Origin of the sequence: Nocardiopsis sp. CNR-923 (genome assembly GCF_001942255.1) — a bacterium.
GTDB lineage: Bacteria > Actinomycetota > Actinomycetes > Streptosporangiales > Streptosporangiaceae > Nocardiopsis.
In genome coordinates, this window is sequence record NZ_MKKC01000092.1 from 1 (window position 1) to 41,627 (window position 41,627).

At 67.4% G+C, this 41,627-nt stretch carries 34 protein-coding genes and 1 pseudogene; 8 read left to right on the plus strand and 27 right to left on the minus strand.

Going from position 1 to position 41,627, the window contains the following annotated elements:
* Nucleotides 1-130 precede the first annotated feature (130 nt).
* Complete coding sequence (locus tag BJF83_RS15860; RefSeq protein WP_262391584.1) at nt 131-310, plus strand: hypothetical protein; 180 nt, start codon at nt 131-133, stop codon at nt 308-310.
* A gap of 91 nt (nt 311-401) precedes the next feature.
* On the opposite strand, the gene BJF83_RS15865 is transcribed toward BJF83_RS15860, so the two are convergent.
* Entirely contained in the window at nt 402-902 is a 501-nt protein-coding gene (locus BJF83_RS15865; RefSeq protein WP_075926896.1) for a hypothetical protein, read from the minus strand.
* Nucleotides 903-1,412: 510 nt separating this feature from the next.
* On the opposite strand from BJF83_RS15865, the gene BJF83_RS29325 reads away from it, so the two are divergent.
* The 4 genes from BJF83_RS29325 to BJF83_RS27510 all read left to right on the plus strand — a co-directional run bounded on the left by BJF83_RS29325 (nt 1,413) and on the right by BJF83_RS27510 (nt 8,440).
* Nucleotides 1,413-5,768, plus strand: coding sequence for a zeta toxin family protein (locus BJF83_RS29325; RefSeq protein ID WP_075926898.1), 4,356 nt, complete (start codon nt 1,413-1,415; stop codon nt 5,766-5,768).
* Nucleotides 5,769-5,929: 161 nt separating this feature from the next.
* Nucleotides 5,930-7,462 (plus strand): hypothetical protein, encoded by a 1,533-nt coding sequence (locus tag BJF83_RS29330; protein WP_262391585.1) that lies wholly within the window; start codon nt 5,930-5,932, stop codon nt 7,460-7,462.
* 172 nt (nt 7,463-7,634) lie between these two features.
* On the plus strand, nt 7,635-8,204 hold the full coding sequence (locus BJF83_RS26125; RefSeq protein ID WP_083678549.1) for a hypothetical protein: 570 nt from the start codon (nt 7,635-7,637) through the stop codon (nt 8,202-8,204).
* Between the two features lie 77 nt (nt 8,205-8,281).
* Nucleotides 8,282-8,440: a hypothetical protein gene (locus tag BJF83_RS27510; protein WP_158070379.1), complete on the plus strand. Its 159-nt coding sequence runs from the start codon at nt 8,282-8,284 to the stop codon at nt 8,438-8,440.
* A gap of 142 nt (nt 8,441-8,582) precedes the next feature.
* Here BJF83_RS27510 and BJF83_RS15890 read toward each other — a convergent pair whose 3' ends face one another.
* The 23 genes and pseudogenes from BJF83_RS15890 to BJF83_RS15990 all read right to left on the minus strand — a co-directional run bounded on the left by BJF83_RS15890 (nt 8,583) and on the right by BJF83_RS15990 (nt 36,441).
* Nucleotides 8,583-8,861 (minus strand): HU family DNA-binding protein, encoded by a 279-nt coding sequence (locus tag BJF83_RS15890; protein ID WP_262391586.1) that lies wholly within the window; start codon nt 8,859-8,861, stop codon nt 8,583-8,585.
* A gap of 146 nt (nt 8,862-9,007) precedes the next feature.
* The gene (locus BJF83_RS15895; RefSeq protein WP_075926901.1) at nt 9,008-9,304 is read right to left on the minus strand and encodes a hypothetical protein; all 297 of its coding nucleotides are present in this window, start codon (nt 9,302-9,304) and stop codon (nt 9,008-9,010) included.
* A 394-nt stretch (nt 9,305-9,698) separates the two neighbouring features.
* On the minus strand, nt 9,699-10,949 hold the full coding sequence (locus tag BJF83_RS15900; protein ID WP_075926902.1) for a hypothetical protein: 1,251 nt from the start codon (nt 10,947-10,949) through the stop codon (nt 9,699-9,701).
* A gap of 155 nt (nt 10,950-11,104) precedes the next feature.
* Nucleotides 11,105-12,853, minus strand: a complete 1,749-nt coding sequence (locus BJF83_RS29335) for a TraM recognition domain-containing protein (protein WP_316042295.1) — start codon at nt 12,851-12,853, stop codon at nt 11,105-11,107.
* 85 nt (nt 12,854-12,938) lie between these two features.
* Nucleotides 12,939-14,951 (minus strand): type IV secretory system conjugative DNA transfer family protein, encoded by a 2,013-nt coding sequence (locus tag BJF83_RS29340; RefSeq protein WP_262391587.1) that lies wholly within the window; start codon nt 14,949-14,951, stop codon nt 12,939-12,941.
* Nucleotides 14,952-15,244: 293 nt separating this feature from the next.
* A complete protein-coding gene (locus BJF83_RS29345) occupies nt 15,245-15,499 on the minus strand; it encodes a hypothetical protein (RefSeq protein WP_262391588.1) in 255 nt (84 codons plus the stop codon).
* A gap of 295 nt (nt 15,500-15,794) precedes the next feature.
* Nucleotides 15,795-17,522, minus strand: a complete 1,728-nt coding sequence (locus BJF83_RS15910) for a hypothetical protein (RefSeq protein WP_262391589.1) — start codon at nt 17,520-17,522, stop codon at nt 15,795-15,797.
* Nucleotides 17,523-17,626: 104 nt separating this feature from the next.
* Nucleotides 17,627-19,461: pseudogene (locus tag BJF83_RS15915) on the minus strand (AAA family ATPase).
* 169 nt (nt 19,462-19,630) lie between these two features.
* Nucleotides 19,631-20,674: an AAA family ATPase gene (locus tag BJF83_RS15920; RefSeq protein ID WP_075926903.1), complete on the minus strand. Its 1,044-nt coding sequence runs from the start codon at nt 20,672-20,674 to the stop codon at nt 19,631-19,633.
* 39 nt (nt 20,675-20,713) lie between these two features.
* Entirely contained in the window at nt 20,714-21,208 is a 495-nt protein-coding gene (locus BJF83_RS15925) for a hypothetical protein (RefSeq protein WP_075926904.1), read from the minus strand.
* 39 nt (nt 21,209-21,247) lie between these two features.
* The gene (locus BJF83_RS15930; protein ID WP_262391590.1) at nt 21,248-21,790 is read right to left on the minus strand and encodes a hypothetical protein; all 543 of its coding nucleotides are present in this window, start codon (nt 21,788-21,790) and stop codon (nt 21,248-21,250) included.
* 102 nt (nt 21,791-21,892) lie between these two features.
* Nucleotides 21,893-22,864, minus strand: coding sequence for a hypothetical protein (locus BJF83_RS15935; protein ID WP_075926905.1), 972 nt, complete (start codon nt 22,862-22,864; stop codon nt 21,893-21,895).
* A gap of 130 nt (nt 22,865-22,994) precedes the next feature.
* Entirely contained in the window at nt 22,995-23,645 is a 651-nt protein-coding gene (locus BJF83_RS15940; protein WP_075926906.1) for a hypothetical protein, read from the minus strand.
* Entirely contained in the window at nt 23,645-24,655 is a 1,011-nt protein-coding gene (locus BJF83_RS15945) for a hypothetical protein (protein ID WP_075926907.1), read from the minus strand. Before BJF83_RS15945 ends, BJF83_RS15940 begins: the two co-directional genes overlap by 1 nt.
* A 102-nt stretch (nt 24,656-24,757) precedes the next feature.
* Entirely contained in the window at nt 24,758-26,629 is a 1,872-nt protein-coding gene (locus BJF83_RS15950) for a phage tail tip lysozyme (RefSeq protein WP_075926908.1), read from the minus strand.
* A 70-nt stretch (nt 26,630-26,699) separates the two neighbouring features.
* Complete coding sequence (locus tag BJF83_RS15955; protein WP_083678551.1) at nt 26,700-27,992, minus strand: hypothetical protein; 1,293 nt, start codon at nt 27,990-27,992, stop codon at nt 26,700-26,702.
* A 164-nt stretch (nt 27,993-28,156) separates the two neighbouring features.
* Nucleotides 28,157-28,492 carry a hypothetical protein gene (locus tag BJF83_RS15960; protein ID WP_075926909.1) on the minus strand — a complete coding sequence of 112 codons (336 nt, stop codon included), beginning with the start codon at nt 28,490-28,492 and terminating at the stop codon, nt 28,157-28,159.
* Between the two features lie 225 nt (nt 28,493-28,717).
* Nucleotides 28,718-29,608, minus strand: a complete 891-nt coding sequence (locus BJF83_RS27515; RefSeq protein ID WP_075926910.1) for a hypothetical protein — start codon at nt 29,606-29,608, stop codon at nt 28,718-28,720.
* Nucleotides 29,536-31,824 carry a hypothetical protein gene (locus tag BJF83_RS15970; RefSeq protein ID WP_143831909.1) on the minus strand — a complete coding sequence of 763 codons (2,289 nt, stop codon included), beginning with the start codon at nt 31,822-31,824 and terminating at the stop codon, nt 29,536-29,538. The genes BJF83_RS27515 and BJF83_RS15970 overlap by 73 nt, the downstream gene beginning before the upstream one ends.
* Nucleotides 31,825-31,847: 23 nt before the next feature.
* Nucleotides 31,848-34,190 carry a hypothetical protein gene (locus tag BJF83_RS15975; protein WP_262391591.1) on the minus strand — a complete coding sequence of 781 codons (2,343 nt, stop codon included), beginning with the start codon at nt 34,188-34,190 and terminating at the stop codon, nt 31,848-31,850.
* A 27-nt stretch (nt 34,191-34,217) separates the two neighbouring features.
* A complete protein-coding gene (locus BJF83_RS15980) occupies nt 34,218-35,168 on the minus strand; it encodes a hypothetical protein (protein WP_262391592.1) in 951 nt (316 codons plus the stop codon).
* 3 nt (nt 35,169-35,171) lie between these two features.
* Nucleotides 35,172-35,564 carry a hypothetical protein gene (locus BJF83_RS15985; RefSeq protein WP_075926912.1) on the minus strand — a complete coding sequence of 131 codons (393 nt, stop codon included), beginning with the start codon at nt 35,562-35,564 and terminating at the stop codon, nt 35,172-35,174.
* A gap of 301 nt (nt 35,565-35,865) precedes the next feature.
* Nucleotides 35,866-36,441, minus strand: coding sequence for a hypothetical protein (locus BJF83_RS15990; protein ID WP_143831910.1), 576 nt, complete (start codon nt 36,439-36,441; stop codon nt 35,866-35,868).
* Between the two features lie 253 nt (nt 36,442-36,694).
* Between BJF83_RS15990 and BJF83_RS15995 the strand changes: the two genes are divergently transcribed.
* Nucleotides 36,695-37,840 (plus strand): DUF418 domain-containing protein, encoded by a 1,146-nt coding sequence (locus BJF83_RS15995; RefSeq protein WP_075926913.1) that lies wholly within the window; start codon nt 36,695-36,697, stop codon nt 37,838-37,840.
* 30 nt (nt 37,841-37,870) lie between these two features.
* On the opposite strand, the gene BJF83_RS16000 is transcribed toward BJF83_RS15995, so the two are convergent.
* The gene (locus tag BJF83_RS16000; RefSeq protein ID WP_158070380.1) at nt 37,871-38,566 is read right to left on the minus strand and encodes a CPBP family intramembrane glutamic endopeptidase; all 696 of its coding nucleotides are present in this window, start codon (nt 38,564-38,566) and stop codon (nt 37,871-37,873) included.
* Nucleotides 38,567-39,004: 438 nt separating this feature from the next.
* Here BJF83_RS16000 and BJF83_RS16005 point away from each other — a divergent pair, with 438 nt between their 5' ends.
* Together BJF83_RS16005 and BJF83_RS16010 are read left to right on the plus strand one after the other, a co-directional pair.
* Nucleotides 39,005-39,469, plus strand: a complete 465-nt coding sequence (locus tag BJF83_RS16005) for a hypothetical protein (RefSeq protein ID WP_075926915.1) — start codon at nt 39,005-39,007, stop codon at nt 39,467-39,469.
* Nucleotides 39,470-39,534: 65 nt separating this feature from the next.
* A complete protein-coding gene (locus tag BJF83_RS16010; RefSeq protein ID WP_075926916.1) occupies nt 39,535-39,729 on the plus strand; it encodes a hypothetical protein in 195 nt (64 codons plus the stop codon).
* Between the two features lie 691 nt (nt 39,730-40,420).
* On the opposite strand, the gene BJF83_RS16015 is transcribed toward BJF83_RS16010, so the two are convergent.
* Both BJF83_RS16015 and BJF83_RS31145 read right to left on the minus strand, forming a co-directional pair.
* Nucleotides 40,421-40,708 carry a hypothetical protein gene (locus BJF83_RS16015; protein WP_075926917.1) on the minus strand — a complete coding sequence of 96 codons (288 nt, stop codon included), beginning with the start codon at nt 40,706-40,708 and terminating at the stop codon, nt 40,421-40,423.
* Nucleotides 40,709-41,329: 621 nt separating this feature from the next.
* The gene (locus tag BJF83_RS31145) at nt 41,330-41,485 is read right to left on the minus strand and encodes a zeta toxin family protein (RefSeq protein ID WP_083678554.1); all 156 of its coding nucleotides are present in this window, start codon (nt 41,483-41,485) and stop codon (nt 41,330-41,332) included.
* Nucleotides 41,486-41,627 lie beyond the last annotated feature (142 nt).

The window sequence follows — 41,627 nt, forward strand, 5'->3', positions numbered from 1 at the left end:
GCAAGGCCTCCACTTTCCTGGCCATGCTCGGCATCGCCTGCATCCTCATCTGCTACAAGCACCTGGCAAAGCATGCTGATGGCTTTTGAGATGAGCTCTCAGCCCCCCCAATGTGGAAGGGGGAATCGGTGTGCACTGGGACCTCCCCTACAACGAGCTGGACCAGTCCTGGTTCCACCTCGGCCTGGGCAAGGACGCCCCTCGGGAGGTGAAAGCGGTCAAGCTGCGCGAGTTGATGAGCTTCCCGAACTGGTCCGTCGCTCCCGAGCCGCTCCGCAGCCAGGCCGAGGAATCCCTCCGCCACACCTGACTCGACCGAGGCGGGAGTAGGCCCAACCGTATCCTCGCACCGAGCCGGACCGGCGCAGGGTGAAGGTCGTCCGCGAGGACCGGGATCCGCCCTACTCGCCGACGAACGTCTGGGCGAGCAGTTCCTTGGCCAGATCCGTGGCGAGCAGCGCCAGTGCCTCCCCGTTACGGCCCGGGCCGAAGGCGGATCCCGGGGAAACCCGTGCGGCGAGCTCTTCCAACAGTCCGGCGACGATCATCGCGCGCAGCTCCGTGATGACCACGTCGCGGGACGGCCCATCGGATGGCCGCTCCTGCAAAGCCCGGTCTCCGTCGAGCCTCCGCCGCAGGTCCGCCGCCCGTTGAGGCAGAGAGATCGGCTCTGACCACCGATCCACGAACTGCCTCGCGGTGAGCGAGTGCTCGAACGGATCAGGAGTTCCACGCACCGTTTCGGACGGCACCGGAGTGGTGCCCGCCAGGACCGAACGCAGATTCCGCAACGCGGCATCGACCCGCGCCGACGGGCTGTCCACGTCCGGCATCGCGTCGAGGACGCCGATCGCGGCGTCCCGTAGACGCACGTACTCGACTCGAATCCTGTCGTCGGGCATCTCTGCTTCCCATCCTCCCCGGCCTGCGTTCGGTACCTCTTCGAGGTCTGGATGCCCCTCGTCGCCATGCTTCCCGGAGCGATCGCCGGACAGCCTGAACACCAGCCGCTGCGCAATTTCAGGCGTTTCGTCTATGTATGATGCCGTATCATCCGGTCTGTTGTGATGCCCCTTGCCTATCGCGACGCCGCCTTCACCATTCGGTAGCCAGTCGGGAGGATGCCTATGCCTTCGCGATCACGTTAGGCCAAGGACTAGATCCACGTCGACCGGTGATCTCGCGACGGATGCGACCTCATAGACACGCTCAGTCACCACGTTTCCGTGGCCGACGACGGAGGTGCGCTCCGGCACCGCCGAAACCCCGAACCAGCTGAGCCCACGCGGACGAAAGTGTTCGCGCACCCCCGACTCCACAAGGTCGTGGACAAGACGCAGGAACGCACGACTCTCCGCGAGCATCCGATTCGGGATCGGTCTTCCGGAGAACGCCCCGAGGAGCAGTCAGTGATGGACGAGTACACACGGTTGTCGCGTGAGTGGGAGGCGGCCCGCGGCGAGGACGTGCGGTCCAGGCTGGAAGCGGACCTGATGGACGCCGCGAGGAACATCGTGGCCCACGGCCAGACCCCACCGCTTCCACCCTGGGCGAACGGTCCTCTGGGAAGCTCCTCATGGCGCAGCAGGTGGACCTTCCAGTACGCCTCGACCGGGTCCGATGGGTGGAAGCTGTCCGAAGCCGACAACGAGCTCGCCTTCCGATGGGAGATCCTCCCGCGGGCGATGACACGCGTGAGCAGGCCGACGACGCCGGTAGTCGCCTACATCGGTGGGCAGGCGGCCTCCGGCAAGAGCACGGCCCAACACGCTGCCATGCAGCGCTTGGGGACCGAAGGCGCCCTCATCGCCGACTTCGATGCCATGCTCGAGTTCTCCCCGGTGTACCGGACACTGATGGCGCAGGACGACCGCACCGCCGCCAGACAGGTCGGCGGTGACGCATGGGTGTGGATGAACAAGATCATCGACGCCGCCCTGCAGAATGGACTGAACCTCATCCGCGAGAGCGCGATGGGCGGCGCGGAGGGTGTGGTCCGGGACTCCGCGCGGTTCCACGCGGTCGGCTATCGGGTGGAAGCCGACGTGATGGCAGTCCCCGAAGCGATCAGCAGGCTCTCGATCCTCAACCGCTACCAGCGGATGCGAGATCAGGACGGGTACGGTCGCCTGGTCGCCAGACCCATTCACGACGACGCGTTCACCGGTATCCCTCAGACCATGCGGGCCATCGACGAACTGGCGTTCCTCGACGCGGTCACCCTCCGCAGGTGGGGTGGCGACGTGGCCTACTCCAACTCCCTGGATGCCGAGGGGGATTGGCGGGGCCCCGCGAGGGCCGAGGAGATCATGGAGGAGGAACGGCTCCGACCGTTCACCGAGGAAGAGGCCCGCTGGTTCCGGGAGACCTACGCCTACCTCGAAGCCAACCTCGCGGACGAGTTCCGGCCGGAACTCCGGGAGATCGCCGCATTGGCCGCACGGCACGGTGTCGACGTCGTTCCGCAGACCCCTTCCACCGACCGTGCCCGCGAAGCGAGCGCACGGGACACGGACTCCGCGGTCGAGGAGTCGCAGGCGGCACCCCTCCAGGAGCGCGAGCGGTTGCTCCAGGACTATCAGCGGCGCTTGGCCGAGACACACCCCGCCGAAGGCGAGGCCGTCTGGCAGGAGTTCTCCGAGGAGTGGGCGCAGCTCGCCCGACAGAACGGCGCCGACCGGACCGGCCTTCGGATTCTCGCCTACTGCACCGAGTGGAACCCTCACAAGGGCGGCATCGTGGCCGTCAACCGCAACCTCGTCGAAGGCCTCGCGGCCGCCGGGCATGAGGTCTTCGTGCGCGTCGGGCACGAGGTGCCACCCGACGTCCCTGGCAGCCGCATCCACCTCATCGGGCCTCGACAGTACGACCCCGACCGCGGCGAGCAGGAACAGCTCGTCTACGACGGCGAGGACCTGCCGTCGAACGTGGACGCCATCATCGGGCACAGCCGCTACTCCGGTCCCGAAGCCTTGCAGGTGCGCGACCAACTGTACCCGGACACCCCGTTCGTGCAGGTGGTCCACATGGTGACCGGAGCGTTGGCCCGAGTAGCGAAGCGGCCGGACCTGGAGGTGGAGTTCGAAGGCATCGAACGCCGCATGGTCGCCGCCGCCGACATGGTAGCGGCGGTCGGCCCGACGCTGGAGAAGGAAGCCCGGCGGATCGCCGCCACCAACCCGGGCGATCATGTTCCCGCAGTCCACCAGATCATTCCCGGCGTTCCTTTCGAGGAGCAGCGTCTCCCGCCCTGGGATGGGGAACGGACACGCCAGGTGTTGCTGATCGGCCGTGGCGACGCCCCGCAGAAGGGCGCCCACCACGCCGCTCTCATGGTCCGCCAGCTGTTGGACGAGGATATCGACGTCCAGCTGACCGTTCGCGGCGCCTCCCCGGAGACTGTGGAGGAGGTGAAGGAGCGGCTGTCCGCCATCGCGGGACGGGAGGTCGTGGTCAAGCCGTTCTCGATCGATCGCGACGAGCTCCTGGCCGACATGCGGCAAGCCGACGTGATGGTCATGCCCTCGCGGGCGGAGGGCTTCGGGCTGGTCGGGCTGGAGGGCGCGGGCGCGGGACTGCCTGTCGTGTTGCCCACCACGAGCGGAGTCGGGACGTACTTCGGCGACCCGAGTCGCTTCCCGCCCGAGCTCACTCGCCTCATGCTGGTCGAGCAGGGCTTCGAGGACGAGGTGGACGTCGAGCGCTGGAACGCGAATCTGCGCGAGATCCTGCTCGACATCCCTACGGCTCGGGAGAACGCTCTTGCCCTGCAACGCATCCTGAGCGAGGCCGACACGACGTGGGTGGGCGCGGCCCAGTCCCTGGCGGCCGGAATCCGGGCGCTACCGGCTCGCGGCGTGCCGCGCCCCAAGGTTCCCGAGATGCCCGCGGTGACGGGCGACGGCTGGGTGAACTGCGCTGAAGGCCACTCGCACTGGGGCCGCTTCGGTGCCGCCGGGCTGCTGCCCGTACACCGTGCCGCGAACGGTGAGACGTTCGTCCTCATGCATCACCGAGGCACGGACACCGACCAGGGAGGAACCTGGGCTCTGCTCGGAGGCGCGCGCGACCACGGAGAGTCTCCGGCCGAGGCCGCCATCCGCGAGGCCGCCGAAGAGAGCACCCTCGGCCGCGCCGACGTCCACGTCGAGCGGGTCGTTCGAAACGATCACGGCGGCTGGTCGTACGACACCGTGATCGCTTCGGTCGACCGGCGAGTGCCGGTCGAGCCGGTCGACGGCGAGACGATGGCCCTGGCGTGGGTCCCGGTCTCCGAAGTCCAGAACCTGAACCTTCACCCCGGCTTCGCCGAGAGCTGGCCGAGGGTCCAGACCGAACTCGACTCGGTGCTCAACGGCGAGCAGGCCACCCTCGCCACCATGCCTCGCACCAGCGCGCTCCCGCTGCCCGCACACCCGGTCACCGGTGCGCGCGTGGTCGCCAGGCAGACGCTCGACTACGGTGACGGCATCTCGAACAGGGAACTGGCCACGTTCGACGACGGAACCCGAGCCGTTTACGAGAAGTACACCCAGACCGAGAACGCCAGAACCAAGGTGCTCGACTCGCACGTCGGCCAAGCCGTGGGTGCCCGCGTCCCGCTGTCGCACCCAGTGGGGCTCCGTGAGGTCTATACCGACCACATGCCTGGTGAACCGGCGTCCGCTCGACATCGGAATCTGTCCGACCTGGCGGACCAAGGGCTGACCGCGACCCGCGACGGCGTGTTCCTCGGTCTGTACCACTCGCTGACCGTCGTCCACGGCGTGACCACCGACCAGCTCGTCCTCGGGGGACGGGAGAGTCTGATCGCGGCCGCCGCCGGCGCCGCCTCTCAGGCTCCCCTCCCAGACGTGGCGAATCCGTTCGTCCGTACATTCTTCCGGGACGTCGAGCCGCACGTGTTCTCCTGGGTGGACAATCCGATCTCCCCCGCCGACATCGAGATCATGCGGCGGCAGCTCGAGGGCCTGCGCCCCCTGTTCGACCAGCTCGGTCGGCCCGACCTGTTCCATGCTCGCATGGAGCGGTTCGGCCAGGTGGCGGAGCACGCGAGCGGAACCGATCGGCTGCTGCCCAGAGCACCTGGCCACCAGCTCGTGTTGCCGGACCAGGCTTCCGAGGAGCACTACCGTCTGCCCCCGTCCCTGGGCTCGCCGGAGCGGATCGACCATCAGCGTATCGGCGAGGCATTGCTGACTGACGACGGCCGCACCACCAGTACCAGCCAGGCGAAGACCATAGCGATCGAGACCCTCGCCCAGCGGATGCGCACCCCAACCAGAGAGCTCGCTCTCTCCGCGATTGGCCTGAACGTCGGAACGGACATGGTGGAGAGGCTGGGCGATCACCGATACGTCCTCGTACCGTTCAACGAGCAATACCCGTCCATGGGGGCCGATGTCCTGCACGTCGACGAACTCGACCCGGCCGAGCCCAAACACGCCCCGGGCAGGGTCGTGCGCATGGACCAGCCCGAGGCCGATACCCTGGTACGCCAGATCGCGGTCAGCGAAGTAATGGGCGCCTGGTCCTACGGCTCCAACAACAACGCGCGCGTACTGGCGATCCAGGAGGTCACCCAAGAGGAGTTCGGCCGCCCCCAAGTCCTGGGGTGGGACACGGACCCGGAAATGCGCGACGACGTGAACATGGAACTGGATTACAACCGCGACGCGTTTCGGGACTTCGTGCGCACCCAGTACGAGATGACCCAGGAGATGCTGCCCAACGCGGCGTCTCAGAGTTGGTCGGCTATCGGGCCCTGACCTGGGCGGAGGGAGCTCCTCAACCCGAGTGGGCCGATCAGGAGGTCGGCTCCAGCTTCCAGACTCTCCATCGGCCTTTGGAGAGCTGGTCCGCGGACCGCCAGGTAGCCGCCGACTGGCTGGAAACCCGCGGTGGTCCAGGGTTGATCCTGGCCGAACGCATGCCGGCAGAGGACGTCCTGTCCGTCCCGTTGACCGGTATGGGCTACCTCGGCCAGAAGGAATGGGTCGCGCTGTCCAGTGAACGACCGACCCTGCTGGACGGTGTCTCCGTCGGACGGAGTCAGGAACGTGCCGCGGAGCGTACCGCGGCGAGCAGTGTCAACGTCGGTGGCCCTGCTCTGGGAAGCGGCGAGGACGCCCTGCCGGAGGAGCCGACAAACAGCTCGGACGCCCAGGTCAAGGGCTCTGACCCCCAATGGCAGCCACTGGAGATCACAGGTCACCAGCTCAACCCCACCGACCTGTTCGACCACCAGACGATCCGGACCCTCGACGGTGAGCAGCACCCGGACTGGTGGCCCCGGGACGACTCCGGCTACGCCATCTCCAAGCGCGACCTGGACTTCCTCGGTATCGACCCAGTCCAGATCAAGTGGTTGGCTACCAAGGAAGCCCCGATGGGGATGACCCCGGAGCTCTATGACCAGTTCGGCACGGAGTTGCTGGAGGCTCTGCAGCGGGACGGCGTCCCACCGGACCAGGTCGACATTCGCCTCAAGGGAACCGGTTCCGGCTTCTTCTCGGGGATGCACAAGGAGCTGCCCCGACAGGAGGACACGCCGGACAATCCCGAGGCGGTCAAGCGCATGCAGGAATGGTTCGGCGACAGCGTGGAACGCCCTAAGCGCCGTCCGCATGACTCGATGTGGCGACTCGGTCTGGAGTCCGTGCCGAGCGACTTCGATCTCGACATCAACAGCACCCGCATGATCCGTGCCGCCCGCGAGCACTGGAAGGAGCGGCACCCCGACTGCTACCCGGGCGACTTCATGGGCGGGCACGGGTACTTGGACAAAGGCGCCGTCAAGGGCACCTTCCCGAATCTGGCCGGCTGGACGGACAGATGGGAGAACAAGCTGGGCCGAGAGATCTCCGTGGGGGCCTTTGAGTCCAGTGGGCCCATCAACGCGACCAAGTTCGGACGCTCGCTCTCCGGGCACTTCCGCAGTACCGACTGGATCATCCACAACTCCGACCAACCCTGGGCCGAACGGTCCAAGAGACAGGCCCAAAGCTGGCTGTCGGAGTACTGGAACCATTCGCAGGCTCTCATCCAACGCGGTGAGCTGGGACCGAAGACCGCCCCAACGATGCTGGAACTGCATACCCAGGCCGACCGCATGGCCACGGTGGCCTACGCGGGCCAGGACGAACAGTTCATGGAACACGTCCGAAACCAGACGGTTCAGAAGGCCGTGTTCCAGGCGGGCCAGCTCGGCGTGGACAACGCCAAACTGCCGTCGCACCCGGCGCAGTTCCTCTCCGCGTCCAAGGAGGAGAAGAAGCGCTACGCGGCCTCGATGAGGCCTGGCAGGACCCCGAACTCCGGGAAACCCGCAGACACCACCAAGACGGCACCACGCCCCCAGCGGAGGCTGTCTCCCCCGGGTTCAGGGGGCGCCAAGCCGTCCCCCACCGGCAACAGCCGACACAACCAGGACCAGCAGGAGGGCACTGACATAGAACGGTAGCGGTGCGCTCCGGGGGACACGGCCCCCGCCCGAGCCAGAAGCCCCGACGATGACATCGCGGACCGGGGTCAACCCCGGACTGGACCACCCCCGGACCGGGAGCACCTCACACGTGGGGGACTGTCTGTCCCCGCACCCCGACACTGCCCGGACCGAAGAAGGAACCCAGCACATGCTGCTACCCGCGCTCGTAGCCCGCTCCTACGGAGACCTGACCCCCGACCAGGTGCGATGGCTACACGACACGCTCCAACTCGAAGAAGGAACACCCCGCGCCGAGGGCCCTGGAGCAAGAACGAGCATCGCGCACCGCACCTTCACCGACACCGCCTCGAACCACCTCGTCCTCGAACTCGGACGCACCGGCGATAACGGGTGGCTCCTCTCCGTGTACTTCGAGGGGGAACGACCCTCGACAGAGACCGTCGAACACCACCGGCGACTGTTCCGCGGCCTCATCGACCAACTCGGTCTCAGGCTCAGAGAAATCACCCCGGCCGCCACCGCCGACGAGGTTGCCGTCACACCCCCTCAACCCGCCAACGTGGAGGGGGAAATCGGTGTCTCCTGGGACCTCCCCTACAACGAACTGGACCAGGCCTGGTTCCACCTCGGCCTCCGCAAGGACGCCCCTCGCGAGGTCAAAGAGGTCAAACTCCGCGAGTTGATGAGCTTCCCGGTCTGGTCCGCCGCCCCCGAACCCCTCCGCAGCCAGGCCGAGGAGTTCCTCCGCAACACTTGACCTGGGCGACGCGGCCCCGGCCAGGCTCCACTCACCGTCGCGCTCAGCCGCGACAGCTCAGCGGAAGAGACGCGGGGGTGGACGCCGAGGTGTACGGCTACCTCGACGGCCTGATCGGGCGGAACCCGCAGAGCCCCGGCGTCATCTCCACCGCGATGCAGAATGCGGAGGCGGACCCGCGATGGCGACGCTCGATGCGTGCGGAGCGGCCCGCGTGGGTCCGCCCGTGCCGATGACGCCCGATTCCACACGATCGATCATGACAACGCCGCGGATCGCACAAACGACAAATTGTGACGTACTCACAAAAAGAGCCCTGAAGAATTCACACTTCAGGGCTCTTTTCCTTGACAGCCAATGCTGGCGTAAATTCCATCCTCACTGAGGCTGGCCGATACGCTGGTTGGTCTGGCGAGTCGCGCTGAACTTCAGCACGGAGTAGTCGTTGACCTTGTCCTCACCGCTCTTGGTGAACCTCACCGGGTGACCTTTGTGCCATTGGCGCTCAAAGCTGCCGAAACCGGTCAGAATAAGGCGATCGCCTCGGCTCACCACGTCCATGAGTTCGGCGATGGCGGCGTCGTAGATTTCAGAGACAACCCTCTTCGGAAGCCCGACGCGGCGTGCCACCGCCGCGATGAACTCGCGCTTGGCCACGCGCTCCGAACCCTCAGAGGTCTGGGTCCCCGCCATGTCCGGCCCTCCGTCTTGAGCAGGGAATCATGTCGTATTTTCACTCGTAGACGAGTCTATCCAGCCCTCGTCGGAGGGTCAAAGCACCGCTCGGCGCGCCGAAGGGGTGCTCAGTCGAACTCGCGTTCATCCGTGAACTCCGTCTGCTCCTCCACCTCCACCACCTTGCGCGTGCGCTTCGGCCGCGTTGCGCGGACGTCGTCGCGCTGACTGTGCTGGGCCGCATCCATCCGTGATTGGGCCGCTTTCTGCGCGAACCCCAATCCCGAATCGACCGCTTTCCCCGCAGCCTGCCCGATACTGCCTCCCCGCTTGCGCCGCCTGGCCGCGTCCTCCTCCATTTCCTCCCAACGCTTGTGGTCCTCAGGCTCGATACCGAAAACTTTGAACCAGTCGACGTCACCCATTACTGTGCCTTTCTCCGTTCTTGTTCACTTTCCACCCCGGTGGCCGGTCAACCACCGAGTTCAGGCCCGTTGTCCTGTTCCGGATCCGCCCCTCGGGGAGTAATTCTGATCGCAGGACGGACGGCTGACGGCATAGCGTTGGCTTTCTGGTTGGCGAACATGCTGAGCCGCCTCGCCGCGGCACTCGACGATGGGCGGCCCCCGGGGGGATCCGTCGGGCGCCTGTCGCCTTCCCCTCGCTGCCCGCGATCGGTCCGCGCACGGTCGGTCTGCTCGCCGAACCCGCTGCTCTCGCTGGTCAGATCGCGCATCCGCTGTTCCCACTCGGGCCCCAGGCTCTGTCGCCACTGCGCCACCCTCTGCGGGTGCGTCCGCTCCATGGCTTGCAGTGACTCTAGAACCCGCCCACGTAGACCAGCTTCTGGTCCCGCTCGCTGATCCCGTCGCCGCGCATGGACGCAATCATCGTCCGCGCCCTGTTCAGCCGCGCACGTGCCGAGGGATCCCCGGTCTGCTCGACCGCCTCGGGGTGGTTAAGGGTCTTGGAACCGACGACGTACTGCTCCAGGACCGCCTTGACCCCGGCCGGGCTCCTCGTGCTGGCGAGTTCGGCGTACATGGTCCGGGCCACCTCGGCACGGTGCTCGTCGGTACCCATCGGCTCGCGCAGCGAGAACGTCCCGCCGGTGATCAGGTCCCCGTTGCGGGCGTCGACGTAGTCACCCTCCCAGACCTTCCTCGTCTGTTTGGTGTCCTCGTCGACGACCGTCACCGGTTCGGACCTGACGAACCGGCCGTGCCCCAGTTCGGCGAAGACCGTCGCCTGCTCGGGGTCGCGTTCGATGAGCTGACCGACGATACCGCGCATGTCGCGCGCGACCTCCGCGCGGTCTAGGCCGTCCTCGTCCACGCAGTCGTAGAGCGCGCCGAGGGCGCTCTCGTAGTTCTTCCTGACGAGGTCCCGGTCAGCGCCGGGCCTGCGCATCTCGTCGTAGGCGTTCTGGGCGATCCCCACATGCGCCAGTGCGGCGCTGCGCCCGGTGAACAGGTCGCGACCGCCGCGTTCCAGCCTTTCGAGGCGCTCCAGGCGCCTGCGGTGCATCCCGTTGGCGGTGCTCCTCGCCTCGCGCCGGGCCTGCCCGCTTATGGCGCTGGCCATCTGCCCGGCATACTCGCCCGTCACGGCGCGGAAGTTGGGCGAGAGCAGCCACATCGCCGTGCCCATGCCCACGGTGGTGAGCACGTTCTGCGCGGTCAGCCCGCCCTTGAGCGGTTCCAGGCACTGGATCACCATCTGCTGGACGTACGCCCGGTGCAGGTCGTTCAGCTGTCGGCCCTGGTCGGACCGGGACGCACCCGGCGAGGCGATGCGCGAGGCGCGCAGGTGGCGGATAAACTCGTCCTGCGCGTGCTGTGTCTCAAGCTTGAGCCTGGCCAGTGGATCACCGTCGCGCCCGGCCGCGTCGCGCCTGGCCTGGCGCTGCTTGTCGGCCAGTTCGCGGTCGTACCGCTCACGCTGGGCCCGCGGGGAGTCGGCCCTGAGCCTCGCGCGACGCTGACGTCCGGTCTCCTTGCCGACGTCGCGCGCCTCGGCGTCCGTGGTCTCCTCGACGGGGTCGGGGGCCCGGTACGTCCTGGCGTTCAACGTCCTCTTCCTACGCGTCGCCACGAGCGTCTCCGTCCTCGCCCGCCCCGGTCACATCACCTGGGCGCGTGCCGGTCCGCCCACCACGGTCTCTTCGTCCATCAGCCATGCCGCCACCCCTCACCTGCCACTGCCCCACACCGCTGACCTCCCGGCTAGCCCTCGTCACGCATCACGTCGGCCATCGCCCGGTCGAACTCGCCGCGGGCCAGGTCCAGCCAGCCCTCCCGCTCGGCGAGGAACTCGTAGAACGCGCCGTGCACGCGGAACCCGTGCAGGTCGGTCAGATGCTCCGGGTCTTCGGTGAACACCCGCTCGGTCTCGCTCTCGCTGGCCCGCTGGAGCCGCCGCATCGCTTCGGACTCGTCCTGGCGGGAGATGTAGACCTGCGATCCGTCGGCGCTGCGCAGCGCTCCGTCAGGGCTCACCGAGAAGTGGGCTCCGTCCCGCTCCAGCGCGGGCCGTACCGACCTGTACGCCTCGACGATCTGGGCGTCCAGCGGACCGTCCAGCGCGCCCGCGTGCGGTCGCGCGGGATCGGAGGAGAAGTGGACCAGCATGTCGCGGCTGATCAGGTTGTCGGCGTAGCGCAGCCGACGGAACTCGGTCATTCTCGCCTGCTGGGAGTCGACCGCCTGCTGGGTCGCCGTGTCGAACTCCCAGGGCATGTCCAGGTTGACGGCGTTCTCGAGGTCCTCCAGGTCGACGTCGTCGGAGTCGGCGAGGTCGTGCTCCTCGGCGTAGGCCTCGCCGCGGGCGGCGTCGACCAACTCCATGACCTCGTTGGCGTAGGTGTCGGGGTCCAGCCGTGCGACGTCGACCTCGGAGAGGTCGTGGGCCGTCCTGTGCTTCTCCCGGCACTCGGCGGTCAGCTCGGCCTGCTGCATACGCTTGGCCAGCATCGCCTCGAAGTCGGGCTGGTTCATCCGCACGTCGAAGTCGACCGCGCTGGACAGCGTCGGGATGGTCTGGAGCGTGTAGTCGTGCCCGGGCTGCTTGATCGTGTCCCTGAACATCCGCCAGGACATCGGCAGGATCGTCTCGTTGCGGTTCCACACCGGCGAGTCACCGGCGCGGAAGACGATCGAGTTGCGCTCGGAGATGAAGGCCATGTCGTTGTAGGAGATGACCGGCTCCTCCTTGGTCGACATGGTGTAGGAGACCTTGCCCTCCACACTCATGCCCTTGACCACGTGGCCCTTGTCCTGGGTCACGGTCTTGGAGTCCATGTAGGTGGTGTGGCGCTTGCCGGACATCTTCTCCAGTGTGTCGAGCATCGAGTCGTCGGTGCTCTTGAGGAAGACGATGTTGGAGGTGTTGCCCTGCACGATCTTGTCCACCGACTCGCCGTAGACGTCGCGCAACTGCTGAAGCGTCTGGAGGATGAGCGTGAACTGCTGCTCCTGGCCCAGGCCGATCGACAGCATCGTCTCGAAGCCGGAGATGCCGTGCCCCTCCGACTGGAGGTTGCCCAGCTCATCGAGCATGAACCGGGTCTTGTACAGCGGTTTCTGGTTTTCCTTGGTCATGTACGACTTGTCGAAGTTCAGGTCGACCAGTTGCTTGATCAGGATCAGGATGAGCTTGGCGTACTTCATCAGGTGCGGCGGCGTCACCAGGAACACCGCCTTGGGCTGCTCCGAATAGCGCACCATCGTCTGCGTGATCGCGTTGGCCTGCCCCATCTCCTTCTGGGGCAGGTCCCCCGTGATGTTGGTCAGCCGCGTCTGCGGGTAGGTGGTGTGCCCCGGTGCGAACGAGCCGCCGTCCTGTTTCTTCAGCTCCAGCAGGATCCCGTTGCGGATGATCTTCTCGCCGGTCACCGGGTCGGTGATGTAGAACCGGCCGTTGAGCGAGGTCTGGTAGTCCTTCTTGAACTTGAAGTGGTAGGTGCGGATCAGCATGCCGGTCTGCGGGTTCAACAACCGCAGTCGGATATAGGCGATGTCGCCCGCGAACTTGCCCTTGAAGTAGTAGCGGGCCCAGCCTTCACGGGAGACGATGTCCTCGTGCTCGAAGTCCTCGCCGAGCGCCTGCTCGAACCTCTCGTCGGCGTAGGCGTCCCACTTGGCCTGGGCACCGATCAGGTGGTCGCGCTTGAGGTAGTTCATGGCGAAACGCACGCCCATGCGGCGCGGGAAACTCAGGCCGCCCAGGTCGGTGTTCTGACTGGGAGTACCAGAGGTGAGCGTGGAGATCGTCGGGTCGGCGAAGAAGCTCATCGCCGTGATCGCGATGCCGTAGACACTGGCCAGCATCTTCTCGGCCGCGCCCATCGCCCGCAGTGCGTTGTCGGCGTTGCGACCAGGGTGCGCATCGAGTTGGTCGGCAGCCGTTGGTGGCGTTGAAGAACAAGGTGAGCATGTCCAGCTCCTTCTTGCCCTCCCACAGGAACGCCTTGTTCTCGGCCTCCACCAGTGCGGCCTCGGCCTCCGCCTCGCGAAACGTGCCGTCCTCCAGGCTTCCGTAGTCACCCCGTTGGACGCTCTCCTCGACCAGGTCCGCCGGATTCTTCACCTTCTTGGCCGAGAGCTGCACGAACAGCTGGTAGCAGTTGTACAGCGTGACCTTGCCCCACTTCTCGTCGAGCTTGGTCTCCAGCACCTTGGGATCCATGTCCACCCGGGCGGCGTAGGCCCGCAGTTCGCGCTCCTCCTCCAGGTAGAAGTCGATGAGGCCGTAGGCGGCGCGCTTGAAGGCGTTGTTGGCGGCGTTGGGCCACACCGGATCCTCACCACCGTCAAGCGGAAAGAAGACGTCGGCGATGTTCTCGATGTACATCGCGCACTTGGTCGTGTCACCCTCGCGGGCGGCTTCGGCGGCCATCCCCAGCGGGTTGTAGATGTCGGTCTTCATCGCGTTGATCAGGTTGAACTGCACCACCTGGAAGCCGCGCATCGTCGCTCGCACGTAGTGCTTGACCAGGAGTTCGCCCTTGGGGTCGTTGATCACCATGTTGTTGGGGCTCTTCTCGCGCAGCCACATGTCGATCATCGGTTCGATGTACGTCTGGCCCTTGCCGGCACGAGTGATGGCCAGGACCATGGTGTTGACCGGGGCGGTGTCGACGATGTAGGCGCCGGCCGGGCGCTGCACCTCGTGCTCGGGGAACTCCCAGTCGGCGTTGATCATGTCCGCGACGGTCTTGTGCTCCCCGAGCTTGCCGCGGTCCCTGCCGTCCGGGTTGTAGGGGATCTTGGTGGTGTCGAACCGCTTGCGGATGCTCCTGTCCTTCGGTAGACCGGAGGCCTCGAACAGGTCGTCCCCGAACTTCTCGTCGATGAGCGGCATCTTCGTGGTGATCGCCCGATCGTCGTCGTCTCGCAGGATCTCGCCCTTGAGGAACTCGACGTCGCCGTCGGAGTCGAGGACGTCCGCGTCCGCCCGCTTGGCGACCTCGATCGACTTGAGGCCCTTTCGGACCGCCATGACGTGGCTGATCATGGAGGACGGTTGAACGGAGCTGTGCGCGCCCACGTCGGGAAACCAGTCGAACTTGCGGACGACCTCGTCCGGCAGGGCGATGTGCTGGTCGCCCTGGTACTGGTTGATGTCGCTGGTGTCGTGCAGCAGGTTCTGCGCGTCCCGGTTGCGCATGAGCAGCAGGTAGGCCAGGCCGAACGTGCACAGGCCGATGCCGAGCGACGCGGCGAGCTTGAGCCAGGTCACGTGGAGGAACCACCCGGGGAACGCGTCCGGCTCACCCTCGTGCTCGGCGTCGATCTGTGCCTGCTGCGCGGCGACGTCGTCGATGACCCACTGGGGCGGGTCCGCAAGGGCCTCGTCCTCGGTCTCGTGGCACGGCTGGTCGGGGACCACCCGCCCGTCCTCGTCGAGGACGCGGTAGCAGTACTGTGTCGACGACATCCGCTCACGTTCGACGAAGTCAGGGGCGGTGGGCCCGCCGAGCGAGGAGGTCACGGCGCTCACGGTGAACTGGCCGACCGACCACAGCACCCACACCAGCGCGGCGACGAGGACTCCCGCCGCGATGGCGATCATGGTGCGTGAGGTGCGGGTCCGTTTGCGTTCGATGCGCGAACGGTCGAGCTGCTGGGACTCGTAGATGTCGCGGTTGGCGAGCGTCTCCCCGGCTTCCCGAGAGGAGAGTTTGTCCCACGCGCTCGCTTTAGGGCTGGAGCCCCTCCTGGCCATGAGGCGAGCCTTTCTTTCGACGTGTGCGCTAGGATGCGCTGGTTTTACTGGTTCGTCAGTAGATATGGCAGCGCGTTCGGCGTCCGCGGGCGGGGCTCGCCCTGCTGCGCGGCGCTCCGGGGACATCCACCGGACACGACCTAGACGATCCACGCGGGGACGATCATCGCGCTGGCGCTACTGGTCGACCCGAATCCGAGCGTCCAGCCGACGATGACGCCCACGGCGATGGAGATCAGCACCAGCACCGCCGCCAGAACCACGAGGAGCTTGGTGAAGCGGCCGTGGACATGGTTGGTCCGCTTCAGTTCCTCGGCGTAGGAGCGCTTGTCGCCCTCGAGCTCGTCGATCCTGCCGCGGTACTGCCGGTGCATGCTGTCGGCCATGTCCTGCATCTGCGCGTGCAGGTCCTTGTACAGTTGGTTGGCCGAACGCAGCTTCTCGTCCTTGATGTGGACCTCGTGCCGCCACTCCCCCTCACGCTCGCGTAGCCGAGCCTCGGCCCGCTCGCGTTCGCTCTCCAGTTCGGCCTCCAGCGACGCACCCGGTTCTCCCGATCGGCGTTGAGCTCCTCCAGCCGGAGGGCCTGCTCGGCCCGCAGGTCCTCGACCTGGTTGTCCAGCCGCAACTGCTCGGCCAACACCTCCGCGCGGGCGATGTCGTGCTTGAGGTTGTCGCTGATGAAGCGCGTCAGCTTGGCGTTCCACTGCTCCAGCAGCTCCATCTCCGCTTCGCGCTGCTTGACTTCGCGCTCGGCGAGCAGTTGGAAGGTGCGTGTGGTGCCCAGATGCATCCGTGTGCGCGCGTCCTTGCGCCGCGTCTCCAGCACGAGCTGGCGTTGGTGGGCGTAGCGCTCTTCGTTGCGACGCTCGATCTCGGGGGCCACGTCGGCGAGCTTGCGTTCCATCTCCGTGCGGAACCGGTCCCAGAACACCTGCCTGGCCTGGGCCGCGGCGACCTCGGCACGCTCATCGGCGTCCTTTTCGTAGCGCCGGGTGATCTCCGCCCGCCGGACGCGACGTCCTCGGACACCCTGGCCTTGAGGTCGGCGAACTCCTGCTCCGCCGCGGCCGAGAGCGTCTGGTAGACCGAGCCTTCGCGATGTTCGTCGACGTCACGCATGACCGACTCGGCGTGCAGGCTCATGGTCTCGACGAAGAACTGACGCAGCTCCTTGCTGTGGTCGCTGTGCAGCTTCGTCAGCTCGGCATTGGCCTGCTCGGCCATGACGGCGATCTGCTCGCCGAGCCAGTCGGAGACCTCGTCACCGAACTCCAGTCGCACCGAGGGCGCCTGGGTGTCGAACGTGGCCTCGAACTCGGAGTACGGGATCTCCAGACCCAGATCGTCGGAGAGGAAGCGCCGTGCGATGGTCTCCCGCACCTGCTCCTCGGTGAACTCCCGGTCCCGGTTCTGTTCGGCATAGTGCGTCCAGGCAAGGGCCCGCCCCCCTTCCCCCTCCGTCAGGAAGTCCCGGACTTCGTCCTGTTCGCCCTCCTCGGCCATTTCGTCGTCTTCGTCGTCGTACGTCCCGTCCTCGTGCGTGCCGTCGTCGTCCGCCTCGTCGTGGTAGACGCCGGACTCGTCGTCGCCGAGGTCATCGTCGAACAGGTCCGCGGAGAACTCGCCGCCGGCCAGGGAATCGTCCCCCGGCTCCTCGTCGGCGACGCCCGCCTCAGGGGTGGGGGCCGCGGCCACCGCGCCTGGCAGGAGGTCGCTGTCGTCAGCGACGGGCGGGGCCGACGGCGGCATTGCGGCGGTGTCGGCCAACGGGGCGGCGTCCACGCTGTTCGGGGGAGCCGTGCGGGTCGTGGTCGCGCTGATGGCCTGGGTCCAGGCCCACATCTGCGGCAGCCGGTCGGCCAGACTGCGGCTGCCGTCGGCGATCGCCACCGCCTCGGCGTAGGTGGTCCCCTCGTCGATGACGGCCTCGACCACCAGTTCCTGGCGGTCCTGGCTCGGGCTCAGCACCATCCAGTAGTACGTGGCGCCGGTGAGCAGCGAGTACTCACCCATACGCTCCAGTGTCTGGGTGGTGGGGATGATGCCGAGGACCTCCTCGTTGAGGAGCTGGCGGGTGGTGATGGTCTGGATGTGGTCGTGGTTGATGAGCTCGATGAGCGAGCCCTTGGCCTCGTCCTTCTGTTGCCTCTTACTCAGGCCGCCGATGTTCTCCACCGGCAGGGCCAACGCCGCCCAGGAGTTGCCGCCGGGCAGGACGAAGCGCTCGTTGCGGCTCAGCAGGTCGATCGCGGCGTTGACGGTGCTCTCCCGCACCACGCTCGCCAGCATCTCCTCGGGCTTGCGCCGCTTGCTGCGCTTCTTGCCGTCGCCGCTCGGCGAGGCGGCCGCTTCCGAACCGTCAGAGGACGTGCCGTCGGCCTTCCCCTTCTTCCACATGTTGTCGATGAGTCCCATCGGCGCATCCTCTCGATTTCACCATGACGTCTGGAACCAGCTCGTTCATCAGCCTGAGTAAGGCCATCGTCCATCGGTGGGCCACTGCCGTCCCGTGGGCCGCCTCAGCGCGCGGCGGCCACCTCGATATATGAGTCGCTCTTGAGGAGGCCCTTGTCCTCGCTGCGCATCGTGCCCCGAACGTCCACCCGCAGGACCCTCTCGTGCGTGTGGGCGTTGACGAACGCGGCGATGGCGGTGGTGACTTCGTCGGTCATCTTCGCGATCGCCGCGCGTGCGCCGCCCGCGTTGGAGTCGGTGTCAGCGTGGTCGTCGATGAGGTACTGCAGAACCCGTTCGGCGATCTCGACCCTGACCCCGTGCTTGACCATGACCTCGCGACGCATCTGGCGCAGCTTGTTCTTCACGATCCTGCGCTGAGTCTCGCGCGAGAGCGGCTGAAAGGGGACGATCGCGTCGATGCGGCCCAACAGCTCGGGCGGGAACTTGTTGTCTCCCTGCGTGGTGGAGATGGACCTGCGGATCTCCTTCATCTTCTCCACCAGCTCCTTGCCCGAACCGGTGTCGTCCACGTTGTACTGGGCGATCGTCTCGTAGATCTCCGATCCCGCGTTGGTCGTCAACACGATGTAGGTGTTGAGGAACGACACCTGACGGCCGTTGTCGTTGGTGAGCCTGCGTCGTCGAGCACCTGGAGCAGCACGCGCGTGATCGCCGGGGCGGCCTTCTCGATCTCGTCGAACAGCAGCACGGCGTGCCCCATGTCCCAGACGCGCTTGGTCAGCTCCGAGCGGAACAGGTCCAGGGATTCCTCCCGCGCGTACTCCGACATGTCGAAACGGATGAGGTGGCGCTGGTCGTCACCGAAGAGCAACAGGGCGAGCTGCTTGGTCAGCTCGGTCTTTCCGACTCCGGTACTGCCTGTGAAAAGAAATGACGACATGGGCTTGGTCTTGTCGTTCAGATCGGCGACACAGACCTGCAGCCTTTTGGCGACCACGGTGGTGGCGAACTCCTGGGAGAACACCGCCCCGTCGAGCTGTTTCTTGATCTGCACCGCGTCGACACGGAACGCCACATTGACGTTGGTCGACTCCATGAGGACGTCCGCGAGCAGGTCGCGGCCCATCGGACGACCGCTGTACCGGTGCCAGCCCACCATCGAGTCGAGCACCAGGATGGACTTACGCGGCTGCGTCGAGGCCGGGATGTAGCGGTTGGTGTACTCGTAGATCATCTCGAAGAGGTGGTCGTCGTAGAACTGGTCGGCCACTCCGTAACGCCTGGCCATCCCCTTGAGGATCTCCACCGTGGTCTTCTGGTCGGGCGGGCTGACGTTGATGCGCTGGAGGCGTTCCATGAGCGGCTGGTTGGGTGCCACGTACTTGTGGAACTCGTCGAAGGTCGTGGCCGCGATGACGCGGATACCGCGCGCGCCGGACGCCGCCAGAACCGGCTTGAGCGCTTCGACGGAGGCGGCGCTGAGCTGCACCACCTGGTGGAACTCGTCGATGAACAGCACCAGTTCGACGTGCTCGTCGGAGCTGAACCTCTCGGCCTCGTCGAACAGCCCCTTGAGCAGTGCCGCCATTTCGTCGGGAGTGCTCAGCCCGGCGATCATCCGGGCCAGGTCGACTTCCATGTAGACCCGTTTGACGTCTTTCAGCATCGCCGCCTGAACCAGAGCGGTCTTACCCGCACCGGCCGGGGCCAGCAGAAGAGCATTGCACAGTTCGGGTCGGGCCATGGCCGCCATGAGCTGGGAGATCTCATAGTCGCGACCGACGATCTCGCGCTCAGGGGCTTTGAGGGGGTCGCTGTACTGGGCCAACTTCGGGTAGCGCTCGTTGCGGCCGTCGAGGGAACCGTCCGAATTGGTGAACAACTGCTGGCGCCTCCGTGGACGAGAAGGTGACGACCTCATCTCGTTCTTACTCATAAATCAGTACAATCGTAGCACGATACACACAACCGACACCAGGCGCAAAAACGCTTTCCGGTCATAGCCGAAAACACAACCAAGAACCGCGGGTCGCCGCGCGTACTTGAAGAGTGAAAGGCAAGAAAAGGCGAGGGATCTTCGTCATTCACGTGTACCGAGACGGCCATCAGCCGCCGGGCTGGTAGTCGTCCGCCTCGTCCTGCCATTCCCCGGGGGACCGCCGGTCGAAGCTCGTGCGGACCGGAGCGATACCGACCTCGGAGGTGTCCTCGGCCTCGTCCCAGTCGAGGAAGCCGGACCCGGCGGCCTGGTCCCGCGCGTGTTCGGTACCGCGCTCCGGGGCGTCGGCCGGTGCCGCCTCGGTCCGACTCGACAACGCCTGCCGCACCCCGGGGCCGATCCGCTCGCGCAGCGCCCCGGCGGGGCCGTCGGGGTCGTAGCCCGCGTCGGTCTCCAGGGTGCTCTCGGCGCCCCTGCGCTGGGCTTCCAGTTCGTTCACAAGGCGGTCAAACACGCTTTCGGGGGCCTGCCCGGCCTGGTTCACGGCCGCGTAGCGGTCGGCGGTCCCGGTCGGCCAGCGGTGTTCGGCGTCATCGAGGTACTCACCGGCGAACAGGTCCTGGATCGCCCCCGAGTGCGTGGGCACCGCGGGTTCGGGCCCGGCCGAAGCCCGCACCGGGCTTTCGGCGGAGTAGTCCGGGAAGTACTCGGCGAGGGTGTAGCCGCTGTTCTCCTCGGTGAGCACGGCGCTGTTCTGGTCGCGCACACCGGCGAAGACCAGCGGGGGCTGCTCGCCGTTCTCCGGTGCGACCACGCGGAAGTCCGCTTCGGCGGGCAGTTCCCACTCGATACCGGTCATCGACTCCGGCACCCGGAAGCGGGTGCCGAAGTAGCCCTTGCGGACCAGTTCGGTGAGCTGGGCGGGATCGAATTCGTAGTAGGCGTCGATACCGGGTTCGGCGCCCGCGCGGTACTGGATCTCGGTGATGCCGAAGGGCAGTTCGACGTCGGGCCGGATCTGGATGATCTGGCCCCGCAGGTGCAGGTAGGGCCGGTAGTTCTGGTCGATGCCGTGGTGCAGGATCGTCACCGCCTCCATGTGCACGGCTATGTCGCAGGGCACAGCGCTCAGGGTCCGCACGTCGGCCTTGCCGTCCCGCACCAGGCGGTGGAACCAGGGGTCGGTGATCCGTAGGGGTGCGATCCTCATGGGGGCGGTCTCGCTTCCGTGTCGGGGTCGGCCGGCCGGTCAGCGACCGGCGCTGTCGGTGTCGGTGGCCTGGGCGGCGTCCGCCTGCTCGCCCAGCAGCGCCCGACGGGCCCGCTCAGCCAGACGGAGCTGGGCGCGCCACAGCGCGCGCATCACGACCAGAACCAGGACGAAGACGAGGCCGATGAGGAAGACCGACGGCGCCAGCCAGTGCGCCAACTGCATCTCCAACGACGAGGTGGGGCCGACACCGGTCCCCGCCGCCACCATGACGAACAGGTTGGGCACCACGGTCACCGCCGCGAACATCGCCAGGACGTAGCAGACCAGACCCGAACCGAGCACCAAGCCCACGCGCACGAGCGCCAGCACCGAGCGCGTTCCCGACTCCCCCAGACGCGCGCGCAGGCGAACGCCCAGCGGCGTCGCGGCCCTGTCCGCGTCGGCCTGCTTGGCCTCGGCGGCCCGCTGCGCGGCGCTCTTCTTCGCGCGTGGCTTGCGCTTGTTCTCGGACCCGGTGGCGGCGGGGCTCATCGGTCGCTCCTGTTGTGGACTGACATGCGGACGTGCGTGCTAGGAACGTTCGGGGGCGTCTTCGGTCCAGTCGGCGTCGATCTCGGTGATCGCGCCCTCGGCATCGGTGGACCACTCCACCGACAGCGCCGCGATCGTGCCCTCCTCCCCGTCGACGGCGTCATGGATCTCAACGAAGGCGAAGTAGGTGTAGTCCAGGCCTTCGATGCCGGTCAGCACCGGCGCGAACGGCCCCAGTCGCGCCTGCGCGCCAGCGTCCAGACCGGGGACACCGTCGCGACTCAGCTCCCCGAACACGGCCGGTGGTTCCTCGTCACCGGCCCCGACCAGTTCCACCGACACGTCCTCTCCCTCCTCCACGGCCTCGCTCAGTAGGACGCGCATCGTCGCGCCATCGTTCTCCAGACGTTCGACACGGACCGCCGACGAGCCCGCCAGTACGTCGGACCAGGCGGCGTGGAACTCGTCCTCGGCTTCCTGGGCCTCGGTCCGGCGTTCCTCCACCAGGGCCGCGACCTCGGCGCGGTCGGCGTCGTGGCCGGAGGAAGCCGACCACAGGGACAGCCCGCCCACGGCCAGCATCAGGCGGCCGCCCCCAGCGGGGCCCAGAACAGGACGCGCCGGATCGTCTGGCTGCGGCGCTCGCGCTCGCGCTCGTAGGCTTCGATCTCGGCCAGGCTCACGTCACTCACCGTCCTCGGGCTCGCCAGCAGAGGTGTCGTTGGCGTCGGAGTCCTCGTCGGTGTCCTCCTCGCCGTCGGCGGCGACGGTGCCGAGCACCATGTCGTCGAACTTGTTGAACAACGGGTCGAACCGACCGCTGAGCCAGGCCACGGTCCGCCCCGTCTCGTCCTCGGTCAGGACCCAGACCATGCGGATCGCCAGGTCCCGTTCGAAGGCCTGCGCCTCATGGGCGGTCCAGGTGTAACCGGACAGCGGGGCGTCGCCGTCGAGGGTGGGTACCGCCGAGTGCCACTGGCTCACGGCGTTGAAGCCGTCGGAGTCGCGGGCGTTCACGGCGAAGTGCGGCGTCAGCGCCCGTTCCAGACCGCCGACGGCGCTCTGGCGCAGCCCTTCGGCGCAGGTGGTGAGCTCCTCCTCGGTGTAGTCGCGCGTGGTGGCCGGCGGGTCGTCGAGGTAGGGGTGGCATTCGTCGCGCCCGCCCAGTCCCGGTGTCTGTTCGGGCAGGTCGTCGGTGGTGATCGGCCCGGTAAGGTCCAGGTAGGTGTTCTGAGCTTCGGCGAGGTCCTCGCCCACAGTCGTGGCCCGGGCCAGCCAGCGCCGGGCCTCGGTCTGGCTGGGCAGATCCGCGAGGCCCTGTTGGGCGGCGGTGATGCGCTCCTGCGCGTCGAAGCCGTCCTGGGCCTGTTCCTCCAACCCGGCCTGGTGGTGGGCGCTGATCGAGCCCGCCATGGCGAAGAGCACCAGCGCACCCAGCATGACCAGGACGGTCACCGACCCGTACCCGATGCGGACCAGGAGTACTCGGCCGCGCCCAGCGGTCGAACGCGGCGGCGCTGGGTCCTGCCTCCGCTGCTCCTGTTGCTCTTCCAACTGCTGCACGGAAGAGACCAGGCCCAGGCGCTGGGCCAGTCGGCCGCCCTGGCCTGGGTCCGGGGCCGGGGGCCCGCCGGGACTGTCCGATGCATCGGCCACGTCGGTCTCCTCCCATCCGTGACAGAAGCTGTTTTTCCTCGTATATCAACACAATTCTAGCACTGGAAGGTGACGGCCAGTTCGGGCCGAACCACCGGCCGGACCGCTGTGCCACCAGGTCAGCACCGCATCAGTAGGGGCCTGAGGTACGCACCCGGGACGTGGAGGCGTAACCCTCGACACCCGAGACACCGCCGTCGCCATCGGTGGTCAGCAGCACCGTCGCCGTACTGTAGGCGCTGGCCTGCCCGTCGTCGGAGGTGGTCAGCAATTCGACCAGGACCAGGTAGGAGTACTCGGTGCCCTGGACCGACAACACCTCGCTGCGGAAGTCGTTCACCCGGGAGTCGAGTCCGAGCAGGTCGATGAGCGCGTACTCGTTGCCCTCCCGGTCGACGTTCATGGGCGCCTCGGGCAGGAACGCGGTCATGAACGCCGAGTCCTCGTCGAGTCCGTAGACGGTCATCATGGCGCTGCGCGCGTCCTCGTACTCGGCGTGGGTCTCCCACGCCAACGCGGTGTCCAGCACGTCGCCGATGAGCTCCTCGTCGGTGTCCAGCCGTGCGGTGTTCGTGCCCTGAACCAGGCCGGCGACCTCGTTCTCCCTCTCGTCCTGTGCTTCCTCGATCTCGGCTGTGCGCTCCTGAAGCTCCGCGATCTGTTGCTCCTGGTCGGTGAGGGCCGCCTCCTGCGCACTGCGTGTGACGGCGAAGGAGCCTCCCGACACCAGCAGCAAAGCCGCCGCGGACAGCGGGAAGGCATTACGGCTGACGAACCCCATCAGTCCCGGTCCTCCTCGTCCGGGCGCGCCTCGCCCACGAACCGGTCACCGATCGTCGTCTGGCCGAAGTACAGACTGTGGAACGCCTCCATGTCGGCGTCGTAGGTGCCCCGTGCCCAGGCCAGCAGGTCGCCGCTGGACTCGTCTCTGTTGAGCCAAGCCACGCTGACGGTCGCCGGGGACTCGACTCGGGGCGTGGCGGAGACCAGCTCCCAGGAGTTCAGCGACGCCTGGGCGTACTCACTGCGGTTCTCGTCGGTATAGCGGATGTACCAGGGGGCGAGCACGTCGATCTCACCCGCGCCGAAGGGCACGTCAGCGCCGGGAACGTAGGCGTCCTCGTCCTCGATGATCCGGGCCGACTCGTCGAAGTAGTCGACGAGTTCCGCACGGTGCTCGGCCACGGGCGCGAACGCCTCACCCCCGTCACCGTCCCCTGACAGCTCCGCGTCGTTGAGGTCGGCCAGAATCTCCTGGTGGGTGTTCTGGAGTTCGGCGACCTCCTCGCCCTTCTCCCTGGCCTGGTCCACGGCCTCGTCCAGCTGCTCTTCGAGCGCGGCGGCGTCCTCTTCGTCCCACGAGGCGGCCTCCAACTCCCGGATCCCGCCTTCGAGCGAAGCGATCTCCAGCTCATTGGCCCGGCTCTGGACCTGCGTGGTGTCGGTGCTGGTGGCGGCGAGGGCCCCGGTGCCGATCGCGCCGACCATCAGGGCCCCGCCCAGGCTCATCCGCACGACCTGGCCCGCGTTACGCCGCGGCGTCCCACTGCCGCGCCGTTCCCGCCGCTCACGCCTGCGCTGCCGCCGGTCGGCGCGGCGCTCGCGCAGCATCTCTCGCACGTCGTCGCCGGTCATCCGCCTTCGGTTGGCGCGCTGCTTGGCGTGGTAGGCGTCGAAGCGCGCCATCACCTCCTCGCGGCCCATCTCGCGCCAGGACCGCTTCGGAACCGTCTCCCGCGCGACGCCGCCGTCACCGTCGTCGCCGCTGTCCGGCGTGCCCTCGTCGACCATCGCCGCGCTCCTTTCCTGCTGGTCTCCGGATTCCCCGGCGTGGGGACGGCCCCCGGCCCGGTGACACTGGCGTTCTCCATTGAGCGGTGCACCCGGGCCCGGCTACATGAACGGGTCGGGTCCCACACTGACGTGGACGTGGTCGATGTGGTTCTGCGTGTCGTCCCCGCGCCCACTGGCGTCCCGAGTGACCCCCTCTTCGTGCCACTCCCCGACCGGATCATTACCGGCCGCCCACTTGCGGCCGTCCCACAGGATGCCGCTCACGTTGAACTCCTCGGCCCGCGGGATGAGGTAGTTGACGAGCGCCGTCCCGTTGTCGTACATCTCGTCGCTGGGGACCTCGCCGAGTTCCGCCATCATGTAGTCGATGGCCTGGCCGTTGTTGTGGTTGCTGCCCGACTCGTTGCGTTGACCACCGGCAGACAGGAAGAAGCCGCCGAACTCCTCCTGGAGGTGTTCGTGCATGGCGCAGGCGTCCGGGTGCATCGCCCCCAGAGAATCGCAGGGGATCTGTTCTCCGGCCTGGGTCACCGTGCCGCTGCCTCCGTTGACGTCGGCGGTCCGGCACTCCTGCACCGCCGCGGTGCGACGGTTCTGGTTGGCGACGTCGACCGTGGCCTCGGCCTGCTCCAGGATGGAGTCGGCCCGGTCCTCGTCGGCTTCCCAACCGTCCATCTTCGCGAACCACACGTCGGCGTCCTCCAGACGCTCGGTCAGCCGCGGCGCGTTCATGTCGGAGTCCAGTGTCAGGCCTTCCCACTCGACCATCCAGGCCTCGGTCGACTCCTCGACCGAGCCAGAGGGGTTCTCGATGAGGTCCTGGACGAACCTCACGCGAACGGGGTCGTCCTCGGAGAGCATGAAACTCAACTGGGTCTCCAGCTCCCACCACTCCCCACCGGTGCTCTCGGCGTAGTCGGTGAGCAACGTGTTGCGGCCGTTGGTCCACTGCCCCAGACCGATGCCCACCAGGTCGATGGCGGGCCACTGCGCGGCGTAGTCGGCGTCGATCAACTCGACCTGGAAACCGTTCTCCTCCGCCTCCCGCGTGCGCGGCCCGATCTCGTAGGGCTCGTTGTAGATCGTCTCGACGGTCGTCGGGTCGATCCGCGACTCGTGCTGGAAGTTGCCCAACACGCCCGCGATGTTCTCGTCCTGCATGCCCATGCCCGCCAGGATCGAGTACACGTCCTCGGCCATCGCCTCCATGTCCGCGGAGGTGGCCCCCGACTCGGTGTTGTCGTCGATCTCGCGCACGGTCCTCTCGGTCGCGGCACGACAGTCGATCGGTACACCGTCGTGCTGGGCGATGGAGTTGCCCTGCTGGAGGACCGCCGTACCTGCGACCACGGCGACCACGCCCAGGAAGGCCGCGCCGAAGGAGACGACAGCACCGGCGAACGCGCTGATGGCACCGCCCACGGCCCCGGCGATCGCTCCGCCGATGGAGAGGAAGAAGCCCACGACGGTCTTGACGACCTGGAGCACCAGCATCCAGATCAGGCTCCACAGGTTCATGAGCAGGGCCAGCAGCGCGGCCAGCATGCCCTTGAGCCAGTTGAGGAACATCAGGAGGACCATGAGCTGGGCACCGACACCGATGGCCGGGACGGCGGCGACCGCTCCGGCACCCTTGGCGACGCCCTGCCTGTCGGACTCGGATCCGCCCTTGGCCGCCTCCGAGGTACCGCCCGCGCCGAGCTTCGGGCCGATCCTCTCGTCGGAGTCCTCCCCCGGGTCGGAGTCTCCGGCAGAGTCCACCAACGGGTCGGCGCCTCCCGCGGGGGCCTTCTCCGGGGCGGCCGCCTGATCCGGACCCGTCGCACCGTCGCCCTTGGCCCCGGTGGCACCGGCCGTGTCACCCGGGTCGGGTAGCCCCTTCCCTGCTGCCTGACCGACCTGGTCCGACGCGCCCGATCCGGGCCCCGGGGGCTGCATGCCCCCCGCCCCGCCACCAGCGACTCCCGCCATCGTGTCCTTACCTCCCGCCTCTCGACGTCCTCGTCCGTGAGATCGACCCCGCGCCGTGTACCGCTCCGCGTCAGTACGTGAGCAGGGCCTCCTCGCCCGCGTTGACCGATCCGGCGGATTCGACGCTGCGCAGCGTCACCTCCAGCTCCAGCAGGTCGCTCAGGGAGTCGACCTGGTAGTCGGTCTTGAGGCGGTAGTAGTCCTGGTAGGCCTGTGTGGAGTTGTTCATGATGTCGCGCAGCGGATCCATCGCCTGGCCCGATTCCCGGTACTCCCTCAGGTCGTTGCCGTCGGTCAGCCGCCACTCCATGTCGTTGGCCGCGAACCGGGAGTTCTCCTCCTCCGCGCGAGCCTTCTCGCCCAGGAACGTGACGTAGGAGGTCTCGTCCTCGGGCATGATCGCGTCCAGGTAGCCCTCCTCGACCGAGCCCGAGCGCCAGTCGAAGTCGTAGCCGCGCGGGTGCACCCAGTCGGTCTCCAGCGCCAGCGTGGACTCGGTGTCGGCGTCGGGCTCCTCGCCGGTGACGGCGTCACCGGCGACCTGTACCGGCACCTCGGGAGGTTCGATGAACACCCCGTCGACGTTGACCCGGTTCATCTCGCCGTCGTACTCGTCGATCCGGTTGAGGACGGCGCCCATCTCCATGAGCTGCTCGTCCATCGCCGCGCGGAGCTCTTCCTCCTGTTCGGCGACGACCAGCTCGTAGTACAGGGCGGAAGGGTCGATGCGCGCGCCCGCCAGCGAGGTCGCCACCTCGGTGCCGGAGGCTCCGGGGTTGAGGAACAGCCGCCACTGGTCGAACTCGGCGAAGGAGCCGTCGTCCTGCAGGTCCTCGCGGAGCGCGCGTCCCGCGTCCTCCTGGTAGACCAGTTCGCTGTTGGCCCGCAGGGTCAGGCTGATGATCTGCTGCTCGAACGGCGCGTCGGAGTCCAGGACCACCCCGAGGTAGCCCGTGGAGCCGAACACGACGATCGAGCCGGTGATGGTGGTCCGCAGCGGCTGGGTGTCGAGCTGTTCGTTGGAGCCGGTGAGGTAGGCCTGGTAGTTGATGGCGTCGGTGGAGAACGACCCCATGTCGGAGTCGCGGAACCGCATGAGGACCAGGGCACGGGTGCCCTCCTCGTTGGTGTAGACCCCGTCGACGCTGCCGGACAGTTCGGTCCTGGAGGTGGTGAACGACGCGGTGTACAGCGCGGTCTCGTCCAGGCGGGCCCTGTTGTTGCCGACGGCCGAGATGATGGTGCTCACCAGGAGGAGCACGAAGGTCGCGGCGATGATGCTGGTGATGACCCCGAACCGCTCGATGGCGTGGTGGGGCCCCAGCTTCATCCTCGCCGCGAAGGCCTTCGTGGTCTCTTTCATCCCCATGTGCTGCAAGCCCTTTTCTGCTGCTCTGCCTTCGGGTACGCGAGGCCTACCGCGACCGCGGCGGCGCTGTCTCAGCGGTGGAGGGCGTCCTCCGGACGTACGAAAGGGTCGGCGGCCGGGTGGCCGCGACCCTCCCGCGTTCCCTGGTCGAGAGTCGGCTAGGCCGTGGACCCGAGGAACCCCTGGAGGAGGATCAGGCCGCCGCCCAGGTCCTCAATGGTGGTCTGGCCGCCCTCGGCGATGTTGGAGATGAGACTGAACCCGCCGGCCATGAGCGCACCGCCGACGAAGATCAGGCCGAGGATCTTGATCCAGCTCGTCTGGTCCTGTTGCGACGCCATCAGCTTCTTGATGAGCAGGACGCCGCCCCAGATGACTCCGACGGTGCCCATGAGCGCGAGGAGACCACCGCCCGCCGTACCTGCGTATTCGCGGGCATTATCGAAGAAGGAGATGAGGTCCCACTCCGCAGCGGGGAGATTGGTGATGTTCATGCTTTTCCTTGTCCTGTTCGGATCCAGCGCATTGCGCGCGGCAATGGAGGGTTCGGCGGGTCCGCTGAGGGATATTGGGGCCGAGTAGACTCTAGTTGTCGCGCATATCCGGAAGCAACACTTTTCCGTGAGTTTTTTCCTGATAGATGAGGATAAACGACACACGGCTCATGCCGTCGGCCGCAGGACGGAAACGGGGACCCGCCCTTGCTTCTCCATCAGTTCTCACTTCTTCCTGTTGTTTCCTCGGCGCGGTTTGCGCAAGTTCCCAGACTGTCCGCCAGTCGGCTTCGGACCGCCACCGGACTTACCTCCGGCGGGCTTCGGTCCACCGCCACCGGGCTTGCCCCCGGTGCCGCCGCTCGCCATCCCCGCGGTGTTGGACACCGTGCGTCCGGTCTGCTGCATCTGCTGGCCCTGGTTCATACGACGCACGTTCTTGGGGTTGGGTTTCTGGTTGTCGAGGGACGACTTTCCGGCCCGTTCCTTGTGCTCCTTCGACTGAGCGTTCTTCGCTGTGGCCGAGCCGCCCTTCTCCAGGGCCTTGCCCCCCGACTCGGCCGCGCCGGCGGGGTCCCCGGCGAAGCCGCGGCCGACGGCGACCCCGGCGTGAACGCCCGCCTCGGCAGCGTCCTTCACCGCGCCGACCTTGGCCGCGTCGGCCTTCCGGTACTCCTCGCCCGACTCCTGCACGGACGTGATTCCGGCCTCCAGTGGGTCGCCGTCATCCCCGACCCTCGGGTTGTCCGGGTCGGCGCTCCCCGGCGGCAACGACAGCCCATCGGCCTCGACCCGTCGTCCGAGCGCGGTCTCCCGCTCGGCGTCCCTGCCCTCGCCGCCGGGGTCCAGACCCGCACCCGGCCGGTCGTCGTCACCGTCGCCGCCCGCGGTCAGTTCGGCGGGCCCTTCCAGCGTGCCGTCGGTGTCCACGTCGCCGCCGACCATGGTTTCGCTGCTGTTCCCCGCCGAAGTGCTGATCCCGTCGGGGCCGTTGGTACCGCCCGCGTTCGGACCCTTGCCGCCCTTGGGACCGCCACCGCCCATCATCCGGCTGCCCATCGCCGCCCCGGCGCCGGAGGAGGCCCCCGAGGCCAGGGACGGCAACTTGCCGCCCATGCCGCCACCACCGGGGGGCGTGACGTTGCTGTCGGTGAGCTTTTCGACCAGCTTGGTCGCGGCCTCCTCCACAGCTTGACCAGCGTCTTGCGCAGGCGCATCGCCATGACCGTGAAGAGGATGACCAGGATGATCGACACCAGGGTGACGATCATGGAGATGAATCCTCCGGAGTACAGGAAGACGATCATCGCCGACGCCTCGTCGGCGGCGCTCTGGTTGAGGATCCTCGCGAAAGGGGTCTCGATGATGCTCGGGAGGCTCAGTAGGAACTCCTGCACGAACTTGTACAGGGCGATCGTGACCAGGACCTCCATGATCAGCGCGATCGAGTAGACGATCACTTTCGCGATGCCCGAGATCGCGCCCAGTGTCGCGAACGGGATCGCCGCGATCAGCTGGAAACTCCTCCGGATGTTCCCGACCAGCATCGCGAGGGCGTACCCGACGCCGATGGTGATGAACGCGCCCAGCAGCACCACGGCGTTGAACCAGTACACGGCGCTCATCGTTCCGGTGCCCACCATCGACACCGAGTTGTGGATGGACCGGGTCGCCTCGCTGGTGGTCCGGCCGGAGGAGTAGGCCGTGTAGGACGTCGGCCCGAAGTCGGTGTTCAGGTAGTTGTACATCGCCAGCGGGGCGAGGTTGCACCGCCTGGGACGACCGTCATTCGTGGCCAGATCCAGCCCGCAGCTGTCGACCTCATCGGCTGTGCTGAACCTCCTGCCGCGATCAGAGTCACTGGCGGTCAGGCCCGCACCGCTCACCGAGATCAGGGGGTTGTCGGCGACCTGCACCTCCCCGTTCTCGGTGCCGACGTTCACGACCTCTTCCGGATCGCCGATGTACTGCTCGAACCAGTTGCGCGCGCAAACCTCCCCGCATGTGCGGACCTCCTCCGACAGGCTCGCCTTGGACTCGGTCTCGAACGACGAGGCGGACACGTGGGCGCTGCTCATGTACCGCCCCAGGATGCTAGCGACCTGGGCGTAGTGCGTCTCCTGGAAACCCGCTTCGCTACCGCCCAGCGCGCCGCCCCACGGTTCGTCTCCGTCCAGCGGGCTGGTCGCCTCCGACAAACCGAGAACCTGGTAATTGATCTGCAGCGCCAGACTGCGCACGCTCGCCTGGGATCGCCCGGAGGGAGCGTTCCGGCTGTCTTCCCATTCGACATACGCCCCCTCCCCGTCCGGCACGCGCAGGCGGTGGTCCATCGCCCAGCCCTCGAAGTCGACGTACGTGGAGAGCACCACGCGCGTGGAGCCCGAGTTCCCTTCCTCGGTGGCCTCGGCCATGGCGTTGAGCATGCCGGTGTACATCGAGCCCAGCAACGGCATACCCAGACCGATGAAGAGCAGGCGGATGAACAGCTTCTTCAGGCCCGAAGCCTTGTCGAACTGTTTGAACAACAGGATGCTCATCAGGAAGACACCGATGAACACCGGGACCATGACCTGCCACGCAAGGTCTTCCAGGAACCCGTACCAGTCGGCGATCCAGGTGGTCAGGCTTTCGAGAACCTCCGGCGGTTCCGCGCCGCCGGTCATACCGTCGGCGAACACCTCGTTGCTGATCGCGTCGTAGAACAACCTGAACGGGTTCAGCCAGACCAGCGCCTCGATGAGGATCGACCAGAGGGCGTCGACCCCGGCCGAGACCGTGTACAGGAGGAAGATGATCCCGCCGAAGACCGCGTTGAAGAACCCCAGCGAAAGCCCTGTGCTGGTGGAGTCCAGCCCCAATCCGTTGAGCGTGGCACCGAACAGCGCGAAGTCCTGCGCACCCTCCACCCCGGAGAGCCCGGAGTTCTCGCTGCCGACCAGGGTCTCGTAGCCGACGCTGTCCGAGGACTGGGCCACGCGCGAGTTGAGCCATCCCGCGATCGGGTTGTAGTCCTCGTCGGCGTAGCCGAGCATCGATCCGGCGCTGGCCGGCTGTTCCAGGAGACCGATCCAGCCTTCGCTGTCAAGGCTGACCCCGCTGCCCGGCTCCTGCGCCGTGGAGAACAGGGCCGTCATCGACGACGAGAGCCGGTAGAACGACAGGGTGTTGAGCTCCTCGTCGCTGACCTCGTCGGCGTGCGCGGTGCCCGCCAACAGCAAGGCCAACGGGAACGCCAGCACCAGTGCCCGCAGGACCAGGCGCACGAGGACGCCGGGCCTGTCCGAGGGCAGGCCTCGCCGCCCGCCCGGGGGCGCGCCTTGCTCCAGCATCCGTTCGTTCCCTCTCACCTCGGTCACCGGCCGCGTCCCCCGCGTTCGCCCTGCACGGCCCGGCCCTGCTGGCCTGAGCGACCGGTCGGCTTCACGCGTTCGGCGCGCAGCCGCGCCTCGGCCCCGTTGTCGGCCACGCGCTGGGCCCGCTCCTCGGCGATGTCGCCCTTGGCCGCCACGACGGCCGAGGACCGCTCCCGGTCGCTCTGCTTGCGCCGGCCCGCCCCGATCAGCTGGGCGCGCCGATCGGCGCGGGCCGGGTTGACGCCCAGTGCCAGGTCCAGGTGGAAGACGACGTTGGTGTGTCCCCGTCGCAGGTAGGCGAGGTTCTCGCCGCGCGTGGTCACCAGGCGTTCCAGGTCGGGTGGGATGTCCTGGTGCAGCTGGCGCTGGTACTCGGTGACGGTCGCGTCGCGCATCGGACCCAGGACGGTCCAGTCGGCGGAGTCGAAGCGGTTGAACGCCGAGTCGGCGAGCATCCGGTCGACGTCGTTGTACAGGTAGGCGACCCGCCCTCCGCGCAGGAACAGGTGCCCGAACTGTTCGCCGAGGTACTCCTTGACACGGTCGTCGATGTTCTCGGCGCCGTGGATGATCACCGTGTCACCCAGGCCGAGGTTGTCGACCGCGAAGCCGATGACGTTGACCAGCTGGGCCATCGCCACCCCCTTGCCCCGCTTGAGCAGCCGCGAGAAGTCGTAGAGCACGCGGCGGGCGTCGGCCACTCCGTCGATCTCGTCGTTGGTGTGGGTGTTGAACAGGTCGCCGTTGTTGTCCAGCAGGTCCTTGAAGACCAAGCGCAGGATGTTGTAGGCGTGCAGTGCCTCGTCGTCACGGGCGGTGGAGTTGGCAAGAGCCCGGTACTGGGTGTCGAAGTAGGTGACGATGTCCTGGAGCCGCGGCACCTGGATGTGCGGGACTCCCACCACCCGCAGCCGGTCCCGGTTGTGCTTGGCGTTGCGCGCCCACATGCCCTTGTCGATGTAGAACTGCGTCAACGTCTCCTTGAGCGAACCGCGGATGATGGAGCGGTCCTGGTCGGTCGTCTCGTAGGCCTGCTCGGCCATGAGCACGACTTTCTCCAGGTGTGCCGGGAAAATGCCGAGCTCGTCCTCCTGGGATCCGAACATCTCGAACATGTTGATATCGCCCGAGTTCATGTCCAGCCGGGCGGTGAGCGCGTCCAGGCGCGGGCCCAGGTCGTCCAGGCGGGCACCGTCCAGGATGATGTGCACGGTACGGGCGTTGGACAGCAGCGCCGCCTGGGAGACCTTCGATCCCCACATGTCGGCCACGTGTGCCCGGTCCAGCACCGGGTTGACGCCGTTGTCCGCGACGACCACGTGGTGGTCGTAGGCGTTGACGTCGAAGAGCACCGCGGAGTTGTTGACGTCGCCGACCATGTACCCGACGTACTCGCCCGTCGGGTCGTTGAGTCCGTTGGTGACCAGGGAATGGGATCCGGCGAACTCCACGCTGGTGAAGTGGAAGCCCTTGCCGCGCTTGCGTTCGGTCTTGCCGAAGAGGTTGGTCAGCTCCTGACGCTGCTCGCCGGGGTAGGCGGCGACCGTGAGGGTGCCGAACCGGTCGATGTACAGGCGCCTGATCCGTTCGACGGCGTCGTCCAGGACCTCCAGGCTGGGGGCCTTGACCAGGAGGCGGTTGTGCACGTGCAGGTAGCTGGCGCCGTCCTGGATCTCACCGGCGGCGATCTCCATGTCGTCACTGACCTTGGCGGCCTTGCGCCGCGAGGTCATGGTGCCTGATTGGGCCTGCTCGCCCTCCTCCAGGCGGTCGAGCTTCTCCGCCGTCTTGATCCGGTCCTCGATCCACTTCTCGCCCATGCGGCGGACCTGTTCGAGCACCACCACGGTGACGTCTTCGGGCAGTCCGGTCGGGATGCGGTTGATGCCCCAGAACGCGGCGAAGTCGTCGCGGGCGCCGTCGTCGTGGAAGAAGCCGAGGACGCAGGCGTGGTGGCCGTCGATCCGGAAGTAGTCGCTGTGGAAGACGTAGCGCTCGCGCGGCTTGACCGCGAGCAGGTGCGGATGTTCCTCGAAGGTGCCCCCGAGCTGGCGTTCCTTCTTCCGCGCGGCACGGCGCTCGGCGGCGCTCATCCCCACGGAGGCGTCGTCGTCCTGCTCGGTCTCGGCGGCGGCCTGTTCGACTGCCCGCCGCTCTCGCTCCTTCAGGTTGGCGAACGAGACGCCGAAGCCCGCGGGGCTCGCGACGATCTGCTCGTCCTTCCTCCTGTCAGCTCCGGTCCGCTCCGTCCGACCCGTGGCGTGGGTGGTCCCCAGGAGCGCGCCGGGCAGGTCCCTCTGCGAGGTCCCGGTCGCGCTGCCTCGAAAACGTCTACCGGCCATGCGCGCTCTGCACTTTCTCCTCGTATGTCAGCAGCTGATCGGCTTCTTGGCGTGATCGACCCCACGTCCAGGCCACAAGGGTGTCCGTTCGTTCGCGCGACCGTGGAACCGCCCTACCGACCGGCGGTGTAGACAGCCCGCAGCATGTCGTTGAGATCCTCGGCATTGAGCATCGTGGCCTGCTTGATCATGAGGCTGGAGCCTCGGCCTCGGCCCGTACCAGGCGTGCGCCCGGCGCAGCGACTCCAGGTCGTCGCCCTTGATCACCAGGTACTGGTGGATGGAGGTGAACTGCCCGCCCACATAGTCCTTGAGGATCGAGTACCGCTCGTCGAGCAGCTCGAACAGCTCGGGGTCGCGGATTTCGAGGTTGCGGTTGAGTATTTCCAGGTTGCCGAGCTGCCGGTAGACCCGCTGGGGTTCCTTGGTCGTGATCCAGATGAATTCGGCGTTGGTGTCGACCTTGCGCCAGAAGGCGTCGACCCGGTTGAGGATCGCCTGCTTGTCCTCGTCGAAGACCAGCACCGAGGCGGATCCGACGACGAGGTAGGCCTGGCCGACGGTGCCGTCCAGCCACTCGATGTAGCCGGTCTCGTCGATGCCCTTGACGCCCAGTACGGAGTAGAAGCCGCTGGGGTTGGATCCGCGCCGGGTGATGACGCGGCGCGCGGGCGGGGGCAGGTACTCCAGGAGCGCCGGCAGCGAAGCGAAGCGCATCTCCTTGGTCTTGGAGTACTGCCCGAAGAAGGCGGTGGTCGCCAACCACCAGATGACGACCAGGAAGATGAGCCACCCGTCGGCGCTGGAGACGAACGTCGAGGTGGTGACCCAGAACAGCAACAGGATGGAGGCGGCCCAGAACAGGAGCACCTTCATCGGCAGCGGGCGCATCTGCCATCCGCCGCCCGCCAGCGCGATCTCGTGGTCCAGGAAGGACCGATCCAGGCTGGTAGGGATCTTGAAGACGCTCTTGGCCATCGCTCACCTACTCTGTTTCTGCTCGTTTACGAGCATCACCCTACAGTTACGGTCGGACACGTTCCCGTTGCTCGTGCGCCCGTCCACCGCCCGTCCCGGGAGGTGGCGGGCGCCTATCCAGGACGGGGGAACGGGTACGGTCGGGGCCGACTGGATCCCGTTGCCGTTGGAGTCGGGCTCCCAGTCATTGACCTCGGGCTCGTGGACGAACAGCTCGCCGCCCCGCATGACGGAGACCTCAGCGGTAGCGAGGCCCCCGATCCCGTTTTCCGACCTGGAGCCCGGCTCCGTCACCGGTTCGGCGAAGTCGAAGACGAGTGAACTGCCACCCGAACACGCGGTCAGGGCAGGCAGAGCGACCAGACTCACAGCGGTGGGGGTCCTGGCGTTGGTCACGGCGGAGGCCTCCTTGATTTGCCTGAGAATCCAGGGGTCTTCGGAGGCTCCTGGTGAGAATCATCGAAGCGGCTCTAGATTGCGCGGTTCGGGTTGTCTCGTACGTCCGGCGGTTGCACCCGCTCTTCGCGCTGCTGCGCGGGCGGAGCCTGCGGCTACCGGTCTTCGGCGTGATGAACGGTGTGCGCTGTGTACATAGCGGTCGGATGCACCCGCCTGCGGGTAAGTTCGCGCGGTGGAGAAGGCCCTGAGAGAGGGCGAGCCGCCACCTCCCAGCGCCGGGGAACGGTTAGGCCAGGTCTTACTGCTGGATCCAGTTACCGTTGGTGTCGAGCTCCCAGCCATTGACCTCGGGCTCATGGATGAACAGCTCGCCGCCCTGCATGGCCGCAACCTCGACGCTGGCGAGGATGTAGGTTTCGTCCCCGACCACCCACGAGAAGGCGACGCGCGAGGTGCTCTCATCGTCGGACGGCGATGCGGCACAGTCCAGGGGCACCACTGCGGAGCTGTAGTCCTCGCTGAGCTCGATGTCTTCCAGGTCCCTGCCGGTCAACCCTCTGGCCATGCGCCCATCCAGGGTCGCGTTGCCATTAAGGCCGTTCTCCAGTTCCTCGCGGTACCGTTCGAGCCCGCCATCCGCGAAGTCGAACTCGTACTCCACAGCGCACCCCGCAGGGTCGTCCGATTCGACCGCGGAGACGGTGATGGACTCGAACACACGGTCCTCGGCGTAGCCCTCCTCCAGCTCGACGAGCTCGTCAGGGACACGGAACTCGATACTGGAGACCGGCTCCGTCACCGGCTCGATGAAGCCGTAGACGAGTGAGCCACCGCCGGAGCACGCGGTCAGGGCGAGGAGGGCAGCAAGGCTCACAGCCGCGGGGGTCCTAACGGTCGTCACGGTGGGGGTCTCCCTGATTTGACTGGAAATCCAGGTGTTTCGACGGGTCCTAGTGTGCAGCATGGAGATCGTCCCGGCATGGTCGAAATGCCACATCGCGTGTCCCATATCGGCCATGAGAACTTCACCACCGTGCGGAACCCCACATCACGGCACCGGACCACACGTCTGGTAATTTCATCCCATGTGCGCTGGTAAACGAGCAGCAACGCCCTTACCAGGCACAATGACCGGCCCCGCCGGACGTCTGCTCGTGCCGGACCTGGCGCGGGGAGTGATGCTGCTCCTCATCGCTGCGGCCAACACTCGTTACTGGTTCCGGCAGGACCCGAACGCGTCCGAGGTCGCCGAGACACTCGTCTCGGGCCTGCTGCACCTCCTGGTCGACGGGCGGGCCTACCCGCTCTTCGCCCTGCTGCTCGGCTTCGGCCTGGCGACCATCGCACGCGGATCCATCCAGGAAGGCCTGGCCGCAGGCCTCGACTACGAGCAGGCCGAACGGCGCGCCACGGCGCTGCTGCGCAGGCGGGGCCTGTGGCTGCTGGCCTTCGGCGCCGCACATGCCCTTGTCTTCGCCCAGGGCATCCTCGGCGCCTACGGGCTGATCACCGTACTGGTCGCGGGCATCGTCGCCGCCCGCCGCCGACGGGCCGCACTGCTGCTGGCCGCCCTCGGCTGCGCGCTGTCGACGTCCTTCCTGGTGGTGGCCGGTCCTGAGGCGGTGCTGGCCCGCAGTCACGGTCTGGCGGCCCAGGCCCTGTTCGACGAGCGCCTCGCCGGGGTCGCGGCCAACCTGGCGATCTGGACCGTCACTGCACCGGCCACCGTTCTGACCTCGATGGCACTGCCCAGCGCACTGCTCGGAGCATGGCTGGCGGGCCAGGGGCTGATCGAGCAGCCGCACCGGTACCGGCGAGCGCTCGCCGGTGTGGTCCTGGTCGGACTCGTCGTGCCCACCGCGGTCTTCCCGATGCTGTGGACGAGTGTGGGCGGCACCGGCGTCCTGGCACGCGTCCTGATCGCCTGGCACCAGGGCCTGGCCGGGCTGCTCGCCGGGACCGCCCTCCTGGCGCTCGTCGCCCTGTTCGCCGCACACCGCTCGGCGGGCACGGGAGCCCTCGGCCGGGCACTGGCGGCCACCGGGAGGCGTTCCCTGTCCGTCTACCTGTCGCAGACCGCGGTCCTGGCGCTGGCGGCCGGAGCGCTGCGCGTCCGCGGTGTCGAGGCACTGGCCTCGGTCTGGCAGCTCACCGTCGCGGCCGTCATCTGGTCGATCGCGGTGCTCGTGTGCTCCCTCATGGAGCGACGCGGGGTTCAGGGGCCCGCCGAGCGGGCGCTGCGCCGCCTGGTGGCCGCGGGCGCGCGGCGATGACGGTCTCCCGCGCCGATGGTCGGTACACGGTCACCGTGGAGAGGAGGTCCTCCCGTCGCGGTCGTCGTCGCCGCGGGTCGGGTACAGCACCGTCAGAACCGCGGCCGCGCCCAGCAGCACGGCGGCGAACACCGCCGGGGTCGCCATCGCCTCCACCAGGCGCACGGGCACCACAACCGAGGCCAGGTTGAACAGCGCGTGCAGCGCGACCACCGGCCAGAGCCTGCCCACGTGCTCGTAGACGAAGGCCAACAGCACCCCCAACGGCAGTGCCACGGCGACCTGCACGAGGTTTCCGTGCAACGCGGCGAACACCGCCGAGCTGACCAGCGCCGAAGCCAGCACCGGCCAGCGGCGCCGCAGCAGCGGGTGAATCAGGCCACGCATGAGGGCTTCCTCGCCTGCTGGGGCGGCCACGAGCAGGGCGAAGAGCAGCAGCGCCACCGGCGCCGCGTTCTGGGCGCTCTGCGCGGTGTCGAAGGCGGACGAGCCGAGCGCGGAGTGGAGCCATACGGCCAGTGACTGGCCCCCGAGGAAGCACAGCACCAGGCCGACGAGGACGAACACCCAGAACCGGGTCTCCTTCGCCTGCTCCGAGACGGGTCGCGACGACCACGCGCCGAAGGCCCAACGCCGCCAGACCACGACCGCGCCGAACACCACGGGACCCGAGACCGCCGCGCCGAGCACCGCCGAACCCGCGAGCAGCCCCACCGTCAACGTCACGGCGACGTAGAGGAGCAGCCCGACAGCGCACTGGGCGATGATCGCCCACCAGGAGCGGGATCGCCACCGCGGGCGCTCGCCGGACCCTCGGGGATCGGGCTCGCGGCGCTGCGGTTCAGGCGTTCGACCAGCAGGCGGATCGCGTCACCGACAAGGGGTCTTCGGTTCGCCACGACAGTCGGTCCTCCACTTGCCGGTACTTCCGTCGGCTGGTCGGGTCGCGCTTGCGCGGCTGTTCGGTACCGGCGCGGCCGCGCACGGGGGCGCAACACAGACTGCCATCCCGCGGCCGTGGCCGGGTTCCCGACACCTCACTCGTCTGCCCGGATGCCATGATGGCTCCATTCTTTCGCTCGCGGGGTGAATGTTCTGGTTTCCTCCTCTCGATGGGGAGCACGCCACGACGGCACGGCGCACAACCGTCCTGTCGCAGCACACGTGGAAGAGCACAGGGGGAAGGCGATGGCGGGCATGGGCGGCGAGACGGACCAGTGCTCGGACCAGGACTCGCAGGAGAAGGACGTAGCGGGTCCCGAGGACCGTGCACCGGAGGACGACACCGGCCAAACCGCGGAACTGGCCGAGGACCTGGCGCCCACGCGGCTGCCCGCGCTCGCCGCGGTGCTGGCCTTCCTCGTCCCGCCGGTAGGGGCGGCGCTGGGCCACGTCGCGGTGCGGCGCACCTACTGGCGACGCGGCCTGTCGCGGCTGGCGATCGCGGCAGGGTGGACGATGACGGCGTTGAGCGCCAGCGGGGTGCTCCTCTATCTGGGCTACCAGGACCAGGTGGCGCGAGCTGAGGCGCTGGCGGCAGCGAGGAGCAGGCCCAGGAGCAGATCCGCCAGGCGATCGCCAACAGCCTCAGTTACGGGCACGTCGACGAGGAGTTCTGCCAGACGCTGACCGAGGTCGCCGAGGTCTCTCCCCCCACCGAGTTCGTCACCAGCCAGGAGCAGATCAGCGATGCGATGGTTGAGGGCTACGGGACGCTGGCGGGAACCGACACCCCGAACGCACAGGTCTACGACGACTACGCGCAGTACCTGGTCTCGTTCGCCGACCACGACGTGGACGAACACGTCGCCCGAGCGGAGGCGCTCCAGCAGGCGGTCAACGAGGACGTGCTGGCGTGCCTGCCCCTCGTGGACGAGACCCTGGAGTAGGCCCCGCGAACGAGGAAGCACACGAGCGACACGGTTCGCACGCGCACGCCCAGCCCCGGCACGAACGGCCAGACCGGGCGTCCTGCTCGGCATGGGCCGCCCCCCAGCCTCGTTCAGGTTCACGCCCGCGACAGCACAGGCCTGCGCGCCTGCTTGGAGACCGTTCCCGGCCACAGAGCTGTCCGCGCTGCGCGGTCCAGCGTCCGCGCACCGCTCCACGAGGTGCGAGCCCGTCTCCGCCCAGCTCGGGTCCGTGCCCCACGGAGGTGGTGGCCCGCCTCCCCGTCCCCAGGAGGGGCCGCCCGTCTCACCCTGGAGTGCGACGGCGCGGAGGTCCTGGGTCTGGTGGTAGAGACCGTCCATCAGAAGTGTCACACCCCGGTCCCCCGGCAGTCGGCAACGGACGACGGGGTCGCGCACGGATGCCACAGGTCGGCCACCTCACTGAGAGCGGGTCGACACGGGCGATACCACCCTGTCGGGACCGTTCCCACAGCCCGTCCGGCCCCAGTCGCTCCACCATCGACACCGGCCTTCCTCTTGACCGTCACACGATGGCTCGCCTTGTCGCTATAGCCCTGCAGGTCAGATCACTGATCCGGGAGTTACACCACTCCAAGGGACATGACCTCGCGCTGGTCCCGGACTTTCCACCCGGACGATCCAGGACGACTACGAACCAGACGCCCTCTCAGGCGTTCTCGTCGAAGATGAAAAGGAGAAGTCCCAGGTGCGGTATGGCGACTGCGGCGGCGGCCACGAGGTAACCGCCCCAGTCAATGCCCAGCGGGTCGTTGATCATGGCGACCAGACGGTCGTAGCCCGGTCTGACCGCCTCCGTCAGCGGATCGGTCAGGCCGGAGAGGAACAGTAGCCAGAACAGGCCCCAGATCATCGCCACGGCGATACAGGCGCCGAGGAGGCGGCGCAGGTTGAGCGAACGCCGACTGGGTGTCCTGGTCACTCGATTGCGGGACATGGTTTCCTCCGTAGGATTTGAGTTGGTCCGGGAGCGCCGAGTATGACTGGTGGATCCTCGTCTTCAGTTTTGCGGGTACTGAGCTGTTTTCATCCTGGAGGCGTAGGTCACAACCTGGTGGCAGCTGTCCGGAACCGCCCCCGACAGCAAGAAGCCCCTGGTAATTGGCTTAACAACCACGAGAACCCGCCACACCAGAGGCTCTGATGCGGTTCTACCGTGCCGCGCTGCCCCTGTCACGCCGGACCCTGAACCACACGGCCGGGATCAGCCGTGCTTGTACTTCAGCTACGCGAGGCAGGACGAAAAAGGCTCACCACGGGTTTACACAGCGGCTACCCACCCGATCCGATGGGTAGCCGCCCAAGGGCTGATCAGAACTCGATGCCGCGGTCACTGCCGCTGTCTGGTGAGCTACTGCTCGGGTCCGGTGTACTTCCAGTTTTCTGCAAGCGCGTGCCGGACGGGACAATTCCGCGTTGAGCAATGCGCGCGGCTCTGGACGCCGCACCGACCTTGGCGGGTTCCGTTGCCGCAGTCGTGTTCTGGAGCTGCTCCTGGAGCGCCGCACCGATCGTCCTGTGCGGCCCGGACGCCGTGGGCGCCGCCACCGTGGTTCCTCTACGCCGCAGGTCCTGGTGATCCCACCCCGAGAGCGTCGGTTACCCTTTCCTGAGTCGCCGTCTTTCCTGCGCCCTGTTGACCCGCGATGATGATGAACTTTGGTTTCTCACCGTCCGAACGAACAGGAACATCACCGGGAACGAGAGCCCGAATGAGCCTGTTTTTGTTCTACTCGACCCGAGCGGCGCCCCGAGGGTCACTGAGGTGATCCCAGCGAGTTCTATGTCAGGCGCCCGTGTTCGACGTGTGTGAGAACGAGGGCGGCTCTGGCGATGTCCCCGATCTTGCTGGGGCT

What these genes read in the sequence shown, in the direction of transcription:
- BJF83_RS15920 (WP_075926903.1), bottom strand. Translation starts at nt 20,674, where the DNA reads ATGAGGATCGCACCCCTACGGATCACCGACCCCTGGTTCCACCGCCTG.
- BJF83_RS15910 (WP_262391589.1), bottom strand. Translation starts at nt 17,522, where the DNA reads ATGGGACTCATCGACAACATGTGGAAGAAGGGGAAGGCCGACGGCACG.
- BJF83_RS29345 (WP_262391588.1), bottom strand. Translation starts at nt 15,499, where the DNA reads ATGCAGGACATGGCCGACAGCATGCACCGGCAGTACCGCGGCAGGATC.
- BJF83_RS26125 (WP_083678549.1), top strand. Translation starts at nt 7,635, where the DNA reads ATGCTGCTACCCGCGCTCGTAGCCCGCTCCTACGGAGACCTGACCCCC.
- BJF83_RS15895 (WP_075926901.1), bottom strand. Translation starts at nt 9,304, where the DNA reads ATGGGTGACGTCGACTGGTTCAAAGTTTTCGGTATCGAGCCTGAGGAC.
- BJF83_RS15930 (WP_262391590.1), bottom strand. Translation starts at nt 21,790, where the DNA reads ATGCTGGCCGTGGGCGGGCTGTCCCTGTGGTCGGCTTCCTCCGGCCAC.
- BJF83_RS15945 (WP_075926907.1), bottom strand. Translation starts at nt 24,655, where the DNA reads ATGGTCGACGAGGGCACGCCGGACAGCGGCGACGACGGTGACGGCGGC.
- BJF83_RS15970 (WP_143831909.1), bottom strand. Translation starts at nt 31,824, where the DNA reads ATGCTGGAGCAAGGCGCGCCCCCGGGCGGGCGGCGAGGCCTGCCCTCG.
- BJF83_RS15980 (WP_262391592.1), bottom strand. Translation starts at nt 35,168, where the DNA reads ATGGCCAAGAGCGTCTTCAAGATCCCTACCAGCCTGGATCGGTCCTTC.
- BJF83_RS29335 (WP_316042295.1), bottom strand. Translation starts at nt 12,853, where the DNA reads ATGCTGATCCGCACCTACCACTTCAAGTTCAAGAAGGACTACCAGACC.
- BJF83_RS15960 (WP_075926909.1), bottom strand. Translation starts at nt 28,492, where the DNA reads ATGAACATCACCAATCTCCCCGCTGCGGAGTGGGACCTCATCTCCTTC.
- BJF83_RS15955 (WP_083678551.1), bottom strand. Translation starts at nt 27,992, where the DNA reads ATGAAAGAGACCACGAAGGCCTTCGCGGCGAGGATGAAGCTGGGGCCC.
- BJF83_RS15925 (WP_075926904.1), bottom strand. Translation starts at nt 21,208, where the DNA reads ATGAGCCCCGCCGCCACCGGGTCCGAGAACAAGCGCAAGCCACGCGCG.
- BJF83_RS15995 (WP_075926913.1), top strand. Translation starts at nt 36,695, where the DNA reads ATGACCGGCCCCGCCGGACGTCTGCTCGTGCCGGACCTGGCGCGGGGA.
- BJF83_RS15950 (WP_075926908.1), bottom strand. Translation starts at nt 26,629, where the DNA reads ATGGCGGGAGTCGCTGGTGGCGGGGCGGGGGGCATGCAGCCCCCGGGG.
- BJF83_RS16010 (WP_075926916.1), top strand. Translation starts at nt 39,535, where the DNA reads ATGGTTGAGGGCTACGGGACGCTGGCGGGAACCGACACCCCGAACGCA.
- BJF83_RS15940 (WP_075926906.1), bottom strand. Translation starts at nt 23,645, where the DNA reads ATGGGGTTCGTCAGCCGTAATGCCTTCCCGCTGTCCGCGGCGGCTTTG.
- BJF83_RS27515 (WP_075926910.1), bottom strand. Translation starts at nt 29,608, where the DNA reads ATGGGCGGCAAGTTGCCGTCCCTGGCCTCGGGGGCCTCCTCCGGCGCC.
- BJF83_RS15975 (WP_262391591.1), bottom strand. Translation starts at nt 34,190, where the DNA reads ATGGCCGGTAGACGTTTTCGAGGCAGCGCGACCGGGACCTCGCAGAGG.
- BJF83_RS29340 (WP_262391587.1), bottom strand. Translation starts at nt 14,951, where the DNA reads ATGATCGCCATCGCGGCGGGAGTCCTCGTCGCCGCGCTGGTGTGGGTG.
- BJF83_RS29325 (WP_075926898.1), top strand. Translation starts at nt 1,413, where the DNA reads ATGGACGAGTACACACGGTTGTCGCGTGAGTGGGAGGCGGCCCGCGGC.
- BJF83_RS15865 (WP_075926896.1), bottom strand. Translation starts at nt 902, where the DNA reads ATGCCCGACGACAGGATTCGAGTCGAGTACGTGCGTCTACGGGACGCC.
- BJF83_RS16015 (WP_075926917.1), bottom strand. Translation starts at nt 40,708, where the DNA reads ATGTCCCGCAATCGAGTGACCAGGACACCCAGTCGGCGTTCGCTCAAC.
- BJF83_RS29330 (WP_262391585.1), top strand. Translation starts at nt 5,930, where the DNA reads ATGCCGGCAGAGGACGTCCTGTCCGTCCCGTTGACCGGTATGGGCTAC.